49 protein-coding genes, 1 tRNA gene and 1 other RNA gene (2 of these 51 only partly in view) are annotated in these 57,671 nt (G+C 54.3%); 18 read left to right on the top strand and 33 right to left on the bottom strand.

The window, feature by feature from the left end; genetic code table 11:
* Positions 1 to 606, bottom strand: partial view of a dienelactone hydrolase family protein gene (locus tag JFL75_RS06370; RefSeq protein WP_349629693.1) — the 5' portion only. The gene continues 363 nt to the left of window position 1, outside the view; only the first 606 of its 969 coding nucleotides appear in the window; its start codon is at positions 604 to 606; its stop codon lies off the left edge, out of view.
* A 351-nt stretch (positions 607 to 957) separates the two neighbouring features.
* Here JFL75_RS06370 and JFL75_RS06375 point away from each other — a divergent pair, with 351 nt between their 5' ends.
* A complete protein-coding gene (locus JFL75_RS06375) occupies positions 958 to 1,371 on the top strand; it encodes a hypothetical protein (protein WP_215625853.1) in 414 nt (137 codons plus the stop codon).
* A 175-nt stretch (positions 1,372 to 1,546) separates the two neighbouring features.
* Here JFL75_RS06375 and JFL75_RS06380 read toward each other — a convergent pair.
* Positions 1,547 to 1,630, bottom strand: a tRNA-Leu gene (locus JFL75_RS06380).
* A gap of 124 nt (positions 1,631 to 1,754) precedes the next feature.
* On the opposite strand from JFL75_RS06380, the gene JFL75_RS06385 reads away from it, so the two are divergent.
* A complete protein-coding gene (locus tag JFL75_RS06385; RefSeq protein ID WP_215625854.1) occupies positions 1,755 to 4,541 on the top strand; it encodes an ankyrin repeat domain-containing protein in 2,787 nt (928 codons plus the stop codon).
* A gap of 58 nt (positions 4,542 to 4,599) precedes the next feature.
* Here the strand turns inward: JFL75_RS06385 and JFL75_RS06390 are convergent, their stop codons facing one another.
* The 8 genes from JFL75_RS06390 to JFL75_RS06425 form a co-directional block, all read right to left on the bottom strand.
* Entirely contained in the window at positions 4,600 to 5,298 is a 699-nt protein-coding gene (locus JFL75_RS06390) for a CDGSH iron-sulfur domain-containing protein (protein ID WP_215625855.1), read from the bottom strand.
* Between the two features lie 86 nt (positions 5,299 to 5,384).
* Positions 5,385 to 7,523, bottom strand: coding sequence for an ABC transporter ATP-binding protein (locus JFL75_RS06395; protein WP_215625856.1), 2,139 nt, complete (start codon positions 7,521 to 7,523; stop codon positions 5,385 to 5,387).
* Entirely contained in the window at positions 7,523 to 9,292 is a 1,770-nt protein-coding gene (locus tag JFL75_RS06400) for an ABC transporter ATP-binding protein (protein WP_215625857.1), read from the bottom strand. The genes JFL75_RS06395 and JFL75_RS06400 overlap by 1 nt, the downstream gene beginning before the upstream one ends.
* A gap of 6 nt (positions 9,293 to 9,298) precedes the next feature.
* The gene (locus JFL75_RS06405) at positions 9,299 to 10,111 is read right to left on the bottom strand and encodes a hypothetical protein (RefSeq protein ID WP_215625858.1); all 813 of its coding nucleotides are present in this window, start codon (positions 10,109 to 10,111) and stop codon (positions 9,299 to 9,301) included.
* 3 nt (positions 10,112 to 10,114) lie between these two features.
* The gene (gene recN, locus JFL75_RS06410) at positions 10,115 to 11,809 is read right to left on the bottom strand and encodes a DNA repair protein RecN (RefSeq protein WP_215625859.1); all 1,695 of its coding nucleotides are present in this window, start codon (positions 11,807 to 11,809) and stop codon (positions 10,115 to 10,117) included.
* Positions 11,802 to 12,656 carry an NAD(+)/NADH kinase gene (locus JFL75_RS06415; RefSeq protein WP_215625860.1) on the bottom strand — a complete coding sequence of 285 codons (855 nt, stop codon included), beginning with the start codon at positions 12,654 to 12,656 and terminating at the stop codon, positions 11,802 to 11,804. Before JFL75_RS06415 ends, recN begins: the two co-directional genes overlap by 8 nt.
* A 13-nt stretch (positions 12,657 to 12,669) precedes the next feature.
* On the bottom strand, positions 12,670 to 13,707 hold the full coding sequence (locus JFL75_RS06420) for a DegT/DnrJ/EryC1/StrS family aminotransferase (RefSeq protein ID WP_215625861.1): 1,038 nt from the start codon (positions 13,705 to 13,707) through the stop codon (positions 12,670 to 12,672).
* Between the two features lie 32 nt (positions 13,708 to 13,739).
* Positions 13,740 to 14,219: a chemotaxis protein CheW gene (locus JFL75_RS06425; protein ID WP_215625862.1), complete on the bottom strand. Its 480-nt coding sequence runs from the start codon at positions 14,217 to 14,219 to the stop codon at positions 13,740 to 13,742.
* 273 nt (positions 14,220 to 14,492) lie between these two features.
* On the opposite strand from JFL75_RS06425, the gene JFL75_RS06430 reads away from it, so the two are divergent.
* From JFL75_RS06430 to JFL75_RS06450, 5 genes are all read left to right on the top strand, one after another.
* Positions 14,493 to 16,259 carry a phospho-sugar mutase gene (locus JFL75_RS06430; RefSeq protein WP_215625863.1) on the top strand — a complete coding sequence of 589 codons (1,767 nt, stop codon included), beginning with the start codon at positions 14,493 to 14,495 and terminating at the stop codon, positions 16,257 to 16,259.
* On the top strand, positions 16,259 to 16,906 hold the full coding sequence (locus tag JFL75_RS06435) for a 3'-5' exonuclease (protein ID WP_215625864.1): 648 nt from the start codon (positions 16,259 to 16,261) through the stop codon (positions 16,904 to 16,906). Before JFL75_RS06430 ends, JFL75_RS06435 begins: the two co-directional genes overlap by 1 nt.
* 166 nt (positions 16,907 to 17,072) lie before the next feature.
* Positions 17,073 to 18,059: a TRAP transporter TatT component family protein gene (locus JFL75_RS06440; RefSeq protein WP_215625865.1), complete on the top strand. Its 987-nt coding sequence runs from the start codon at positions 17,073 to 17,075 to the stop codon at positions 18,057 to 18,059.
* Positions 18,060 to 18,071: 12 nt separating this feature from the next.
* On the top strand, positions 18,072 to 19,082 hold the full coding sequence (locus JFL75_RS06445) for a TRAP transporter substrate-binding protein (protein ID WP_215625866.1): 1,011 nt from the start codon (positions 18,072 to 18,074) through the stop codon (positions 19,080 to 19,082).
* A 3-nt stretch (positions 19,083 to 19,085) separates the two neighbouring features.
* Complete coding sequence (locus JFL75_RS06450; RefSeq protein WP_215625867.1) at positions 19,086 to 20,948, top strand: TRAP transporter large permease; 1,863 nt, start codon at positions 19,086 to 19,088, stop codon at positions 20,946 to 20,948.
* Between the two features lie 45 nt (positions 20,949 to 20,993).
* On the opposite strand, the gene JFL75_RS06455 is transcribed toward JFL75_RS06450, so the two are convergent.
* The 3 genes from JFL75_RS06455 to gdhA all read right to left on the bottom strand — a co-directional run bounded on the left by JFL75_RS06455 (position 20,994) and on the right by gdhA (position 24,557).
* Entirely contained in the window at positions 20,994 to 22,010 is a 1,017-nt protein-coding gene (locus JFL75_RS06455; protein WP_223292781.1) for a sigma-70 family RNA polymerase sigma factor, read from the bottom strand.
* A gap of 154 nt (positions 22,011 to 22,164) precedes the next feature.
* Positions 22,165 to 23,046 carry a M23 family metallopeptidase gene (locus JFL75_RS06460; protein ID WP_215625869.1) on the bottom strand — a complete coding sequence of 294 codons (882 nt, stop codon included), beginning with the start codon at positions 23,044 to 23,046 and terminating at the stop codon, positions 22,165 to 22,167.
* 167 nt (positions 23,047 to 23,213) lie between these two features.
* Positions 23,214 to 24,557 carry an NADP-specific glutamate dehydrogenase gene (gdhA, locus tag JFL75_RS06465; RefSeq protein WP_490337721.1) on the bottom strand — a complete coding sequence of 448 codons (1,344 nt, stop codon included), beginning with the start codon at positions 24,555 to 24,557 and terminating at the stop codon, positions 23,214 to 23,216.
* A 170-nt stretch (positions 24,558 to 24,727) separates the two neighbouring features.
* Between gdhA and cyaB the strand changes: the two genes are divergently transcribed.
* Positions 24,728 to 25,339, top strand: coding sequence for a class IV adenylate cyclase (cyaB, locus tag JFL75_RS06470; RefSeq protein WP_215625870.1), 612 nt, complete (start codon positions 24,728 to 24,730; stop codon positions 25,337 to 25,339).
* Here cyaB and JFL75_RS06475 read toward each other — a convergent pair.
* The 5 genes from JFL75_RS06475 to JFL75_RS06495 all read right to left on the bottom strand — a co-directional run bounded on the left by JFL75_RS06475 (position 25,336) and on the right by JFL75_RS06495 (position 28,922).
* Complete coding sequence (locus tag JFL75_RS06475) at positions 25,336 to 25,824, bottom strand: bacteriohemerythrin (protein ID WP_215625871.1); 489 nt, start codon at positions 25,822 to 25,824, stop codon at positions 25,336 to 25,338. The genes cyaB and JFL75_RS06475 overlap by 4 nt on opposite strands.
* Before the next feature lie 149 nt (positions 25,825 to 25,973).
* Positions 25,974 to 26,420 (bottom strand): MarR family winged helix-turn-helix transcriptional regulator, encoded by a 447-nt coding sequence (locus tag JFL75_RS06480; RefSeq protein WP_215625872.1) that lies wholly within the window; start codon positions 26,418 to 26,420, stop codon positions 25,974 to 25,976.
* On the bottom strand, positions 26,417 to 27,214 hold the full coding sequence (locus JFL75_RS06485; protein ID WP_215625873.1) for an MATE family efflux transporter: 798 nt from the start codon (positions 27,212 to 27,214) through the stop codon (positions 26,417 to 26,419). The genes JFL75_RS06480 and JFL75_RS06485 overlap by 4 nt, the downstream gene beginning before the upstream one ends.
* Positions 27,187 to 27,777 (bottom strand): MATE family efflux transporter, encoded by a 591-nt coding sequence (locus JFL75_RS06490; RefSeq protein WP_215625874.1) that lies wholly within the window; start codon positions 27,775 to 27,777, stop codon positions 27,187 to 27,189. Before JFL75_RS06490 ends, JFL75_RS06485 begins: the two co-directional genes overlap by 28 nt.
* A gap of 230 nt (positions 27,778 to 28,007) precedes the next feature.
* Positions 28,008 to 28,922: a 1-phosphofructokinase family hexose kinase gene (locus JFL75_RS06495; protein ID WP_215625875.1), complete on the bottom strand. Its 915-nt coding sequence runs from the start codon at positions 28,920 to 28,922 to the stop codon at positions 28,008 to 28,010.
* A gap of 85 nt (positions 28,923 to 29,007) precedes the next feature.
* Here JFL75_RS06495 and JFL75_RS06500 point away from each other — a divergent pair, with 85 nt between their 5' ends.
* Positions 29,008 to 29,499, top strand: a complete 492-nt coding sequence (locus tag JFL75_RS06500) for a deoxycytidylate deaminase (protein ID WP_215625876.1) — start codon at positions 29,008 to 29,010, stop codon at positions 29,497 to 29,499.
* Between the two features lie 7 nt (positions 29,500 to 29,506).
* A complete protein-coding gene (locus JFL75_RS06505) occupies positions 29,507 to 31,240 on the top strand; it encodes a methyl-accepting chemotaxis protein (RefSeq protein ID WP_215625877.1) in 1,734 nt (577 codons plus the stop codon).
* A 6-nt stretch (positions 31,241 to 31,246) separates the two neighbouring features.
* Here the strand turns inward: JFL75_RS06505 and JFL75_RS06510 are convergent, their stop codons facing one another.
* Together JFL75_RS06510 and JFL75_RS06515 are read right to left on the bottom strand one after the other, a co-directional pair.
* Complete coding sequence (locus JFL75_RS06510) at positions 31,247 to 32,197, bottom strand: hypothetical protein (protein WP_223292782.1); 951 nt, start codon at positions 32,195 to 32,197, stop codon at positions 31,247 to 31,249.
* A 176-nt stretch (positions 32,198 to 32,373) separates the two neighbouring features.
* Positions 32,374 to 34,308 carry a flavocytochrome c gene (locus tag JFL75_RS06515; protein WP_215625879.1) on the bottom strand — a complete coding sequence of 645 codons (1,935 nt, stop codon included), beginning with the start codon at positions 34,306 to 34,308 and terminating at the stop codon, positions 32,374 to 32,376.
* A gap of 177 nt (positions 34,309 to 34,485) precedes the next feature.
* Between JFL75_RS06515 and ssrA the strand changes: the two genes are divergently transcribed.
* Together ssrA and JFL75_RS06525 are read left to right on the top strand one after the other, a co-directional pair.
* Positions 34,486 to 34,835: a transfer-messenger RNA gene (ssrA, locus tag JFL75_RS06520) on the top strand.
* A 315-nt stretch (positions 34,836 to 35,150) separates the two neighbouring features.
* On the top strand, positions 35,151 to 35,717 hold the full coding sequence (locus tag JFL75_RS06525; protein ID WP_215625880.1) for a P-loop NTPase family protein: 567 nt from the start codon (positions 35,151 to 35,153) through the stop codon (positions 35,715 to 35,717).
* Here the strand turns inward: JFL75_RS06525 and JFL75_RS06530 are convergent.
* The 9 genes from JFL75_RS06530 to JFL75_RS06570 form a co-directional block, all read right to left on the bottom strand.
* A complete protein-coding gene (locus JFL75_RS06530; protein ID WP_215625881.1) occupies positions 35,689 to 36,747 on the bottom strand; it encodes an HD-GYP domain-containing protein in 1,059 nt (352 codons plus the stop codon). The genes JFL75_RS06525 and JFL75_RS06530 overlap by 29 nt on opposite strands.
* Positions 36,734 to 37,111 carry an Hpt domain-containing protein gene (locus tag JFL75_RS06535; RefSeq protein WP_215625882.1) on the bottom strand — a complete coding sequence of 126 codons (378 nt, stop codon included), beginning with the start codon at positions 37,109 to 37,111 and terminating at the stop codon, positions 36,734 to 36,736. Before JFL75_RS06535 ends, JFL75_RS06530 begins: the two co-directional genes overlap by 14 nt.
* A 189-nt stretch (positions 37,112 to 37,300) precedes the next feature.
* Positions 37,301 to 37,957: an ECF transporter S component gene (locus tag JFL75_RS06540; RefSeq protein WP_215625883.1), complete on the bottom strand. Its 657-nt coding sequence runs from the start codon at positions 37,955 to 37,957 to the stop codon at positions 37,301 to 37,303.
* Positions 37,958 to 38,044: 87 nt separating this feature from the next.
* A complete protein-coding gene (locus JFL75_RS06545; RefSeq protein ID WP_215625884.1) occupies positions 38,045 to 40,669 on the bottom strand; it encodes an energy-coupling factor transporter ATPase in 2,625 nt (874 codons plus the stop codon).
* Positions 40,670 to 40,687: 18 nt separating this feature from the next.
* Positions 40,688 to 42,049 (bottom strand): PFL family protein, encoded by a 1,362-nt coding sequence (locus tag JFL75_RS06550; RefSeq protein WP_215625885.1) that lies wholly within the window; start codon positions 42,047 to 42,049, stop codon positions 40,688 to 40,690.
* A 10-nt stretch (positions 42,050 to 42,059) separates the two neighbouring features.
* On the bottom strand, positions 42,060 to 42,329 hold the full coding sequence (locus tag JFL75_RS06555) for an ACT domain-containing protein (protein ID WP_215625886.1): 270 nt from the start codon (positions 42,327 to 42,329) through the stop codon (positions 42,060 to 42,062).
* Between the two features lie 131 nt (positions 42,330 to 42,460).
* Complete coding sequence (locus JFL75_RS06560; RefSeq protein ID WP_215625887.1) at positions 42,461 to 43,540, bottom strand: AI-2E family transporter; 1,080 nt, start codon at positions 43,538 to 43,540, stop codon at positions 42,461 to 42,463.
* Between the two features lies 1 nt (position 43,541).
* Positions 43,542 to 45,581 (bottom strand): tetratricopeptide repeat protein, encoded by a 2,040-nt coding sequence (locus JFL75_RS06565; RefSeq protein ID WP_215625888.1) that lies wholly within the window; start codon positions 45,579 to 45,581, stop codon positions 43,542 to 43,544.
* Between the two features lie 113 nt (positions 45,582 to 45,694).
* Positions 45,695 to 46,396: a tetratricopeptide repeat protein gene (locus JFL75_RS06570; RefSeq protein WP_215625889.1), complete on the bottom strand. Its 702-nt coding sequence runs from the start codon at positions 46,394 to 46,396 to the stop codon at positions 45,695 to 45,697.
* A gap of 719 nt (positions 46,397 to 47,115) precedes the next feature.
* Here JFL75_RS06570 and JFL75_RS06575 point away from each other — a divergent pair.
* Genes JFL75_RS06575 through pdxY form a run of 4 tightly spaced genes read left to right on the top strand, consistent with a single transcriptional unit; the run spans position 47,116 to position 50,952 of the window.
* Positions 47,116 to 48,504: a tetratricopeptide repeat protein gene (locus tag JFL75_RS06575; protein ID WP_215625890.1), complete on the top strand. Its 1,389-nt coding sequence runs from the start codon at positions 47,116 to 47,118 to the stop codon at positions 48,502 to 48,504.
* Complete coding sequence (locus JFL75_RS06580; RefSeq protein ID WP_215625891.1) at positions 48,504 to 49,178, top strand: metallophosphoesterase; 675 nt, start codon at positions 48,504 to 48,506, stop codon at positions 49,176 to 49,178. The genes JFL75_RS06575 and JFL75_RS06580 overlap by 1 nt, the downstream gene beginning before the upstream one ends.
* Positions 49,175 to 50,095 carry a transcriptional regulator gene (locus JFL75_RS06585; RefSeq protein ID WP_215625892.1) on the top strand — a complete coding sequence of 307 codons (921 nt, stop codon included), beginning with the start codon at positions 49,175 to 49,177 and terminating at the stop codon, positions 50,093 to 50,095. The genes JFL75_RS06580 and JFL75_RS06585 overlap by 4 nt, the downstream gene beginning before the upstream one ends.
* A 2-nt stretch (positions 50,096 to 50,097) precedes the next feature.
* Entirely contained in the window at positions 50,098 to 50,952 is an 855-nt protein-coding gene (gene pdxY, locus JFL75_RS06590) for a pyridoxal kinase PdxY (protein WP_215625893.1), read from the top strand.
* Between the two features lie 131 nt (positions 50,953 to 51,083).
* On the opposite strand, the gene JFL75_RS06595 is transcribed toward pdxY, so the two are convergent.
* Entirely contained in the window at positions 51,084 to 52,007 is a 924-nt protein-coding gene (locus tag JFL75_RS06595; RefSeq protein ID WP_215625894.1) for an Hsp33 family molecular chaperone HslO, read from the bottom strand.
* A 260-nt stretch (positions 52,008 to 52,267) separates the two neighbouring features.
* Between JFL75_RS06595 and JFL75_RS06600 the strand changes: the two genes are divergently transcribed.
* The gene (locus JFL75_RS06600; RefSeq protein WP_223292783.1) at positions 52,268 to 53,257 is read left to right on the top strand and encodes a M28 family peptidase; all 990 of its coding nucleotides are present in this window, start codon (positions 52,268 to 52,270) and stop codon (positions 53,255 to 53,257) included.
* Between the two features lie 7 nt (positions 53,258 to 53,264).
* Here JFL75_RS06600 and JFL75_RS06605 read toward each other — a convergent pair whose 3' ends face one another.
* From JFL75_RS06605 to JFL75_RS06615, 3 genes are all read right to left on the bottom strand, one after another.
* Positions 53,265 to 53,804: a flavin reductase gene (locus tag JFL75_RS06605; protein WP_215625895.1), complete on the bottom strand. Its 540-nt coding sequence runs from the start codon at positions 53,802 to 53,804 to the stop codon at positions 53,265 to 53,267.
* Positions 53,805 to 53,898: 94 nt separating this feature from the next.
* Positions 53,899 to 55,482, bottom strand: coding sequence for a glucose-6-phosphate isomerase (locus JFL75_RS06610; protein WP_215625896.1), 1,584 nt, complete (start codon positions 55,480 to 55,482; stop codon positions 53,899 to 53,901).
* A gap of 56 nt (positions 55,483 to 55,538) precedes the next feature.
* Entirely contained in the window at positions 55,539 to 56,012 is a 474-nt protein-coding gene (locus tag JFL75_RS06615) for an arginine repressor (RefSeq protein ID WP_215625897.1), read from the bottom strand.
* Between the two features lie 830 nt (positions 56,013 to 56,842).
* On the opposite strand from JFL75_RS06615, the gene JFL75_RS06620 reads away from it, so the two are divergent.
* Positions 56,843 to 57,671, top strand: partial view of a flagellar assembly protein A gene (locus JFL75_RS06620; RefSeq protein ID WP_215625898.1) — the 5' portion only. It continues 614 nt past the right edge of the window; the window shows 829 of its 1,443 coding nt (coding positions 1-829); its start codon is at positions 56,843 to 56,845; its stop codon lies off the right edge, out of view.

Raw genomic sequence — 57,671 nt, forward strand, 5'->3', positions numbered from 1 at the left:
ATGGCGTCCGCCGGAACACATACCGATTACTCCAACCCTGCTGTTTGAGTACGGGAGCGAAACGAGATAATCCAAAGCTCCCTGGCAATCGCCCATTACACTGTCATCGGTAACGCCGCCAGCTTCCCGCGCCTTGGCGGAAATCTCCCCGGGCAGTCCATGGCCGAACCTTTCATAGATATTCGGGCAGATTGTGACACATCCATGCTGGGAAAACCGGCGGGTAATCTCCAGGTTAACTTCGTCCCATCCCGGCATATGGGGGATCAGGATAACACCGGGAAAAGGTCCTTTTCCAAGGGGCCGCGAAACGTAGGCGTGAATGGAGTCACCCTTATACCCCGGCATAGTGACGGTTTCAGCCAGAATTCCCCCATATTCATCGGTTCGTATCTGATTCCACATAGAAAAAATATTTTTCTGGGGATAATCCTGCTGAGCGGATATGCTACTTTCAGAACCCGCAGGGGTACCGGATCCGGAGGTAGAGCAGCCGGAAAGTCCCATCAGACTGGCACCCACCGCCGCACCGCCAACTACCGCGCCGGTATTTTTCAAAAAATTTCTCCGTGAGATTTCCTTTTGCTCCATAAGATAGGCCCCCATATTAAATAAAAATTGTATTAGATAATATTATGATAAACTTTAGACATTGAATTAGTCAATTTATTTTTTTCAAGTGAAGAAAAAACTGCGTTGAAGTATTCTTAAAGAAAGTACCGGCCTCGTCCAGCGCGGATAAATACGGTGATACTACGCCGTAAAACTTTTCAAAAAGATGTCACAAGGGGCAGATATTTTACCGGTGATAACCATAAAAACTCATTTGCTTTTCCTTGTTTTGCGGTATATTATGCAGAATGGGCCTCCGCAGAGCAGAGTTCTGCGATATCTTTACGGGACAACTATTCGAAATATGATTGGTATTCTTTTTTTTAAAATATATGCGGAGGTGTCATGAAAAAATATATATTTTTGTTCTTAATTGTACTGCTGGTAGTTACCGGATGCTTGAGTTTCCTGGGTATTGAGAGCTCACCACCTGTTGACCGAAGATTACCTTCTGAAGCTGTTGTAGCAACATATCTGCAAAATGTTTTGGGAAAAAGCATGGCGTCTTTAGGGCCTAATGATTGGTTTATCTTTAATTACAGCAATACAAATTTTCCGGCGGGAACATTCTATGGATTTGGTTCTCCCCATACTTACTTTGGGACTGCTCTGACGCATGGTAAAGGACAAATGTATTGGCGTCCGGGACTTGAGAGCTATGCCAAGCTTACTATTTATAATACGAAGGGAACTGCTGTTTCTGATGAGTTTGAAGCCCTGAACCCATGGCCGTATATTCAAGTAATTGTAAAAAAGTAGTTATCCTGCCTGGACAATCTGAGAATACATTTTTCTATAGCTGATCATTGGAAACAAATAACTTTCGCTGCATACACATTGGTAGTGTCCAGTATCTTTCGCAAATTAGTTTGCCGGACTTGGTTTTTTGACTTAGACAAAAAAATAAGTCCTTACCGTGTAAGGACTTACATCATGCGGCGAACTGGACTTGAACCAGCATGCCCGTTAAGGCACTAGCACCTCAAGCTAGCGTGTCTACCACTTCCACCATCGCCGCAACTGTGGATTCATAATATCGATATTATTTTCAATTGTCAATATATTACGGATTATTGGAAAGAAATAGGACCTTCTGAACCGGATCTGCTACAAAATAGGAAGAAAAATGTCGATAAAATACCATGAAACCGAAGAATTTTTCCATCTTAGCGTTTATTGCAGGTATTCTAATACCCTTTATCCTGCTCACAGGCTGTAAATCCAGCCCCGCAGCGGCTCCGGCCCAGGAAGACCTCTGGACATTGCTGTCCAACGGGGAAACGGATAAAGCCCGGACCCTATTCCTCGGTAAAACCGATGTAAATTCCACCGATGAACTGGGGCGAACACCGCTGCATATGGCGGCGGAACTGTGGGACAGCGGTATGGGTTCGTTTTTTATTTCCCTGGGAGCGGATGTAAATGCCGTGGATAATACCGGGAGAAGCGCCCTCACCATTGCCGCCGCGAACCGCGATGCCGCCATGGGCGGAATACTGACCAACGCCGGCGCGGATATACATTACCGCGGCCCGGAAGGTTTTTCCGCGGCGCAAATAGGAATTCAGGAAGGCGGGACTTTCCTGGAGGCTCTGGCAACGCCATCGTCGGTTGCGAAGACAAACGCCGGCGGCCAGACCCTGCTCCATCTCGCTTCTGAGTACGGGAGCGGAGAAGCAGCCAGAATTATCCTGGACCGTGGCGCTTCGGTTAACAAACGTGACCGCCAGGGGAGAACCGCGCTGGATATAGCTCTGGCCCGGGGAGATTCCCTTTCCCACGCGGAAACCGCCGAAGTGCTTATCCTCAGAGGGGGCTATTCGGAAGAGGCGATTTTCTCGTATCTTGCCCCGGCGGTCCGGAGTTCAAACTATTCCATGCGGACCGCGGATGGCCTTGCGCCCATACATTTTGCGGCCCGGGAAGGCAGCATCGGAATTGTCCGGTTTCTCATAAATAAAAAAGCCGATATCAACGCGAAGAACGCCGCGGGAATGACGGCCCTCCATGAATCGGCCCGTTCCGGTGATCTGGAAACCATGTCACTCCTGCTTTCCAGCGGAATCGCGGTGAACAGCAGGGATGCCAAGGGAAATACCGCCATGCATATTGTTATGCCCCCGGAAACCCGGAAAAATGGCCTGGATCTTCTCTTTGCCTATAATGCCGATCCCAATATAAAGGATGATCACGGGGATACACCCCTGCATATTGCCATAGCCCTTAATATGGATACAGCCACAACGGACCGGCTCCTCAGCGGAGGAGCGAATGTTACAATCCGCAATATTGAAGGAAAAACACCGCTCCATACGGCGCTGGAAGAAGGACGGTACCATACCATTCCGCTGCTTCTCAGCCGGGGAGCCGATATTTTTGCCGCGGATAACCATGGGGTTACACCTTTTGATTTGGCTTTGCTCCAGGGAGACGAGAGTCTTTCGGCCATGGTGACTCCCGGGACAGTAACTCTCAGCGACAGCGCCGGAAATACACAGCTTCATATTGCCGTTAAAAACGGCGCCGAGCTCCGGCTGATAAGCCAAATACTCGATTACAAAGCCGCAGTGAATGCCCGGAACCAGGCAGGTGATACGGCCCTGCACACAGCAATAGTTTTAAATGAAGCGGAGATTGGGGAACTGCTTATTTCCCGTGGGGCGGATATTTTTGCGGTTAATACCGAAGGCCACAGCCCGCTGTACCTCGGCCTGACCGGCGGCGACCCGGTCCGGAGCTGGATGCTTAACCCCACGGTAATTGCCGCCCGGGACGGCCTTGGAAACGGGCCGCTGCATTACGCGGCGCAGTGGAAGATGGATAAAGTCATTCCCGAACTGGCGGCCCGGGGAGCGGATATAGAAAGCCCCAACGCCACCGGGGAAACGCCCCTCTTTATAGCGGTAAAACAGGACTCCCCCTCCACTATTATGTCGGTGCTGGCTTCGGGCGCCCAGATAAACGGACGGGATACTCTGGGCAATACAGCCCTGCATGCCGCGGTACGCTGGAACGCCCAGTCCGGAACGGAAACCCTGATATATGCCGGCGCGGATATAAACGCCCATGCGCTGAACGGCAAAACGCCGCTCCATGATTCGGTCCGGCTGGGAATGGTTTCTATAGAAGAAACCCTGGCCATGCACGGCGCGAAGCTGGAAGAACGGGACAATGAAGGGAATACCCCGTTTATGGAGGCTGTACTGGCTGGACTTCCGGCGGCCGCTGAACGGCTCGCCGAACGGGGCGCCGATCCGACCGCCCGTAATTCCCGGGGGGACACGCCCCTCCATATTGCCGTTGGCATCAATCGGAATGATGTCGCCACATTGCTGCTTACGTGGGGCGCCCCGATTCACGCCAGAAATTCCTCGGGGAAAACACCCTTTCAGATTGCTTTGGCCACATCGCCGGCGATGGTATCCACACTGCTTACCAAAGACAGGATCCTGGCTTCCGACGACAACGGATACTCCCCGCTCCATATCGCGGTCCTCGATGAAGCTCCGGGAGATATGATCCGGGCAATTATTCAGCAGGGAGGAAGAGTTTCCGCCATCGACAGCTCAGGTCAGACGCCCCTTCGGGCGGCTATCAATACGGAAAACTGGGAAGCTGCCCGGATTCTCGCCGACGCGGGATCGGACATATTTTCCGCCGCCGCCGACGGGGAAAGCCCCGCCACCGCGTCCTTAAAGAAGGGAAGTGACGCCGTAAAGGCCCTTTTCAGCGGCCGGGCAATCACGGCCCGGGACAGCGCGGGAAACACCATCCTCCATTACGCCGCGCAGAACGGCTGCCCCGAAATGGTCGCCCTTCTGATCGAAATGGGGGCCAGCAAAAATATTAAAAATGTAGCTGACGAAAGTCCGATTGATATTGCCCGCCGCTGGAATCGGGAAGAGGTGACCGCGCTTCTGAGCGGCTAATAAACTAAAAACAAGAAATGGAAAACACGGCCGCGGATCTGCGGCCGTGTTTTTTTTGCTACTTATCCAGCCCCTGCATATGGGAGCATTGGAGATGGTGGGCGTCACAGTAGGGCATATTTGACGATTCCCCGCACCTGCACAGGGTTACCCGGTTGCGGACCTCATACGATTGGCCGCTGGCACTTTCGATTTCGATGCCGCCTTTTACCCAGATCGGGCCTTTGCAGTTCCGGGCGGTATCTTCAACGATACCGATTTCCTTTTCAAGTTTGGGTTCGAGCCGCGTTCCATCCTTCTTTACCGAAGTTAACCGGCCCGCAGGACAGCATGAAGCTTCGTATACCGCGGCTTCGGCGTTTTCCTCAACCCCGGAAGCCATGGTAAGCCGCCAGACATTGCCGCCGCGGTCACAGAAACGCGCCACGGCGCAGAGGGTTTCATCGTCCATAAGGTCAAGGGCTTCCCCTTCGAGAACACTGGCCCGGTCCTCGTATGTGCTGAATCCGGCGGTCTCATCGCCGGTAAACCCGATATTTTTGTGTTCCCCCGAACAGAAAGGTTTGTTCTTCGAATGGCCGCACCGGCAGAGGTGGAAGGATTCCTCTTTAATTTCATATTTTTTTCCTTCCCCCCATTTCTCCGAATGGCCGTGTTTATCCGCAACGATAATGGCCTGTTTCAGCGGTACGGTGCCGGTTACTTCATAGGGACCGCCGGGAAGAATTTTTATCCTGATTTCCTGATTACTGTTCATGGTTGCCGCCTTTTTACATAAAATAGGAATTTTTACATTCCGCTATTCTATATTAAATAATAAGAAAAATTCCGGCGGATTTCAAATCAGGCTTCTTCGTCCGGCGCTTTCTCATACTGCAGGCGGTAGAGGCTGGCGTACAGGCCGTTCTGGTCTATAAGCTCCTGGTGTTTTCCCTGTTCAATGAGATTGCCGCCGGAAAGAACCAGAATACGGTCCGAATGGCGGATGGTAGAAAGCCGGTGCGCTATAACTATGGAGGTCCGGCCCGCGAGGACCCGCTGCATCCCCAGCTGAATGAGATGTTCCGTTTCCGTATCGATATTGCTGGTAGCCTCATCAAGAATGACAATCGCGGGATTATGGGCGATTACCCGGGCGAAACTGATAAGCTGCCGCTGCCCTGATGATATATTCGTAGCGCCTTCGGATAAAATAGTTTCGTAGCCTTCGGGAAGGCTGGCAATAAATTCATGGGCATGTACGGCCCGGGCAGCCTTCTCTACTTCCGCGTCACTTAAGGACAGCCCCAGGCGTATGTTGTCAGCCACGGTTCCGGAAAAGAGAAACACCTCCTGGAGTACCGGAAGGACCGAACGGCGCAGTTCTTCCAGGGGAATATCCTTTATAGGTACGCCATCCAGGAGGATGCTGCCGGAATCGATATCCCAGAGTCTTGTAAGAACATTGGTAATGGTCGTTTTTCCCGCCCCGGTATAGCCGACAATAGCGACCATTTCCCCGGGGTTAACCGTAAAGCTCAGGCCCTTAAGGACTTCCTCGCCTTCTTTATAGGAAAAATGAACCGAATCAAACCCGATATGGCCCCGGACCATGCCCTCTATGTGATGGGTTCCCGCATCGGGGATGCGTTCATCCGTATCCATCAGGGCAAAAACCCGTTCGCCTCCGGCCATGGCGGACTGGAGGATAGTGTATTTTTCGGCAATATCCTGGATCGGTGAATAGAACATCTGCACCAGGTTTATAAACGCTATGAGGACTCCCAGGGAAAGGGACAGGTTGAGCACAAAACTGCTTCCCACGGCAATAACCACCGCCACGGTCAGGTTCGAGAGAAAGTCAATGATAGGTCTGAAGGTGGCGAAAACGTGCATTTCCCCGAGGTTCGCGTCCAGGAGCTCCCCGTTCCGCTCGCCGAATTCATCCCGGCTTCGCTGCTCGCCGGAAAAAAGCTGCACCACCTGCACCCCGGACAGGTGCTCCGATAAATAGGAATTGACCCGGGAAGAAGCCAGACGCTGCCGGCGGAAGGCGTCCCGCGCCTTTATCCGGCTGATGGCGGTGGCTACCATGACCGGCGGGATGGTCACCAAGGTTACCAGGGCAAGTTTCGGTGAAAGGAGAAACAGGGTGATCAAAACCCCTATCATGATGGAAAAATCCTTGAGAAACGCTACCAGAACGGAGGTGAAAAACTCATTTATGGTTTCCACGTCACCGGTTAACCGCGTCACGATGCGGCCCACGGGATGGCGGGAAAGAAAAGCCGTGGACTGGCCCGCGGTTTTTTTAAACAGCTCCAGGCGCATGTCCTTCATGATCCGCTGACCGATAAGGGTGGTGGTCCAGGTCTGCACAAAGGTAAATACGAAAACCAGCACCAGGGCGGCCAGAATTACCGTGACCGCCGAAACAATCAGGGAGAGGTCCCCGCCCCTGACCAGGCGTATTTCATCAACCGGAAGGGAATACAGGTCATCCCGGCGGACCGCGGCTTCCCCGGCTTCATACAGGAAAATATCCCGCCGGGTTTCGATAAGGCCGGCCAGAGGGCTCCCTTCGGTATAGGAAAACGCGTACCACTGGACTTCCTCTATGATACCGGCAGTCCGGAGTTCTTCCTCCACGGCGCCGGAAATAGAAAGATCCTGGCTTTGGGGGATGAAGAGGCGGTTTTCAACGGAACGGGAATTTTCCATTGCCGACAGGCGTTCCGCGGCCTTGAGGCCTTCTGCGGAAAGAAGGGATTTTTCCTGTTCCAGTATATCGGAGCGGACTACCACGAAACGGGCGACAATGGCGCCGTCAATGAGCCGCTGTATGAGAACCGGTACAAACAGCTCCCCCACGGTAGAAACCGCCAGAGCGACAAAGGTAATAACCGCCAGGATCCGGTATGGTTTGAGATATGAGAGTATCCGCCGGACGATGCGGCCATCGTATCCTTTTACGACTTCTTCGCTTTCAAAATAGTCGGCCATCAGCGGTCGCCCTCCCCGGCCTGTTCAAGCTGCTGAAGTTCAGCCATCTGGGAATAGAAACCGCCCCGGGAGATAAGTTCCTGGGGTGTCCCGTACTCCGAAACCCGGCCCTGATCCAAAACAATCACTTGGTCCGCGTTGTGGAGCGTTGAGACCCGGTGGGATACGATCAGGGTGGTTTTGCCCCGGCGGTTTGCCAGGAGCATGTTGAGGATACGCCGTTCGGTCTCGGCATCCACCGCGGACAGGGAATCATCCAGAACCAGGAATTCAGGATCCCTCACAAGCGCCCGGGAAATCGCTACCCGCTGCTTCTGTCCACCCGAAAGGGTCAGCCCCCGTTCACCGATCAGGGTATCCCAGCCAACACTGAAAGACTCAAGATCCCGGTCTATCGAGGAAAGTTCCGCGGCCTTGTGAATCTGTTCTTCACCCGCACGGGCCGCGCCGTAGGAAATATTGTTTTTTATGCTGTCCGAAAAGAGATAGCTGTCCTGGGGGGTCATCCCGAAACGGCCCCGGAGCTCCTTGAGATCCCAGAGCCGGACATCGACGCCTTCGGCAAACACGGTTCCCTCCGGAGGGTCCACCAGGCGCACCAGAGCCTTCAGCATGGTGGATTTGCCGGAACCGGTTTTCCCCAGGATTCCGACCATGGCCCCCCGGGGAATGGCCAGGCTGATGTCCCGGAGGACCGGGCCGCCGCCGGGATAGGCAAATGTGAGATCCCGCAGTTCAATAGCCGGTGAGACAGTTCCCGCCGCCGGGGCTTTGACCGGATCATCCGGGGAGGTGATGCTGGGTTTTGTGTTGAGGATTTCGTTGACCCGCATCAGGCTGGTGGCTCCCCGCTGGATCATGTTAACCATAAAACCGGCCCCCAGCATGGGCCAGATAAGCATCTGGAGATAACTGAAGAGTGCCACGAGTTCACCGGGGCTCATGAGGCCCTCCACCACCCGCTGGCCGCCGACAAGAAGCAGGATCAGGGTCGTCAGGCCGGACAGGAACGATATCAGGGGGAAAAAGACACCGAATATTTTGACCAGGGCCATGTTGGCGTCCTTATAGTCATCATTGGTATCGGCGAATTTCTTTATAAACCACCATTCCTTGACAAAGGATTTTATGACCCGAATGCCCGCAAATGTTTCCTGCACGGTATCACTCATGGATGAATACGTCTCCTGGGCCCGGCGGAACCGTTTTCCCACGGCGCTGCCGAAAAAGAGGATCAGGATGGTAATAAGCGGCAAGGGAATAATGGCCAGGGCCGCTGTCCGGGCGTCCTGCATGAACATGATCACCAGGATGGCCGACGCCATGACCGTACCGTCAATTAAGGCAACCAGCCCCATTCCGATGGACATACGCACCGCGTTGATGTCGTTGGTTCCCCGGGCCATGAGATCCCCGATCTTGTTCTTCTGGTAAAAATCATAGGACAGAGTCAGCAGATGGCTGAAGAGTTTATCCCGGAGCTCCGTTTCAATACGCCGGGACGAGCCGTGGATAAAAAAACGCCACAGAAACCGGCCCAGGGAAATCACCAGGGCGATACCGAGCAATACGCCGCAGATAACCAGCACCGAATGCCAGTTGAACCGGCCGGATGAGATAAGGTCCACGGCCTGGCGTATGCACTGGGGAATAAAAATCTGGGCCACATCTACAATAATAAGGCACAGGAATCCCAGAACGTACCGCCAACGGTACCGGGAAAGATACGGGATCAGGCTCCTAAATTCTTTGAGGGAAGCTTTCTGCATAGGGTGTTACGCTTTTTTTTCCTGCTCTATTTTCTTCTTTATATCAGCTTCAAGCTTGGCTGACCAGATGTCGTATTTCTTTTTTACCGTTTCCGCATCATCCCGGTCGCCCAGGATAACATGGATACGCCGGAGGGCGCCCAGAAAACTGATTCCCAGTTTAAAATCGTCAATCCGGTTGGTGGATAATTCATATTTTTCCCGGTACCGGTCGGCGGCCTGCATGAGGAGTTTTTTTATCATCCTGAGATGGTACACCGTGGATTCGTAATTCGGGGACCGGGGATCCATATTGACGACGGCGTTTTTGAGGTCAAAAATATTTTTTGAAACCGCGGCGAAACGGCCTTCCAGGTCGACAAAGGACCATTTCCATTTTGTATTGTCCCCGTAGGCGTTTTCCATGAGCTGTATGGCCAGGCCGGTTTTCCGCATAAGGAGGTACCGCCGGGCGGAGTCCACGGATTCGAGTTCCTCAAGTTTATCCTCGTAATCCGCAAAGGGAACATCCACGTAACTTGTGACAATTTCCTCAAGGTAGATAATCGCTTTATAGAGTGCCTTCCGCCCGTCGTTGAGGGCATCCTCATTCTTCACTTTGAGCATGGACTGGGAAACGGTGCTGAGAATAATATAGTGGGAAGCCAGATTAAGCATGTCCTCCGCCAGGGTTAGTTTCTTAAAAACCGCGCCGTTGGGGTCCTTCTGGATAACCCCAAGGATATTCTTTTCCCTGGCGATAATCGAGTCGATGGTTTCCCGGTAGGGTTTTGTTTTTTCCAAATACTGGTGACGTTCCTCATTGGAAATTTTCGCCATAATTTAACCCCGCTTACCGTATTTTGCCAGCAATTCATCCGCATGTGCAAGAGCCGCGCTGCCCGCCGAATCGCCCGCCAGCATCCGGGCAATCTCCTGACGCCGGCCCGCGGGAGATAAAACAGAAACCCCCGTTGAGGTCCGCCCGCCGCTGCTGGTTTTTTCTACTATAAAATGATTATCGGCACGAACGGCTATGCTTGCAAGGTGGGTAACACAGAAGATCTGTTTTATCCTGCCTATTTCCGAGAGGTATTTTCCCACAGCCAGGGCTACCTCACCGCCGATGCCCGTATCGATTTCGTCAAATACCAGGGTGCCGATGGTATCGGATCCCGCCAGGACGGTCTTGATCGCCAGCATCACCCGGGACAATTCACCGCCGGAGGCTATCCTGGACAGTTCCTTAAGGGGTTCTCCGGGGTTCGCGGATATGAGGAATTCCACCTCATCGGCGCCCCAGGGACCGCAGATAAGACCGTTCGGGCCCTGCCCTTTTGAACTGACGCTGACGGAAAACCGCGCGTTGGGCATGCCCAAATTTCCCAGGATGGTGCTTATTTCGCTTCCCAGTTTAACCGCCGCCGCGGTCCGTTTTGAGCTTATCGCCGAAGCCCGGAGAACCATATCCCGTTCCAGGGCGCTTATTTCTGTCTTTAGTTTTTCCCGGTCTTCTTCGGAACGGGAAAGGGAATCGATCTCTGACTCCGCGGAAATACGGTACGCCAGGACCGCGTCCTCATCTTCACCGTATTTTTTCTTAAGCCGGTACAGCGCCGTCAGGCGTTCCTCCACTTCCTCAAGCCGCTGGGGATCGTAGCTGAGATCGTCCCGGTAAGCCCGGAGCTGCTCCGCCGTGTCTTCCGCCTCATAATAGAGATCGTCAATTCTGCGGGAAAGGTTTTGGAGGGAACCGTCAATGGAAGCCGCGGACTCCATGGAATTCCTGAGCCGCCGGAGCAGTCCCAGGATCGAGGTTTCATCATCGAAAAAAGCCGATGCCCCGCTGGTGATATGGGACGCAAGCTTCTCGAAATCCCCGAGCCGGGACGCTTCTGTCTCCAGGTCCCGGCTTTCACCGCTTTTCGGGGCGGCCTGGGCGATCTCGTCCACGGCGTACCGGAGCAGCTCAAGCCGGGCGTCCCGGTCCCGTTCCGAGGCAAGGGAAGATTCCATGAGTTTACGTTTTTCGGTCAGATCCAGGAATATGCGGTTGAATTCCGCGGTTTCATCCTCCAGCCCGGCGAACCGGTCCAGGTATTTTCGGTGGCTTTCCTTGCGCAGCAGCGACTGGTGGCTGTGCTGACCGTGGAGATCAAAGAGGAACGCCGTAAATTCCGACAGATCGTTCCGGGTTACCGGTATATTCTGGATAAAAATGGAGCCCCTGCCGTTGGTTTTTAGGGTTCTCCGGATAATGATCCGGCTGTCCTCCGGCACAATATCCCGGTCTTCGAGCCAGCGGAGCACATCCCCGCTCCCGCTGTCCAGGGAAACCACCGCGGAAACACTGGCTTCTTCGGCCCCGGTCCGGATGACGTCCGCGTCGGCTTTTGCCCCGAAGAGGAAGCTCAGCGCCCCGACTATGATCGATTTCCCCGCGCCGGTTTCGCCGGTCAGGATGTTCAGGCCGTTCTCAAAGGAAACCGAAAGATTGTCGATCAGGGCGTAATTCCGGATTGTAAGTTCCTCAAGCATCGGGACCTCCGGACCAGTTCAGTTTTGAATGGAGAACCCGGTAGAAGACTTCCCGGTCCGACGCGATAAGCTGGGCTTTAAACGGAGCCCGGCTTATGCGGACCGTGTCTCCCGGCTCCAGGGGTTCCACAATCTGGCCGTCCATGGTTAATAGGACTTCGCTGCGCTGTTCCGCTTCAACCTCGACGATGATTGCCTCGTCGGCGGGGACCACCATGGGCCGGTTTGACAGGGAAAAAGGACAGATCGGGCTGATGATGACCGCTTCCATCTCCGGATCCACAATGGGGCCGCCGGCGGCAACGGAGTACGCCGTTGACCCCGTGGGCGTGGCCGCGATAAGGCCGTCGGAGCGGTAATTGCCCAGGCGGATCTTTTCGCCCTTAACATGGAGCCGTATAATTTTGGCGATCCCCGAAGAAGACACCACCACGTCATTGAGACACGACGCGGTGGCCACGGACTTTCCGTCACGCTCCACCCACGCCTCCAGCATAAGCCGCTGGGAAAGCGGTACCGATCCCCTGAGGAGATGCTCAAAAACACTGTTCCATTCTTCGGGGTGCACCGCCGCGATGAATCCCAGGGTTCCCAGGTTTATGGGAAGAATCGGCACCCCCAGCGGAGCCATGGCCCGGGCGGCGTACAGCACCGTACCGTCTCCGCCGAGGCTGAAAGCCAGATCGAAGGGGCCGGGAGGAATGGCGCCGGGTTTTCCGTCAAAGGTAAAGGGGACCGCTTCAATTTCCATTTTTTCCAGAACAGCGCAGATTTCCCGGCACAGCCGCAGGGCGTGTTCCTTATGGAGATTGACAATCAGTAAAATTCTTCGGAGCTTCCCCTGCATAACGGCGCCTTCCTCAGGGAAGGGCCGCGATAAGCTTCGCGACCTTGGCTGTCTGGGATGATGCAAGGCGGGGATACAGGGGGAACAGCGCGGTTCGTAAGGAAAGGGAATACGCCTCGGGGCACTGTTCCGGAGGGATTGCACCGCTCCCCACCAGGGTATCGCCGAAGGCGTTTTCCACGGATACTTCCTTCTTTTTCGCGTAGGCCACCACATCCTTCATGCCGGTTTCCAGGATAAGGGGAAAGGCGTAATTGTTGTAGCCAATGCCGTCGGTTTCGATAAACCGTTTATGCCGGGTTCTGAGGGATGACTGGATATACACCTCCGCGATATCCTTTCTTTTTTCCAGATTCCTGCGGGATTCCTTAAACTGAATAACCGCCAGGGCGGCGTTCATATCCGGGAGGCTGTATTCCGGCGGTATGTCCCCGTAATTCCTGAGGACCGATCCGTCCCGCCGGTTTGCCGCGTACAGCAGGGCTCCGCCGCCGGCGGTGAGCATGTCCCGCTCCTCCAGACCCAGGATGGTAAACACCCCCGCCGACGGCAGCGGGCTGCCCTCCGAGGCCGTGCCGTAACTCCGGGAGCAGTCCTCGATTATGGGAATCCCCAATTCCGCCAGGGACACAGTGTCCGGCACGTAACCCAGGGCGTGGTGAATAACCAGGCACCGTGGTTCCATACCGGCGTCCTTGCGCGCTATGGCGGCCTGAACGGTTTTTGCGCTGATACAGGCCGATCCGGATTCCACGTCGCAGTACAGGGGAACCAGCCGCAGCCCTTCAATAACCCATGTGTAATACCGCGGGGACAGCGCCGAGATCAGCACCCCGGAACCGTCCGCGATTCCCATGGATTTGAGGGCCAGATACAGGGCGATGGCCGGGCTTCTTACCGCCAGGGAGTAGTCATACTGGAGATACTCTTTGGCCGTCTGCACCAGCCGCTGGGACTGGTCGCCGGGGCCGATTTTATCTTCCACCATGGCCGTAAGAACCGCATCCATCTCCTTCCGCCGAATTGTCGGAGAGTAGACTTCAATATTCATGTAGTACCTCAAGTTCCAGCGACCGACTATTCCTATCTTCTGAGTTCGCTGATTTTCTGCAATTCCTTGGGATTAAAGAGGTCCCGGATATCCAGGATAATCAGATAGCCGTGATCCTGCCGGACCACGCCGCGGATATATTCCGCGCCGATTCCGCTGAGCATCTGGGGCGGCGGCTGGATATCCGCGTCTTCTATGGTAACCACCCGGGAGACCTTGTCTATGATAACCCCGAGCTTCATACCGTCAATATCGATGATAATAAAACCTGACAAAAGCTCGTCACTGTCCGAAGCGGCGGGTTTTTTCAGATGGAACCGTTTATGGAGATTGATAATAGGTATAATTTCACTTCTGAGATTGAAAATTCCTTCTACATACGAGGGAGCATTCGGTATCTGCCGGACTTCCTGGACACGGACTATTTCCTTAACATCCATAATATTGATACCGTACAGCTCTTCACCAAGCTGGAAAGTGACTAACTGACTCTGATTATCTGTTTCAGCCATATTTACTCCCTCTGAAAATGTATCATAAAAAGCCGGACACGTTTTTTATGATAACCTTCTATTAATTTACTATTGAAATCACCTTTCTTCAAGGGATATATAGCGGTTCTTTTTATTTTTGAAGGTTATACCATAAAAAAATCCATAGTATCCCCGGAAAAAGCTTTTTTTCCGGTTTTTTGCCGAAAGAAGGTGATTTCCGCCGGAAGCCGCCTTGTCTTGCGGTACGGCCCCTCACTATACTTAAATAATATTAAACCCGGAGGATAAAAAATGCAAAAAGATGCCATTATCGCCCAGGCGAAGGATTATATAGCCAAGGAAAAGGACGCGGGCTTCAGAAAGGAAGTGGAAGATCTCCTTGCCAAAGAGGACTGGAAGGAGCTGGAGGACCGTTTTTACCGGGATCTGGAATTCGGAACCGGCGGACTCCGGGGGATTATCGGGGGCGGCTACAACCGCATGAACACCCTGGTGGTAAAAAGCGCAACCCAGGGACTGGCAACCTATATAAAAAAGACCTTTCCCGGAAAGTCCCTTTCCGCGGCCATCGCCTTTGACAACCGCCATTATTCGGCTCAGTTTGCCGAAGCCGCGGCCCTGATTTTCGCGGCCAATGATATTAAAACCTACTTATTTTCGTCCCTCAGACCCACCCCGGAGCTGTCCTTTGCCATCCGGGAACTGGGATGCGATACAGGGATCGTGGTTACCGCCAGCCACAATCCGCCCCAGTACAACGGATACAAGGCCTACTGGAACGACGGATCCCAGGTGGTCCCGCCCCATGATACGGGAATAATTGATGAGGTCGGCGCGGTCACCGAAATAAAGGAAATGGATAAGAATGAGGCCCTTTCCAAGGGACTCCTCAAGATAATCGACAAGGAAGTGGACGAGCCCTACTGGGCCATGGTAAAGAGCCGGCTTTTCCGGCCCCAGCTTATCAAGGAAAAAGCCGGGGATGTTACAATCGTGTACACTCCCCTCCACGGCACCGGCGCCATGCACGTCGAAAAGGTGCTGGGGGATCTCGGGCTCAAGGTAATCACGGTACCGGAGCAGCGGGAACCCAACGGGGACTTCCCCACCGTGGCCTTCCCAAACCCCGAAGAAGCGGCCGCCCTGGAAATGGCGGTAAATCTCGGCAAAAAAGAAAAAGCCGACGTGGTTATGGCCACCGATCCCGACGCGGACCGGCTGGGGATCGCGGTTCCCGACGGGTCCGCAGGGTCCGGCGGTTTTACCCTGGTCACGGGCAACCAGCTGGGTGTTCTCCTGGCGGATTATATTTTCCTTTCATTAAAAGAACTGGGAAAGATGCCGCAAAAACCCGCCATGGTCAATTCAGTGGTCACCACGGGCATGCAGAAACGGGTGGCGCAGTCCTACGGCGCCGAATGTTTTGAATGTCTCACGGGTTTCAAATGGATCGCCGATGTATGGCGGCGGAGCGAAACCGACGGCAAAGGCTATACAGTGGTGTTCGGGACCGAGGAAAGCTACGGATACCTGGTGGAACCGGAGGTCCGGGACAAGGACGGGGTTTCCGCCGCGGCTATGACCGCGGAAATGACGCTGTACTGGAGAAGCAAGGGCAAAAGCCTCCTGGACCGCCTGGATGAGCTGTACGTAACCAACGGCTACTGGCAGGAACTGGGAATCTCAAAATACTTCCAGGGTTCCGAAGGCCCAGCCATTATGAAGGGAATTATGGATGAATACCGCAGAAACCCGCCCAAAACCCTGGGGGGCATAACGGTGGAAAAAGTCCGGGATATTCTCGAATCGGTATGGAAAATCCCCGGAGACCCGGCGAAACAGGAACCCGTGGACCTTCCCAAAAGCGATGTCCTCCAGTTTTTCCTAGCCGACGGAACCGTGGTCAGCGCCCGGCCCAGCGGTACGGAGCCGAAGATAAAGTTCTACGCCACCTGCTGCGGCGAAGCCAAGGCCGGAAACCTTCAGGAAACGAAAGCCGAGGTTGCCCGGAAGCTGGATGCCATCAAAAAAGACATCCGTTCGGTAATCGGTGACTGATGGGAAGTTTTGACTGGGCATCTTCCGCCTTTTTCGGCGGGGCTTCTTTTGTGGCATTCGATCTGGAGACCACCGGTCTGGACGCGAAAAAAGACCGCATCGTCGAAATAGGGGCGGTAAAATTCGACCGCCGGGGTCCGGCGGCGCGGTTTTCGGTGCTGATTAACCCCGGGATACCCATGCCCGCGGACGCGGAACGGATAAACGGTATCAGCGACGCCATGCTTAAGGATAAACCGTCCCTGGAGGCGGTGCTTCCCGATTTTATCCGTTTTATTGAAGGGTCCGCCCTGGTCGCCCATAACGCGCCCTTTGACTGCGGTTTCGTAAATGAAAATCTCAAACTATTCGCCGACGCGGCGGCCCGCCGGGATACCAGCGGCCAGGGAAGCCTTCTGGACGCGGCTGAGGAAGCGGAATCCCCTGATTCATGCTGGAATCCTCCCTATTCGAGCCTTCCCCACCAGGTGGTTGATACCAGGATCTACGCAAAAGAAGCCTTCCCCGGCAGATGGAAATACAACCTCCAGGATCTGGCGTCCTTCCTGGGCATCACCGCGGTGGAAGCCCACCGGGCGGAGGATGACGCCCGGGTCTGTATGGAACTATTCGTAAAATGCGCCGAAGTCTTCCAGGGAAACGCGTGATCCGCGCGAAAACTTTGCCGGTGCCCGGCCATAAACATCCCGGTACGGGAAAATCGCCGGCCGCCCGTTTCCGTGTTGTATCACTCCGGCGGAGTCTGTTATCATACTGACATAACAGCATGTATGCCGTTCCGTAAATAACCGGGGACGGACATAAGGGGGAGTAATGAAAAAGACTGTTTCCCGGGGCGGATGTTTTATACTTGGGGCGCTCGTTCTGGGTTTAACCCTGTTTACTTCGTGTTCTACCAGCAACATGGCCATGAAAGCCGTTTCCGACATGCTCACCGGAAGCGGCAGCACCGACGCGTTTACCGCCGACAACGACCCCGAACTTGTCGGGGACGCCCTGCCGTTTGCCATAAAACTGTATGAGGTACTCCTCTCTAAAAATCCCGACCATGACGGTCTGCTGCTGACCACGGGTTCTCTTTTTGTCATGTACGCCAACGCCTTTGTGCAGGGGCCGGCATCCATGCTGTCTCCGGGCGAGTACAGCGAACGGGATGCCCAGTATAAACGGGCTAAAAATCTTTATATCCGGGGGGTGGATATCCTCTCCAGGGGACTCGAAAATAAATACCCCGGCTTTGCCGATGCCTACGACAGCGGGTCGCTGGATACCGTTCTTTCAAAAATGGGAGCCGGCGACGTACCGCTGCTGTACTGGACCGTGGCCGGAACCCTTTCAGCCTATTCCCTGGACCCCTTTGATCTTAAATTCGGGCTTAAGGTTCCCCAGCTCGCGGCAATGATCGCCCGGGCGTACGAACTCGACCCGGACTTTAATGACGGGGCTATAGATGATTTCTATATTTTATTCTATGCTTCATTGCCGGCTTCCCTGGGGGGTAACCCCGGTTTGGTGGACCGGCACTTCGAACTGGCGCTGGAAAGATCCCGGGGACTTTCCGCGGGGCCCTATGTATCCTATGCGACCTCGGTTTGCATACCCGCCCAGAATTATCCGCTGTTTAAGGAATACTTAAACAAGGCGCTGGAAATAGATCCCGACGCGAATCCTTCGGGCCGGCTCGTCAATATTATTTCCCAGCGGAAGGCGCGGTACCTTCTGGACAGTGCGCCGGAGTATTTTATAGACCTCGGCGAGGACGAGGCGCTGTATTACGGCGATTTTTACGAGTATGACTAAAGGAGAAACCCTATGAAACCAGGCAAAAAGATACTGATGATATTGCTTCTTGCGGTGCTGCTTACCCCCATGGCCGCTTTTTCCCAGCGGCGGCAGGTGCTCAAAATAGCGTCCATAGCGCCGGAAAACACCCCCTACGGCGAGTTTCTGAACAGAATGGCCCGGGAATGGCGTGACGCGACCAACGGCGAAGTGGAAGTGCGGATCTACCACAACGGCGTGGCCGGCAACGAGGATGACGTGCTGCGGAAGCTGAAGCTCAACCAGCTCCAGGGCGGGGTTTTTACGTCCCTGGGACTCAACGCGATCACCCCGGAGGTTATGGCCCTGAGCTGCCCCTTCTTTATCCGGGACAACGATGAAATGAACCTGGTTATGTCTAACCTTCGGGGGGATTTCGAAGAAAAAATCGGGGACAAGGGGTTTGTCCCGGTGGCGTGGACCAACGCCGGATGGGTTAAACTGTTCTCCAAAACCCCGGTCTTTGTGCCCTCGGACCTGAAATCCCAGAAACTGGGAACCAGCGCCAGCGAGCCGGAACTTACCCAGGCGTTCAAAACCCTGGGCTATAACATGATCCCCATCAATATGAACGAGCTCCTTATGGCCTTAAACAGCGGCATGGTGGACGCGATTTACCAAAGCCCCATGATGGTCGCCGGCCTCCAGATATTCACCATCGCGAAAAACATGGCCTCCATCAATATCGCGCCGGTGGTCGGCAGTGTTGTGCTGAACCGCAACGCCTGGCGTTCAATACCTGATAAATACAAACCCCGGCTGATGGAAATAAACCGGCAGCTGGAACGTGACTTCGGTTCATCCATCGCCAAACTCGAAGATGATGCCGTAGCCACCATGAAATCCTACGGCCTTGTGGTCAATACTATCAATCCCGACCAGCTGAAACTCTGGTACGATGATATCGACCGAACCCTGCCGAGCCTGGTGGGAACAACCTTTGACCGGGAAACCTTCGGGAAAGTGGATGCCATCCTTAAAGCGTACCGGGCCGGGCGGTAATGGATGGAGAAAAAACAGAGTATTCTATGGAAAATCGAGGACATAATCTGCTGGGTATCCATGGGATTCCTGGCGGCGGTCCCCATCGCGGAAGTCATCGCCAGGATATTCTTTAAAACCGGGGTACCCGCTTCTTCCGGGATAATGATCCACCTGCTCCTGGTGGTCGGGCTTGTTTCCGGTATGATCACCACCCGACAGCAGCAGCATCTGTCCATCGAATTTCTTCAGTTTATATCCAATGACAAAGTAAAACACGTACTTTCCATAATAACCAACCTGATTGCGGCATTTATTATTACCATTGTGGCCTGGTGTTCCGCCTCATTTGTGTCGATCGGACTCAGCCCATGGCGGATGATCGGGTTTATTCCGGACCAGGTTTTCGCGCTGGTAATGCCCATCGGATACGCGGTGATGGCCTTCCGCTTCGCCAGGCTTACCCCGGTTCGCGGCGCCGGCAGGATACTGCCGGTCCTCGCGGTCCTTGGGGGAACATTCTTCGCCCTCCCCGCTATTTCAAAACTTATCTGGGGATTCGATGCGCCGGATATGGTTTTCGCCGTCAATGACGGACTTTCCATGCTCGCGTATTATATCCGCATTCCCGTGGTGATCATTCTGATTGTCTCGGCTATGCTGGGATGTCCTCTGTTTGTCGTCATGGGCGGTTTGTCCCTCATCCTGATACAGAGTTCCTGGGGAGAAATTGACGTGGTTGCGAACCAGGTTTACACCGCGCTGACCCAGTCAAGTATTATCGCTATTCCCCTCTTCACCCTGGTAGGGTTCTTCCTTTCCGAAAGCAAAGCCGGAGAACGTCTGGTCCATACCTTCCGGAGCCTTTTCAGCTGGCTGCCCGGGGGTATGATCATCGCGACGGTGGTTATCTGCGCCTTTTTTACATCCTTTACCGGCGCGTCGGGTGTTACAATCCTGGCCCTCGGGGGAATTCTGTATACCATACTCATTGAAAAATCAAAGTACCCCGAAAAATTTACCATCGGGCTGCTGACTTCCGTGGGCGGTATCGGGCTGCTCTTCCCGCCCAGTGTCCCCCTGCTCCTGGTGGGGGCCACCACCATGACCAACACCATGCATCTGTTTGCCGGCGGGTTTATCCCGGGCCTTATTCTCGTCGCGGCGATGATTATTTTCGGAATCGTGGCTTCCCGCAGAAACAAAATCCCCGTGGAAAAGTTCCAGCTTAAAGAGGCTCTCCGTGGTCTGAAAGGCGCTGTATGGGAAATACTGCTTCCCGTCCTTCTCATCATCGGGTACTTCTCGGGGATTCTGTCGCTGGTGGAAATCGGCGCGGCGGCGGTAATATATATTTTTATTATTGAAGTGTTCGTAAACCGGGACTTAAAACTCCGGGATCTGGGCCGGGTTTTTTCCAAAGCCGTTCCGATCATCGGAGGGGTGCTTTCTATTTTAGCGCTTTCCCAGGCCTTGTCGTATTACATCGTGGACACCCAGGCGCCGGAAAACCTCGCCCGGTGGATGTCCTCGGCGATCCAGTCAAAGGTACTGTTCCTGCTGCTGCTTAACCTTGCCCTGCTGGTGGTGGGATGCCTCATGGACATTTTTTCGGCGATCCTGATCGTACTGCCCCTGATCGTTCCCCTGGGCCAGGCCTACGGTATTGATCCGGTTCATCTGGGGATCATCTTTATCATCAACCTGGAAGTCGGTTTTCTGACTCCCCCGGTGGGAATGAATCTTTTCCTGGCAACCTACCGGTTCGAGAAACCCTTTGTGGAAATATGCCGTTATGTTTTTCCGTTCCTGCTTATCCAGCTCGCGGTGGTATTCCTGGTAACCTATGTACCCTGGCTTTCCACATTCCTTCCGCGGTTCTTTTAAAAAAGACCGGACCATAAAAAACCCCGCCTCGGCGGGGTTTTTTATTCAGGGATTTTCGTTCAGCTCATGGAGCCTTTTGATATTCCTCAGCTTGAAGGTGGCTTTTTCCTGAATCTGCCGCACCCGCTCACGGGTGATACCCAGGAGTTTGCCTGTTTCCTCCAGAGTCAGGGGGCCTTCTCCGGCGAGGCCGAACCGCAGCTGGATGATCTTCATTTCCCGTTCCGAAAGGTGGGACAGTATGTCCTCCATGGTTTCCTGAAGGGTCAGAGAAAATACCATTTCAAAGGGTTCTTCCATGGTATCATCCTTAATAAGATCCGCCAGTCGGGTCAGGTTTCCGTCATCCACGATCGTATCCAGGCTGGTTGTTTCCTGGGAAAGTTTGATGATTTCCTTTACTTTGGATAAGGGCATCCCCAGATATTCCGAGAGCTCCTCATCGCTTGGATCGCGTCCGAGGTCCTGGGTCATCTGCTTCGCCACAAAGTAACACTTCTTTATGGTATTGAGCATGTGGATGGGAATCCGGATTACCCTGCCCTTGTCGGCGATACTCTTGATAATTGCCTGGCGTATCCACCAGGTGCCGTAGGTTGAGAACCGGCAGCCCCGGGTATAATCGAACCGTTCCACCGCCTCAATGAGGCCGATATTGCCTTCATCAATAAGGTCCAGCAGGGAAAGGCCCCGGTGCTGATAGTTTTTCGCAATGGATACCACCAGACGGAGATTTGAGTTGATCATCATGTTCTTATGCTGTCTGAGGGTATTATCCAGGAGTTCCCGGTCTTTTTTAAACTCCGGCGTATGCTCCTTATTGGCGAACTTCTTGTCGAGTTTCGCGAGTTTATCCCGGGTCGTTACAATCTTTTCCCCGATGGCCTGTTCTTCCTGAACGGTTAACAGGGGAAATTTGGATATTTGCTTGAAGTACAGAGCTAAGGGATCCGTTTCCTTAATTTGTTTGGGTTTCTTTGAGTTTTTCGGTAAGCTCCCGGCGGAAACCTTCTTTTTTACCTTAGCCCGTTCGGTCTCTGTTTGTGTTTCTGTTTTGTTCATAGGATGCTGCAATGCCCCTCTTTTTGCTGCTGCATGTTGTTTTTTAACCTTCTGATTATTAACTGCTGTTTTTACCATAATACCACCCTTATCAGGTTTTTCATACTATTTTAAAGATACAAATATTTACACCGGAAGTGTATTTTTCTTACTTTTAAGCCCGCGGGGCTTTGGCGGGGTCAATGGGATTGTTGCTCTGGTATACTAAAAAAAATAGCTGGGGTTTTGCCGACAATGCGTCCACCCCCAGTTTACCCAGTTCCGTTCCCGGACCGACCCGGTCTCCCTCCTTCACCGTTAAACTCTCACAGCCTCCGTATACGTATAAATAACCTCCAGTTCTCTGTACGATTGCGACCCTGCCGAATCCGCGATACGGGCCTGCTGATATTACGGTTCCCTGGGTAAGACTCCGAACGGATTCGGATTTTTCCCCGGTGAGAACCACTCCATATAATTTTCCGGTCATATACAATATTTCTTTGGCCTGGACGGGCCAGCGGACGGATGCGTCCACGGGCCGCGGCGCCGTTGTCACGCGGGCATCCGGTACCGAGGGCAGAGCGGGAATGGGTGTATTTGCGCCGGGAGAAGCAGTGTCCGGCTGCGCGGTCACCAGGGACGGAGCCGCCGGCGCGGCGGTCTGTCCGGGTATCCGGAGAATATCCCCTTCCTTGAGAACGAAACTGTCGGAAAGCTTGTTTTCCGCCCTAAGCGACTGGAGAGTGATTTCATATTTCCGGGCTATGCCGTACAGGGTCTCGCCCCGGGCGACCCGGTGTTCGACAGGTGCCGCAGCGGCGGAAGAACCGGAGGCTGGTGTATTCTGGGGGATTCTAATGCGCTGACCGACCTGGAGTTTTGTAGGATCGTCAATGCTGTTGAGCTTCAGAATTTCCTGAAAATCAACTCCATAAGAACGGGCGATAGAGTAAATAGTATCCCCCCTCTGCAATATATGAACCGTTTCTTCGGTAAAAACGGAAATCGACAGCAGCAACAGCAGGATACAGCAAATACGATATCGATAGTTCATATACCACATTATCGGTTTTTTACTTCGATTTATTACCTGTGAATTTTATAGACCATAGACGAAAAAATTACAAGCAAAAATAGAATTTTATAGATAAAAAAATCGTTTTTTTATTAATAAAACAAAAAATACCCGGTTTCCGGGCCCCGAAGGCCCGGAAAACCCTGTCAAATCAACCCCTGGGCCAGCATAGCCTCGGCGACCCGGAGGAATCCGGCAATATTTGCGCCGGCGACCAGATCGCCGTCCATGCCGTACTGGGCCGCGGCGTTCCGGCACTGATCGTAAATCCCGTCCATTATTCCGTGGAGCCTGGCGTCAACCTCCTGGAAGGTCCAGGAGAGACGCATGGAATTCTGGGCCATCTCCAGCGCGCTGGTGGCGACACCGCCCGCGTTTGCCGCCTTGGCGGGGCCGAAGGAGACACCGCTGGATTTAAAGCATTCCACCGCTTCGGGGGTGCTGGGCATATTGGCGCCCTCGGCGACCGCGATACACCCGTTTTTAACGAGGATTTCCGCGGAGGCTCCGTCCAGTTCATTCTGGGTAGCGCAGGGCAGCGCCACATCGCAGGGCACGGTCCAGATACCTTCCCATCCGTCGGAATAAACCGCCTTGGGACGGACGCCGAGGTATTCCTTTATTCTGCCCCGTTCCACTTCCTTGATGCGTTTTACCGCCGCGAGGTCAATGCCTTCTTCGTCAAGGATATACCCGTTGGAATCGGACAGTGCGATGACGGTGCCGCCCAGGGACTGGACCTTCTCGGTGGCGTATATGGCCACGTTGCCCGAACCGGAGATAACAACCTTTTTACCCTTCCAGTCGGTATTCCGGTCCCGGAGCATCCGGGTGGTAAAGTATACCAGACCGTAGCCGGTCGCCTCGGTCCGCGCCAAGGAACCGCCGTACAGGAGCCCCTTGCCGGTGAGTACCCCGGTAAAGGTGTTGGTCAGCTTTTTGTACTGGCCGAAGAGGAATCCGATTTCCCGGGCTCCCACGCCAATATCCCCGGCGGGCACGTCCGTATCGGGGCCGATATGCCGGAACAGTTCGGACATGAAGGACTGGCAGAACCGCATTACCTCCATATCGCTTTTGCCCTTGGGATCGAAATCGCTTCCGCCCTTGCCGCCGCCGATGGGCGTCGTGGTCAGGGCGTTCTTGAAGATCTGCTCAAAACCCAGGAATTTGATGATGCCCAGATTTACCGAGGGGTGAAGCCGGAGCCCGCCTTTATAGGGCCCCAGGGCGCTGTTGAATTCAACCCGGTAGCCCCGGTTTACCTGTACTTCGCCTTTATCGTCCAGCCAGGGCACCCGGAAAATAATCTGCCGTTCCGGTTCCACAATGCGTTCCAGTATTTTAAGCCGTCCTATTTCAGGCCGCTTTTTTATCACCGGATCGAGGGTCTCCACCACTTCCCTGACCGCTTGGATATATTCCGGTTCCGCCGGATTTCTGGATGTAACCGTAGACATCACTGAGTCTGCGTAGGTCGAATTCATCATTTCTCTCCTGAAAAAACTGGTTCCTTTTTTGCACAGACGGCCAGCGGCTTGCAAAAATATGGTTTACCATATAATAAAATATTTATTGTATTTTTGAAAAGATGGAAATGCATAAATTTACTAAATTTATGCAGGTTTATTGTATAAATATGACATTTAAGGAACCGGCCATGGCAATTGAAATCGAATTAAAGGCCCATGTTCAGAACGCCGAAGAGGTCAGGAAGGAAATAGACCGCTTCGCGCAGTACGGATATGCCTACGAAAAAAATGATACCTACTGGTATTCCCGGGCAAACGAAACCCAGGCATCCCGGGCTCTGCCCGGAGGACTGCGGATCAGAACCGAAAAACAAACCGGGAACGGCGATGAGTCCCGGGAGACCGTGCTGGTGACGTATAAAAGCAAGGAACTCAGGGACGGCATCGAAGTAAACGAAGAACACGAATTCAGTATTTCAGGGGAGGGAGCGTTTACGGAACTGCTTTCCCGGCTGGGTTTTGAGCCGGGGATATCGAAAAAGAAAACCGGCTGGAGCTGGAGCTATACCGGGATAACCATGGAATTATCCCTGGTAGACGGTCTCGGGTGGTTCCTGGAACTGGAAATACTGGCGGATAAAAAAGTCCGCGGAGGAGAAACGGTCCTGGAGCAATCCCGGAAACGCCTCCTGGATCTGCTCAAAAAAACAGGTATCCCCGAATCAGCCATTGAACCCCGCTATTATACTGAAATGCTCCGCGAAGTCCGCGGCTCCGGAAAGAATCGTTCCGGGAATTAATCTGCGGCGGTTTTTCCCTGCCCGGTACCGGGAATTGACAGACTTCCGTCGGAATTCCGGGCCGCGATGGTCTTGAGGTGTTCAAAATACTGTTTATCCGAAATAGCGATATGGGTCAGAACCCAGTTTTTAAGGAATTTTGTAAACGCCGGAAGGGCGAATTTCTTTCCTTCGTTGAAATCCTTTACCTGCTGCACAACTTTAAGGACAAAAGCGTCGTGTTCCCGTTTATGGTCGGGTAATCCCGCGAATTTCATTTCCCGCATGATTACTTCTTCCGTGGAAAAATGCAGTTTAACGTAATCCACGAGCTGTTTAACCACTTTCTTAAAATATTCCCGTTCCGCTTCCTCATCGCCGATGCAATGGTTAAAGAGGTCATTGGTGAGATCCAGGAGCCCCTTGTGCTGGTCGTCAATTATTTTTATACCCACGGAAAACGTTGACGACCAGGTAACTAATTCCGATTTTGCCGATTTTGCCATTCGGCGGTTCCTTTACAGATAGTATGAGACCGCACCGTATACCCTTTACAAGGGATTACCCTACGGGCGGATAAGTAGAACACTATAGAAGTGATTTTATTATGTACAGAATATATCAAAAAATCACAATAATGACAATTATGTCAGTTTCAACGGTCTCCCGGGGCAGTAATTTGGCGGAGAACCGATTCCAGCTCATCCAGAACCGGAATTAACCGCTGCCGCTCTTCCTCGGGCACGGTTTTCTGCAATACCCGGGCGAGAAAATCCAGACGGCGCTGCTGTTCCCCGTTGACTGAGGAAACACCCAGGGAAGTAATTCTGTAACAGACCTTCCGCCGGTCCCGAAGTTCCCGTTCCCGCTCGACCAGGCCTTCTTCTTCAAGCTTCTTCAGCATTATACACAGACTCGACGGGGAAATGGCGATTTCATCGCTCAGATCCGACAAGGTGACTCCGGTATGGGCCGAGAGCCGCCGGAGACACTGGAACCGCTCTTCGGTAAGTTCCGATTCGGCCCTGGGGAAAAGCCGCCAGGTACGCTTAAGCAGGGCGGCGCAGACAATAAGCCTTTGGGCAGCTTCCTGTTCTATCAAAGGTCACCCTCCTCCGGGACAGCCGGCGTCCGGATTATCCTCTTTTTCATCCACCGGCCGCTTTTATAGTAGATTACGGAAATGAGCAGTCCCATAAGCCAGCCCGTGGGCATGGCAAACCATACCCCCGTGACACCCCATAACCTGGAGAAAATCACCGCGCAGGGGATCCGGACGACCCACATGGCCATGATGGTGGAAACCATGGGAAGAACCGCCTCACCGGAACCGCGGATTACACCGTTGGTGACAAACATAATCGTAAAGAGGAAGTAGAAGGGAGCGATAACCCGAAGGTACTCCGCCCCTACCCGGACCACCTCGGTGTCGTGGGTAAAAATCCCTATCAGCATTTCCCCGCCGAAAAAAAGCACCGCCATAAGAACCACTGAAATTGAAAGCCCGATCTTGAGGGCCGCGTGGTATCCCCGCTTTACCCGGTCAAATTTCCCGGCGCCGATATTCTGGCCGGTAAAAGAAGACAGGGCGTTTCCGATATTCATGGCGGGCATACCCACAAAGGAATCGATCCGGCTTGCCGCCGCGTAGCCCGCCATAACCGCCGTACCGAAACCGTTGACCACCCCGGACATGAACATGAGCCCCAGGGAAACCAGGGACTGCTGCACCCCCGAGGGAAGACCGATCCTGAGGATCTGACGGAATATTTCCCGGTTGAATTTCAGCTTCAGAAAATTCGTCTTGAATATATCATGGGTTTTATTGAGGTACAGAACGGACACAATAAAGGAAAGCCCCTGGGCTATCACCGTTGCCCACGCGACGCCGTCCACCCCCAGCCAAAGACCCTGACGAAAACCAGATCGAGAATCACGTTGACGAGTGTCGCTATGATGAGCACATACAGGGGAGTAAGTGAATCGCCGAGTCCCCGGAGTATGGCCCCAACCACATTGTATCCGAAGGTCAGAAACAGGCCGATCAGCACAATCCTGAGGTACCGGGCAGCCTGGCCCATAACATCCTCCGGAACCCGGAGAAACCTGAGGATGGTATCAACCAGGAGGAGTCCCAAAACCGTGAGGATGATACTAGCGGCAATCAGGGTGATATAGGTTGTATCGATGGTTGCTTTGACCCGGCCACGGTCTTTGGCGCCGTAAAACTGGGCAATAAGCACATTGGCGCCCATGGAGATCCCCATCGCAAGGGAAACCATGAGAAAAACCACGGGAAAGGAAGCCCCCACCGCGGCAAGGGCTTCGGTACCGACATACCGCCCCACCACCCAGCTGTCAACCATATTATAAAACTGCTGGAACACATTTCCGATGAGCATGGGCAGGGCAAAAAGAATAATCAGCTTCGATTCGCTTCCCTCGGTTAAATCTTTCATAAGTAAAATAATTTTAACATAAAAATATTTTACTTGTCAATTAATTGGGGGAGCACAGAGACTGACAACCTGGAAAGCACCCGTGTTTTACCGGGTCCGCGGGTCCTGCCGGAAAAAAAACGGTGTTGGCTCCTCGTCGGCCTGCGGCCTCGAAAGTCGCTCAGCACCGTTTTTTTCCGGCACCCGGCGTTACCATTACGGCCGGGTGCATTCCGGTTTAGGCGCGGTTGTCACAGAATAGATCCGGGCTTCAGCTGAGCCGCGTTGAGGCGGCCGCACTCAATTCCTTTCTGAATTGCCCCGGAAAGGTCTTCCCCGTCTTCCAGGGCCGCGGCCAGCCCCGCGGTAAAGGCATCCCCGGATCCGGTAGAATTAAGCGGAACCAGGGGTTCAAATTCGAATTCCGAAAAAGAATTTCCCTCCGCGGCCCACACGGCACCCGGTCCCCGGGTAAGAACGACCCGGCATCCGAAATCGGCGCAGAGTTCCAGCATTTTTTCCGCGATTCTGGATTTACCGTCTCCGCCGATGGTCTCCGGAGCTATACCGGGGAAAAAGGTCGCCAAAAACTCAGAAAGGTTCGGCTTAATTATATCGGGGCGGAACCGGAGACTTCCGGTAAGATCCGGCCCCCGGATATCAAGGATGACCCGGAGACCCGCCGCTTTGGCCCGGCGGACCATACCGGGTATGAGTTCTCCGTCAAACCCGGCGGCTTTCGTTCCGGAGATGATAACCGTTTTAACCAGGGGAAGCAGTTTCTCAAACGCCCCGGCGATGAGTTTCCCCGTTTCCGGATGGACCGGCAGGGATTCCTCCACCAGTTCCGTTACCGTCGCATCCGTATCGTCGATCACGGTACAGCAGAACCGGATAGGACTGCGGCTTTCTTCCCAGCGAATATCGAGGCCTTCTTCCCGGCACATGGAAAGAAACAGGGAACAAAGCGGCCCCCCAAGCTGCGTAAGATGGACGGCCCCCCGGCCGAGCTGGGTCAATACCCGGGCAACGTTTACGCCTTTTCCCGAGACGTCAAACCGGTGCCTGTCCGTCCGGTTTACGCTGTTTTTAACGCAGGCGGCAAAACGCAGGGTTTTCTGAAAGGTCGGATTCAAACAAACCGTAAGAAACGACAATGATGCCATAGGAAACATCCTTATTTTTCGGTATTATGGGTTATACTTTACAGTAAGATCAACCGTGGTACAATGTAACATACAGGAGCAGCCAATGGCAGAAACGGTATATCAGAGGCCGAGCTGGGATGAATATTTTATGGAAGTCTGCGACGCTATCGCAAAACGGGCTACCTGCGACCGAGGCCGGTCCGGCTGCGTTATAGCAAAGGACAACCAGCTTTTGGTTACCGGATATGTGGGGGCGCCTTCGGGCCTGCCCCATTGTGATGAAGCGGGCCACCAGCTGAAGCAGATGGTTCACGAAGACGGTACCATAACCACCCATTGCGTCAGAACCGTCCACGCGGAGCAGAACGCCATCTGCCAGGCGGCGAAACGGGGCATTGCCATCGGCGGCGCTACCCTGTACTGCAGGATGACTCCCTGCAGAACCTGCGCCATGCTGATTATTAACTGCGGGATTGTCCGGGTTGTATGCCAGCGTCGGTACCACGACGCCGGGGATTCCGAAGCAATGTTCAAAATGGCCGGGATTTCACTGGAATATATTTCCCAGGAAATTCAGGAATACGACCGTCAATAGGCTGCCTATGAAAATAACGAAAAAAACAGCCCTCGGAATAGGAATAACCGCGGCCGCCGCTGCGGTACTGGTAATAAACATGCTGATCCAGTCCGGCACCGTCGCCGGATATCCGATGGAAGAACCGGTCCTGCGGGCGGTCCAGGGTATCATCATCCGCGGCGGATTGGTAAACCTTGTTCTGGTGCTTGGGGGAATCGTGTATTTCATCCTGGCCGCCGCATCAAACACACGGAAAGCCGACACTGTAAAAAAACTTGCCCGGAGACTTTCGGCGGGCAGCTTCAATGAACCCATAGTAATGGATGAAAAAGAGCATGATCCGGTTATTTCGGATCTCAGCACTGCCCTCAGCCGTTACGCGGAACTGTCCGGTACGGCGGACCGTTTTGCGGCGGAAATGCGGGAACTGCAGACAATTTTAAAGGATGAAAATTCCGAGCGTACCGCCGCGGCAGCGGCGATCAGCCAAAACATTGCCCTAACCACGGAGCGGTTTTCCGAGCTTGATACAATTATTACCCAGACCGAGGAATCCCTGGGGGCCATAAAAAACCATCTTGAACTTTTCCGGGACAAAACCGGCAGACAGTCCTCCGCCATGGAATACGCCGGGAACGCCCTAGAGGAAACCTGCTCCGGAGCGGATACGATCGCGCTCCGGCTTGGCCGGAACGCCCAAAAAGCGGAAGAACTGGAACAGGGTATCCTCGCGGGGGAAGAACAAGTCCAGAATGCCAACGATATATTAAAAAGCATTTCCAAGGATGTTGAAAAAATCACCGAAATAACCGAAATCATCAACCAGATTTCAGAACAGACAAATATTCTGTCCATGAACGCCGCCATCGAAAGCGCCCACGCGGGGGCGGCCGGAGCGGGATTCGCGGTGGTAGCCGATGAAATCCGGAAACTGGCGGATTCAACCCGGGAAAACGCCCAGCGGATCCATGAGGAAGTTACCGCGCTTACAAAAAAAATCAAGGAAGCCATGGCGTCGAGCGACGATTCCTTCCGGTCATTCAGCTCAATTACCGGGGAAGTCCGGCAGTTTACCAAAGAGGTGTATGATCTCAGCGCCCTCGCCCTGGAAAACAAGGAAAAAAACAGGCAGATCGACACCTCAGTCAGTGATTCCCTGGAGATCGCCCGCTCCATACGGGACGGGACAGCGGAAATTCTCATTCATTACCAGACATTTCACAGTTCTATAGAACAGGTCCGGCAGCTTTCCCAAGGAACCAGAAACGGTATCCGGGAAATTCAGTCGGGGACCCTTGAAATTCTTGAAAAAACGGAAGGACTGGAACAAAAAGCCGCGGAAAGCCTGGGCCGCACGGAAAAAATAAAGACAGACTCCCGCAACCGGCCCGGTACAGCGGAAAAAACGGCGGCCCCGCCCTCCGGCGGCAGCCGGATCCCGCCGGCAGCCGCCGGAGTCCCTGCCCGGGAACCGGAATCCGCGCCCCGGAGAAAAACCGAACTCTTTACCCTGCGCGCCCCAACCGAGGAAGAACGGGCAGCCGGCAAGGCGCCGGAAGATGTGGTTATTCCCGCTGCACAGCCTCTCCGGGAAAGCGCAGCCGCCGCTGCATCCAGCCAAAAAACGCCGGCTTCGGCGGAGCCTACACCGGCAGCAGACAGGTCCGCGCAAAGCCGCGAAGAAGTCCCAGAGGATGATGACATCTATTACGATGAACGGGGGGTGGCGGTCAAGCGTCCGCCGATTACGATTCCGTAATCCCTATTATTCCGCGGCTATGCGGTATTTTAAATAGAGACCTTCAAGGGTATTTTTCGGTCCCGGCGATTTCGTATGAGCCCTGAAATACGCGGAATCCCTCCGGTCAACGTAAAAGTCGTATATTCCCCGGGGATCGTTTTTCTTAACCATGGTAAATGAAGGATTTCGGCCGAGGTAAGACCGGACTTCCTCATGGTCCACGGCGTTGACCTTGAACCGTTTAAGCCGGGTCCGCACTTCCTGAATTTCCTCATAGGAAAGCCCAAAGAGAAATTCCTCCAGGGCCCACCGGGTTTCGTCCCGGGAAATTCCATCCAGAATAAAAGACTGCCAGTCCTCATCCAGGTCGATTGAAACCCGGACCAGCTCGCTGGAACCATCCATGGTACCGAAACACGGCGGCGCCCCATGGCGGGCGGCCCACAGCGCCTGAAGGGAGGGAATATGGTGGATGGACCGGGGGTCGGTCCCGCTGTCCCAGAGGGATATGAGATCCTCCGCGAGGACATCTTTTTTTTCATCATTAAAATCAGGGTCGTCCAGGCAGGAAATATACACATCCTCAGCAATAAGAGTGCAGATTATTGAAAAAATCGTCCGTCCCAGGGGTTTCCGGAATTCCGGTTTTTCCGTGGTAAGCATCAGGAGCAGGGAAAAAGCATGGGTCTTGGCCACCAGGAACCCCCGGGTGGCGACAATCCTTGTGGGAGTATGGAGCAGTCTCGCCGAAGGGGAAAAATTCCCCAGGGAAGCAATGATCCCGCCCTTTACCCGTAAGCCCCCCCTGAGTTCCTGGGATTTTCTCACCGAAGGAAAACAGGAAATTGCCGCCCCGAAATTTCTGAGGCAGGAAAGCCGCTCCTCGGCCAGGGACGCTTCATCCGGCGAGTGTTCCCGCAGATAGGCCATTACCCTGCTAATCAAATCTTCCTCAACGGTGTCCAAAATAACCATGGGAGTTGTATTTTCTTTCTGATACAGCAATTGACCGGAACCCATATATCAAAAGTATCTCAGGAACGGTTATATTTCAACTCCCCGGCTCCCGGTTTCGTAAAAAAATAAGGGCCCGGAATGGAATATCCGGGCCCCGAAAGAACAGAATTACGGTTTTTTACATACCGGAAACGTTATTTCCCCTGGGAAACATTGACCCCGGCAATCCTTCCGTAGGTAAGAGCGTCGGGAACCGCGTTGGCGCCGATACGGTTGCCGCCGTGTATGCCGCCGGTTACTTCGCCGGCCGCGTACAGCCCGGGAATGATGGTACCGTCGGCTTTGAGCACATGGGTATCCGTGTCGATCTGGACGCCGCCCATGGTGTGGTGTACCGCGGGCTGCCGGGGAATCGCGTAATAGGGACCGCCGGCGGTGAGAAGGATATTATCGGCGAAGGAATTCCGCCCGAATTCCGGGTCCACGTTGGTCCGGCTTGCCTGGTTGAATTTTTCCACACTGGACGCCAGCGCCTGCGGAGGAACGCCGATTTTGCGGGCCAGTTCCTCGATGGTATCGGCTTTAAAGACCTTGCCCTGGGCAATGAGGTCGTCCACATGCTGACCGAACTTGTTGACCCCCTGGGCGTCAAGGTAATTGTTCTTCTCATTGGTGATGAGGTAGAACATAGAACCGGGCTGCTCCAGGGCGGCCTTAACCAGGTTGTCCCGGCGTTCCAGTTCATTGACGAAACGGACGCCGTTCTTATTAATGAACATCGCCGTCGCCTGTCCGACGTATCCGCTGGCGGCACCGGTCTGGGGATCACAGGTCGGAAGCAGCTGGATAAGGTTCATGTCAATGACGTTGGCGCCGATATTCTGGGCCATCACAATGCCGTCGCCGGTAATGGCGGGACTGTTGCTCGTTTTGATGCTGGCATCCAAGGTCGCCCACTGGGTATTGTATTTTTCCCGCATTTCCACATTGGCGCCGAACCCGCCGCTGGCAAGAATAACGCCCTTGTTTGCCGTAAACTCATAGGGAGTACCGTCCGCTCCGGTGGCTTTGACACCCACAACCCGGTTACCCTTCATGATAAATTCATCGGCCTTTACTTCCCTGAGGATCTCCACGGGGTAGTTGTTGGCGTTGATAACCTTGCTGTAGATCTCGATAAAACCAATGCCGCTCTTGTAATCCCGGGCTTCATGGGACCGGGGCCACAGGGCGCCGACATAGGTCAGGGTGAAGTCCTTCCACACAAGGCCCATGTCCGCGAGCTGGTTCATGGTGACCGGCGATTCCTCGGCCAGTTTATAGATCAGCTCAAGGTTCCCCAGATAATCCCCGGCGTCATAGGTCTGGAGGGCATGAAGTTCTTCGGAATCAAAGAGATATGTTTCGCCCGACGCCAGATAGGCGTCAAAATCGGCTTTGAGAATATCCCGGAGCTGCGTGTGCAGCGGGTTCAAAGTCGGTTTCGCCAGCAGGTCCTGGACGGATTTAATCTGGGCGGCGGTGATTTTCTGAAGGTGCTCGCGGTCAAGATCCACCGCGTTGTACCCGCCGCCGGCGAGGATAGTATTGCCCCCGAGGATGGCGGTTTTTTCAATAACAATTACCGAAGCTCCGTTTTCAGCGGCGGCCACCGCTGCGGACATACCCGCGCCGCCGCCGCCGATGATGATAACATCGGCTTTTTCAGCAACCAGTTTCTTTGCCGCGGCTTTCTTCCCGCCGGGAACCTTAAGGGCGGCGATATCGGCGCCGGCCTGGGTCAGGCAGTCTTCCACCGCCGCCATGATGGCGTTGCTGGTCATGGTCGCGCCGGCGATGCCGTCCACCGCAAGGGTCTGACCGTCTACGATCGCCGCGGGAATCCGTTCAATGGCGGGATCGGAAATCCCGGGGGTTTCACTGTGTTTTACCACGGCAATTGACTGGATAGCATTGCCGCTTACGGTAACTTCCACGGTTACATCACCGTTCATACCCGCCGCTTTCGCGGTGTACGTACCGGGATTGTAGGTCACCGAAGACTTGGTGCTGGTACAGGCAACCATGGCGCCTGCCAGACAGAGACTTAACAGCACGGATGCAAAAAAAAGTAATCCTCTGCGCTTCACTGTTTTTTTTCCTTTCTTCAAAGAATTAATAATTTTTATAGAAAAAATTATGCTGATAAGCTACCAGTGTATACAATGATTGTCAATATGAATAAATTTTTATTTATTAAAACAGCGATACGGCGCAGGTCTATTGACCGGACCGCGGTATATTCCGTATATTAGAATACTGTATCCGGGGGTGCACCGGTTTCGACTGGTACGGTTCGGGATGCAGGCTGCAGGTGGAGTGCCGACCTCCTAACATTCGGCAAAAATTTAACTGCCGACAACGACAGTTACGCTCTCGCTGCATAAACAGCGGAACGCGGGAACCGGCTCCGCCGCCTTGAGGAACCGAATTCCCGTCGCAATCGAGGCTGGTCAAGCTCCGGGTCCGGACGGGGTGCGATGAGATTTTCCCGGAATACGGAAACACCGCGTGCCGTGTAGCCAAGCGTTTCCCGACAATCTGATACACGACTAAACCTGTAGATGCCTGTATTCCGCGTATTAGGACGCGGGTTCGATTCCCGCCACCTCCAAAAAAGTGTTTATTCCCGGATAAGCGGGGATCGAACACTTTTTTGCGGCCCCGGAAAGCCGAGATATCGCAGGCTTGACGGGGTCAGCAGCCATGGATGGATGCTGAGCAAAAAAGACGGCCTGGAGACGGGCCGGCAGGAGGCCGGACCGGCGCAAGGTCGATTCCCGCCACCTCCAAAAAAGTGTTTATTCCCGGATAAGCGGGGATCGAACACTTTTTTGCGGCCCCGAAGATGCGAAAACATCGGAGGGGTAAATCCGCAGGCTGCGGACCGGCGCGCGGTTGATCCCCGCCGCTTTCAGGAAAAACAAGAACCATGAAAATAGCCATTCTCGGTTTCAGCGGCAGCGGAAAATCAACCCTCGCCAAACATCTGGGATTGTCCCTTGGGATTCCTGTCCTGTATCTCGATACCGTTCAATTCGGACCGGGCTGGGCAGAACGGGACAGAACCAAAGCGCTTGGCATAGTCGCCGGTTTTATGCTCGGGGACAGCTGGATTATCGAGGGAAATTACGTTTCGTTTTTTCAAAATGAACGGCTGGAACAGGCGGACTTCATTATTTATTTGGATTTCTCACGGCTGGCCTGTCTGCGGCGGGCCGTCAGACGGTTTTTTCAATATCGGAATAAAACCCGCGAAAGTATGGCGGCCGGATGCAGGGAAAAGTTTGATCCGGAATTCGCCTGGTGGATTCTGTACAAGGGAAGAACCCCAAAGAAAAGGGCGTATTACGCAAAGGTTCTGGAAAAGTATAAAGATAAAGCTATTGTTATCAGAAATCAGAAACAGCTCGATCGTATTATGCGCAGCGGCATAGGGTTTTCGGATCTTGGACAGTTTGTCCCGGGCGCTACTGGTACTGCTTCGATATTTCCTTAAATCTATCCTGAAGCTCAAGAACCGCATCGGTAATAATGGGATCAAACTGAGTGCCCCGTCCTTCGGCGATTATTTTGATAGCCTCTTCGTAGGGGTACGCTTCTTTATAAACCCTGGCGCATACCAGCGCGTCATACACATCAACAATCGACAGGATCCTGGCGGAAAGGGGAATATCCCGGCCCTTGAGCCCCTGGGGATACCCTTTGCCGTCAAAGCGTTCATGGTGGCAGTAGCAGATATCCCGGCAGTGCTGGAGATACACCGTATCGCTGAGGTTGAGGATGGATTCGATAATATCCTTTCCGATGGTGGTATGGGTTTTGATGATCTCAAATTCCTCAGGAAGCAGCCGACCCGGTTTAAGAAGAATCTTATCGGGGATGCCTATTTTGCCTATGTCGTGGAGGGGAACCGATTTGACGATAATTTCCGGTTCCAGGGAACGGAGCTCATCGGCGTATTCGGAATGTTCCAGGAGATAATCCACCAGGACCTGGGAAAAATAAAAAGTCCGTTTAACGTGGCTTCCGGATTCGAGGTTGCGGTATTCAATTATATTCGCCATGGCCTGGAGCATATTATCCAGGGTTGAAGTGATTTCGGCGGCTTTCTGCTCGACCATTGCTTCCAGGCTGTCACTGTAATTTTTGAGTTCGATCTGGTTGGCGACCCTGAGTTTTACTATTTCCGGAAGGAAGGGCTTGGAAATAAAATCCACCGCCCCGGCGGAAAGGGCGTCAATTTCCGCGTCCGACGTGGTAATGAATATTACCGGGATGCGTTTAAAGGTATCATGTTTTTTCATGATATCCAGCATCTCATACCCGTTCATCTCGGGCATAAAGATGTCCAGCAGGATGATCTTAGGCAGAGTTTCAGCCTTGTGCAGTATATCCAGAGCCTCTACGCCGTTCCGGGCCGTAATTATGGAATAATTATCCTTTAAAATCTCCTCAAGGATGAGGAGGTTCGTTTCAACATCATCAACTACCAGTACTGTCGGTTTTTTCAGGTTATACGTTCCCATGCTGTGCGATTACCTTATCAATTGCATCCAGGGTATGAGTAAAGGATTGGCGTACCGCTTCCACCATCGCGGGGTCAACGGAGCCAGTCTTTATTTGGGTTTCCAGTTCCTGCGCTTTAAGGTACAGGTGATTCAGTGAAAGATTTGCGGCGATGCCCTTTAATGTATGGGCTTTTCCCCTGGCGTCTTCCATATCATTGGAATCGATTGCCGCCGCAAGTTCTTCAAAATTGGTTTCGTCCTGAAACTTTTTTAACAGTTTTATGAAAAGGTTTTTATTGCCTAAAACCCGTTTTAGGCCTTCATCCCAATAAATATATTCATCGCCGCTGTCGGTTCCACGGGGACCATGTACATCGGACATTTTTTCCACCCTCCTGGAATACAAAATAGCGTACTCCGCCATAAGTATACCATAAATCCGTAATTTTGTAATACAAACGCGCATATCGGCTTAAATGCAGGATTATCCAACGGAAAAAGCATAGTAAAAAGCCGGCCCCTTGTCCATCCCCGTTATCCGATATCGCGGAAAAATGGAAAAAATCCTGCCTTAGCTGGTTCCGCCGCTTTTTGTCTCCGGCGGCGCTGACGCCTCCCGGGAAAGCTTCGACCGGCCGATCCGCCCGGGGATCCGCTTCCAGGCGAGTACTATGGCGATGGTTATGACCGCCGCCACCGCTGCTTCCGCGGGGCCGTTTGCCAGGGCAGCCGCCAGGACCAGCGGCCACGGAAAGAAACCGAAGAAACCGAGGCCGGACAGAACCAGGGCGGTATTAACCAGGGTTCCCGCCACCGCCGCCACCGCAATGGCAACCGATTCAAGGACAATCCACGGCTGGGCATTTTCCTGTCCGGGCGCAGCTCCGCGTTTTTTGCCGCCGCTTATTGCCCTATAGAGCAGCCACGCCACGGGACCTATAAAAAGCCGGGGAAGCACGGAAATAAGGGGGTTTACAAAGGCGACATCCATGACTCCCAGCGGGGCCGTGGCCGCCTGGATCAGGCTGAAAACACCGAACAGCAGTCCGATAAAGGCACCGACCACGGGGCCCTCCAGGATGGCGCCGATAATAACCGGAATATGCATAATCGTCACAGAGGCGCCGGAAAACCAGGGAATAAAACCGAGTCTGGTGATCCCAAGCACTATTATTACAGCGGAAAGCACACCGGCGGTGGCAATTTTCCTAACCCGAGAACTTGCCATGTTTCCTCCAAAAAAAATCATTTCCGGAATTATACACAATTATCGGCCTTCCGCAAGGATTCTTGGGGAGCACTGCGGCTGCCCAGATTACCGCTTCCCATCCCCGCCGAAAAGGCGCAGTTCCATGGCCTGGGCCAGGACGAGAGACCGTTCCAGGGCCCTGAGAAAGAGAGGCACCACCATGGCCGCGGCGGCCTTAAGCCGGCCTTTCCCGGTATACCCGCCGCCCCGGGACAGCTGGGCGGTGACAATACGTTCCGCTTCTTCGGTCAGGATCGGCACAAAGCGGAAGGTGATCCCTATGGCCAGGGAGACATCCCTCACGGGGAGTCCGATTTTTCCGAAGGGCCGCAAGCCCCGGGATATGCTCCTGAGGAACTCCCGCAGGGGGGTAACCGCGGAATACAGCGCCAGGATTGCCATAAGCGCGATAAGGCGGGTTACCAGCAGGACAGACCGCAGGACTTCATTGGCGGTAACCGAAAACATTCCCAATGAAAAAAGCACCGGACTTTCATCGTTGGCCCAGCTGAAGGCCAGCTGAATGATCACGATGAGCAGGATATAGGGAAGCGCGGGGATAATCCCCCTGAGCAGGTGTTTCGGTCCCACCGAAGCGAGAAAGGTCCCCGCCAGGAGGGTAACACACAGAACACTGATGGGGAAAAGGGGATGCTGTCCTGCCACGGCAAAAACCGACAATGCCAATGCCAGGATGAGTTTTATCCCCGCCCCGAGGTTTCTCAGGAATGACGGCCGGTCCAGAAACTGGCCCAGGGTTGTATTGCGGAAGAACTCAATCCCCGTCCTGGAACGTTTCCGCTTTTTCCCCCGGCCGGGTTTGCCTGTGCAGGGAGACTCACCGCCTGAGCCGCGGCGGTCCTGCCGCCGGGGTGTCCGGACAGTATCCGGGCCGGGATTTTCCCCATCCCGCATGGTGCGGACCGTGTCCAGAAGTTCCGCCGACGTAAGGGGTATACGGTCCGGGTCCGACAAACAGGACTCGCAGAGGGCGCGGAAAACCTGTACCACCCAGGGCAGGCGCATATCCCACTCAGATTTCCAGTAGGTGCCGAAAATCTCCCGGGGCGGTCCGAACGCGGCGAGGCGGCCGTCCAGCATCACCGCCACAAAATCGAATTTCGCGGCCTGCTCCATGGAATGGGTTGAAACGAATACGGTCCGTCCTTCGCCCCGCAGCCCTGAAATAATGCCGGAAACCCGTTCCTTGCCGTTGCCGTCCAGGGCGGCGTAAGGTTCATCCAGGATAACCAGATCACTGTCCAAGGCCAGCACCCCCGCCAGAGCGGCCCGCCGCTTTTCCCCGCCCGAAAGCCCCCGGGTTTCCCGGTCACCGTATTCAGCGTAACTGAGTCCGGTTTTTTCCATGGACTGCGTGACCCGTTCCAGGAGTTCCGCGCCCCGGAGACCGGCGTTCCGGGGACCGTAGGCAACATCATCGGCCACATAGGTTTCGTACAGAGCGCTTTCGGGATTCTGGATTCCCAGAACCGCCCGGAAGCGGAGTTTTCGGAGGTCCGTGGCTGTATCCGCCGTGTCACAGCCGAATACCGAAACAATCCCCGCCGACGGGAGCAGGAGCGCGTTGATATGCTTCATCAGGGTCGACTTGCCCGACCCCGAAGGGCCGATACACGCCACGGAACTGTTTTCCGGAACGGCAAAGGTTACGTCGGAAATACCCGGCGACTCATAGGCGGTTCCCGCCAGATACCGGTGGGAAACACCGCTGAAATCAACAGCGGCGCCGTCTCCGGCGGCGGAAATATCCGGAGAAATCCCGGAACCAGGAGAATTTTTGCGGAAAAAAGCGGAGACAGACTCCGGTGGAAGAGCCCGCAGGACGGCGGCGGCGGTTTCGGCGGGATCCGGGGATCCCACGGAAAATCCCGGCAGCAGTTCCGCGAGGCCCCGGATGGTTTGGAACGACTCGGGGAGACGGAATCCCCAGGATTCAAGGGAGTCCAGCCGCAGCAGTTCCTCGGGGCCTCCGTCAAATACGAGACGGCCCTGGTGAAGAACGATACAGCGGGGACAGCGGAAGGCTTCTTCCAGGGAATGGGTTACCTGGAGTATGGTCTTCCCTTCGGCGGAAAGAATATCCAGAAAGGAAAGGAAGGTTTCCCTGCCGGCGGGATCAATCATGGAGGTGGCTTCATCCAGGGCAATGACATCCGTTTCCAGGGCAAGTATTCCGGCAACGGCCAGGCGCTGTTTTTCGCCCCCCGACAGGAACTGCGGAGGCCTGGACCTGAGGTGTTCGAGCTGGACGGTTTTCAGCGCACGGCTGACCCGCTCCCAGACTTCACCTTCGGGGATTCCGAGATTCTCCGGGCCAAAGGCGACATCCTCCTCAACCACGGAACTTACTATCTGGTCGTCGGGATTCTGAAGAACCGTACCGAGAATTTTCCGGACAGCCCCCAGGTCCGAGGGAATCCCCGGGTCAAGGACAGTCCCGCCGGGACCGGTAACGGACACTATCCCCGGAGGGATCTCGCACCGGCCGTTGAGGCAGCTGAGCAGGGTGCTTTTTCCGGAACCGTTGGAACCCAGGACCGCGATCCGCTCTCCCGCAAAAACCGAAAGGCTGATATCAGAAAGCGCCGGCTGTGTCACTTGCTCGTAGGTATAGGAGAGGTTTGTAATGGTTATAAGCGGTCCCGCTCCGCTGTGCCCTGGCCCATCCATACCGGTCGCCGTCCCCTCCTAGTTCCGGAAACTATGGATGGGAGCGGGGATTCTCCCGCCCCGGGCAATGAAGGCGTCACTCTTCGCGCTGTTCAGGGCCATCACCGGGGCGCCGCCGAGGAGACCGCCGAATTCAGCCCAGTCCCCCGCTTTCTTGCCCGGAACCGGAATAATCCGTACGGCGGTGGTCTTGTTATTGACCATACCAATAGCCATTTCATCGGCAATAACCGCGGAAAGGGTGGCCGCGGAGGTATCGCCCGGAACGGCGATCATATCGAGGCCCACGGAACAGACGCTGGTCATGGCTTCCAGTTTATCAATGGTAATGGTCCCGGATTCCACGGCCTGAACCATGCCTTCATCCTCGGATACGGGAATAAAGGCCCCGGAAAAACCGCCCACATGGGTCGAAGCCATGACACCGCCTTTCTTAACCATATCGGTGAGCATGGCCAGGGCGGCGGTGGTACCATGGGTGCCGGCGGCTTCCAGCCCCATTTCCTCAAGGATTCTCGCCACCGAATCCCCTACTTCCGGGGTCGGCGCCAGGGAAAGATCCAGGATACCGAAGGGAACCCCGAGCCTTTTGGCGGCTTCCATTCCCACCAGCTGTCCCATGCGGGTAATTTTAAAAGCGGTCTTTTTTATGACATCCGCGATTTCATCGAAACTGGCGCCCCGGCTGGATTCCAGGGCAGCCTTAACCACCCCCGGCCCGGAAACCCCCACGTTGAGGCAGGATTCACCCTCCCCGGGGCCGTGAAACGCCCCGGCCATAAAGGGATTGTCCTCGGGGGCGTTGCAGAATACCACCAGTTTGGCGCAGCCGATCCCGTCCCGGGACGCGGTCAGCTCCGCGGCGGCCTTTATGGTATGCCCCATCTCACGGACCGCGTCCATGTTGATCCCGCTTTTGGTGCTCGCCACGTTTACCGAAGCGCAGACCCGCTCGGTGGATGCCAGGGCGGCGGGAATAGAATTAATAAGAATGGAATCCCCCGACGAACATCCCTTCTGGACCAGGGCTGAAAAACCGCCGATAAAATCAACCTCCAGTTCCTTGGCCACGCCGTCGAGGGTTTCCGCGTAGGCAGTATACTCGCGGTCATCAGACGCCCCCGCGATCAGGGCAATCGGCGTAACGGAGATACGTTTGTTGATAATGGGAATGCCGTATTCAATTTCAATTTCCCGGCCGGTCTTTACCAGGCGGCCCGCGACGGAAAGCAGTTTTTCCCGGATACGGCGGCGGGTTTCCGTACCCGACGCGGCGATGCAGTCCAGGAGGGAAACCCCCAGGGTGATCGCCCGGATATCGAGTTTGTACCGGAGGAACATATCCACGGTTTCCCGTATTTCAAAGGGGGTGAAAAGCATGGCCGGTTCCTTATATACGGTGCATGGCGCTGAACACCCGTTCATGCATGACACTGATGGAGACATTCATGGACTCGCCCATGGCGGAAAGCTCATTTTTGACCGTTTCCAGGGGTTTCAGGCTATGGGAAAGATCCACCATCATCATCATGACGAAATTGCCGGATAATACGGTCTGGCTGATATCTTCGATATTGATATTGCGCTCCGCCAGGAACGCGCTGACCTTGGCGATTATTCCGACCTTGTCATTCCCTACCACGGTTACAATGGCATTCATGTTTTCCTCCGGAAAAGCAGACTGGGGTTCCAATGGTTAGTATTATACAGAAAAGGCCGTCCCCCGTCATCAGAAGCCGGTGCGGGAAGAGCCTTTTTTGGGATATTTGCAGGAAATTGCGGACCGCCGGCTTATTTCTCCCGGATTTTATGCTCGCTCAGGAACAGATCAAGAACGGTCAGGAACAGGATGACCACCATGGGCCCCAGGATAAGGCCGTTGAATCCGAAAGCGCTGACGCCCCCGAGGATGGCGAAAAAGATGATCAGGGGATGGAGTTTTACCCGGTCCTTTAAAAAGAGGGGTCTCAGGATATTATCCAGGGATGAAACAGTCACCGTGCAGATGGCCATAAAGAGAATTCCCCGGCCAATATGGCCCTGGGCAATAAAGAAAATACCGATAGGCAGCCAGATAACCACCGGACCAAGCATGGGTATAAAGGAAAAGAAAATAATCAGTATGGCAAATACAAAAGCGCCCTGTACACGGAAGATAAGAAAAATTATGTACGCCACCACAGCCTGAATTAACCCGACCATAATATACCCCATGAACAGGTTTCGGGTGATATCCTTGAATTTCCCCACCAGCTGGTCGGTATATTCCTTGCGGATGGGGATGGCGTGGAACAGCAGTTTGGAAAGATACGCGCCGTCGAGATAAAAGAAAAAGAGGCAGAAAATCATAAAGACCAGGTTCACGAAGAACGATCCCACATTGCGGACCACATCGGTTCCCCACTGCATAACCTGCTGGATTGCTCCCGTAAGGAAGGACATGATGTTGGCCTGAACTTCATCGGCGCTTATATCGATATAACCGGAAGACACATTGCGGATAAATTCAGAAATTGTATGAAGGGTATTTTTGAAGATCTCAGAGCCGTCGGCGAACACGGTTTTTGCGCTGTTCATGAGTTCCCAAATCTGTTTTGAAAACTGGAACACCACAAAGGAAAGGGGAATAAGGATCAGCACCACGGTACCGATGGAAAAAGCTCCCGCCCAAAGGCTGCGCAGGAGCTTTCCTTTTTTTGTATCGGGATCGATGTTTCTTACAACCCGGTGATGGAGGGGACTGAACAGAACGTACAATAAACAGGACCAGAGCAGCACCGAGAAGAAGGGGAAAAAAAGCCGGCAAACCAAAAGAAAAAGCAGAACCAGGATTCCGCCGAAAACCCAGTTCTGTATGGTCTTTGGCTGCATCCTACAGGCCTCCGAGGATCCGTTCGGCTTCCGCCTTTCTGGAGTAATCGGGGTTGCGGGTGAGAAGGTCCGAAAGGTATTTCTTGGCCGACGTGTGATCACCCAGGCTTGCGTAGGTTTTGCCCAGTTCCAGTATGGCGTCCCAGTTATTCGGGGCGACTTTGATCACCGCCAGGTACGCGTCCCTGGCGGCGTTGAGGTTGCCCGCCCCAACGTATGCCCGGGCGAGGTTAACCCGGACAGTGGCGTTTCCGCTGTCCACGGAAAGGGCTTTTTCGTAATGCTGTACGCTTTTCGCCCATTCTTCCTTGCTGGCGTAGGCGGCGCCGAGGTTATTGTTGACCTCAAAGGAATTCGGCTCCGCGCTGTAGGCTTCGGTAAGCAGGGCAAGGGCCTGGTCCGGGAATCCGTTTTCCAGGTACAAGCGGCCGAGATTAATCCGGGGGCGGACATAGGCCTTATCCAGGGAAACCGCCCTGGTATAGCTGGAAATAGCCCCGTCGATATCGCCGTTTTCCTCGCATGCGAGCCCCAGGGTGTACTGGAACGACGCATTGGAAGGCGCCGAGTCGGCGGCTTTTTTCGCGTAGGTCAGGGCATCAGCGGGTTTTTCCAGGGCCAGTTTGACCACCGCCATGTTGTAGTTTGTCTGGCCGTCGTCAGGGGCGGCCTGCAGGGCCCGGCCGAAATAGGATTCAGCTCCGGCGTAATCCCCGGAGGCGCTCAGGGCGGCTCCCATTTCCCGGAGAGAAGCCACATCGCTGGGAGCGTACTGCAGGGCTTTTCCGAATGAATCGATGGCACCTTTGGTATCTCCCTTGGCGTAAAGGATACGGCCGATCTCCCGGTGGGCTACGGCGTAATCCGGGGTTATACCCACGGCCCTCCGGTAGGCGGCTAACGCTTCGTCCTGGCGGCCGAGCACCCGGAGGGTTCCGCCGAGATTGTACCACGCCGGAGCGAAATCGCTTTTAAGATGGGTGGTGGTTTCAAAGGCCTGCCGGGCGTCGGCGTATTTGCGGGAATTAAAATACACCCGGCCGAGGTCAAAGGAATACAGGTAATTCCCCGGATCGAGCCGGACTGCTTCTTTAAGTTCGGTGATGGCGTTGTCCCACTGCCGGAGGTCCCGGTTTATTTTGCCCAGGGTATAGTGGGGAAGCGCCTGGGAAGGATCCTTCTGAATCGCCGTCCTGGCGTGGGAAATGGCCTCCTTAACCGCGGCCTGACCGGCTTCGCTGTCCGGAGCCGTGCTGTAGGTATCGTAATACGCGTCGGCGATCTCCGCGTACTTCTGTGCCTCAAACCGCGCCTCCCCCGGAGGCAGCCGGGAAAGGGCCTCCCCGAAGGACGAAGACGCCCCGGACAGGTCGTTCCGCTCGAGGGCCGTTTTTCCCTGGGAGATAAGGTCGTTGACGACCCGCATCTGGTTCTGAATTTCCCGGGATTTCCTGGCCAGTTCTTCCTCCTGGGCTTTGACCCTGGCGGCCTCCGCCTCGGCGGCGGCCCGGCGTTCAGCCTCCGCGGCGGCCCGGGCGGCGGCGGCTTCTTCCTGCCGGATCCGGTTTTCTTCCTGTACTCTCTGGCGTTCTTCCTCCGCCCGACGCTGGGCGGCGATTTCTTCGGCGCTGGGTGTCCGGACCTGGGGCGGCTGCTGGACCGCGGCGTTACTGCCCCCTGACGCCGCCGCGCCGGCGCTTACCGCGGAGGTCAGGGCCTCCCGGTTGAGGGCTTCCTGTTCCCGGGCCCTCTGCTCCGCCGCATCCCGGGCGCCCCTTGAGGCAAGTATGGCCTCATCCCGGAGTGACCGTGCGTCGATATCCGAGGAATTGTCTATCAGGAGCCGGTCCAGCAGATCCAGAGCCCGCTGGTATTCACCCTGTTGAATATATTCCCTGGCCAGGGAAAGGGTGTTCGTGCGGGAATCGGAGACGGCATCGCCGCCGCCCCCTCGTCTGAAAAACAGAAACGCGCCGATTATAAGCAGTACAACTACGACGACACCGGCGCCGACACCGATAAAAACCTTCTTCTTATCCATAAAATATCACCTAAATCAATTATTCGCCAAAACGGCTGTTTATTTCAAACAACCACTGTAAGAACCCAGGGTTACATCCGGGTGTTCAGCAAAAAAGCCTTCTTTTCCAAGGGTTATTCCAATTCGAATTCACCTTCGTACCCCAGAACATCCTCGGTCCCGGCGGACAGGCCCTTGGTTTCCTCCGCCGCCGCCTGGAGGGAGGCGGAAACTTCCTCCAGAAGCTGACGCCTCCGTTCGGCTTCCGCCTTGGCCTGAGCCTCGGCGATGATCTGCCGCTGTTCCTCCGCCGCGAATTCCGCCCGGATAAAGCCCACAAGCTGCTCAATTTCCGGCCGTTTCGGGGATGTGGGCTCCAGGCTCAGAAAATGTTCGTAATCCGGAATGGCATCATTGAGAGCGCCCGTACGGACTCTGGTATTGGCCCTGTTGAGATACGCCGAGGCAAAGGCCGGATCAGCCTCAATAGCCTGGGTATAATACTGTTCCGCGAAGGACGCGCTGCCCTTACTAAAATACGCATTTCCCAGGTTGTAGGCAATCAGCGCCGTTTTTGTCCCGGCCCTGGGAAGAATTTTCCGGAAGACCGCGATAGCCTCGTCGACACGGTCAAGCTGCTGGTAGGCGATACCCAGGTACAGGGCGGCGGTAACATTGGCGGGATCCTCCGCGGCGGCGGCTTCCAGGAATACCAGGGCTTCCTGGGGTTTATTCTGCAGAAAAAGCTCTTCCCCCCGGGCAAACGAGGTTTGTCCGAAAAGAGGCAGACCGAATATACAGCCGAGAACCAGAAACGCCAGTGTTTTTTTCACCATAAATCTATACTCCAAATTACTGCCATCAGGGTAACCGCATTATTTTTATTGCTCAAACCGGAAGCATGATATAAACAAGCTCGGGGTCCTGCCGCAGTATATGAGGTCCGGCTCCGTGTCCTCTGGACACGACGTGTCGGCCTGCGGCCTCGAAAGTCGCTCGGACCCCATATACTGCGGCACCCCACGGTACCTTTTCTCCCCCATGCTTCCGGTCCGGTTATCTACCAATCATGCGGTTACCCTGCTTTTGAGGGGTACTCCGTATGATCGAACAGGTCCGGAAGGGTGTAAGGCCGGCAGCGGCGATGGTACTATCCCGCAGCAAAATATTATTACTATCGGCATGATTCCGATAGTTCTTTATTCTACAGGAACCATAGCATACATACGGGATTACCCGATGGACAGCACCGCCACCAGCTAGGCAGCCACATCCTACGAAAACAGCCCCCCATACCCAGCCCCTATGGAAGGACACCCGCAGTATATACGATCAGTAGCATGGTCTACCCAAGGCAACGCGGGGTGTCAGATGAAAAGAAAAACCGCTGTGCGGGATTTTTTTCATCCGACGGGCCCCGCAGATTTGGTATTTCCATGATGCTGTGCTGAGCACTAATGATACTGTGGACATCCTGCATACCCATGGTTTGACAGGACTTCATAAAATCTTTACTCTTCTATAATAAAGATACCATATCGAAACAGGAAAAGTCATGAATATAGTGATCGCAATCATCATCGTTCTCGGTGTGGCCGTCGGGTTTTTGATTTTTTTCCTGATAAAATCCCTGGCCGCGCCAAAACGGGTTGAAGTATTGGCGAATCTCCTCAAAAACGGAAAAGTCCAGACAGCTATAAAAACCGCAAAAGCCATTATCGCAAAGGACCAGCGAAACGCCGAAGCCCATTATTACCTCGGCAAAGCCTACCTCGCCGAAAACAAGGCGGAACTCGCCTTGATGGAGTTCAAGGCGGTCAACCAGATCGGCCTCATCGGGCAAAATATCCCTGAATCTGATTTTCGGCAGAATATGGCGCAGCTGTACGTAAAATTCGGCCAGATTGAAGAGGCTTTGAAGGAATATGTCCTGCTGATTAAGCTGGACCCCCGCAAGGCGGACAACTATTACTGGGCGGGGAAGCTCTTTATGGAGCGCAACCGCAGCGACATGGCCCTGAATTACCTCAGAAAGGCGGCGGAACTCAGTCCCCGGGACGGCAAAGTTCATTATGAACTGGGAGCCATGCTGTACAAGGATAAAAAATCCTCCGAAGCCCGGGCGGAACTGGAGACAGCCCTTAAATTCCAGCCCGACAATGCCCAGGCCCATTTTTACCTGGGCAAACTCCAGAAAGATTCCAAGGATTACAACGCCGCCCTGGCGTCTTTTGAAAAAGCCCAGCGGGATGCCCAGTTCAAAATAAAAGCCCTGGTGGAACGGGGCGGTATCTACATGTCCATGAATGCCGTGGACAAGGCGATTCCGGAACTGGAACGGGCGGTAAAAGCTATCACCGACGACGGGAACCAGGATGCCCTTTACGCGCGGTATTTTCTCGCCATGTGTTTCGAGAAGAACCGGGAGCTGGATAAAGCCATCGCCCAGTGGGACAAAATATACGCTAAAAAGAAGAATTTCCGGGATGTGGGGGAAAAGCTGTCCCAGTATCAGGAATTCAGGGCCGACGATAAGATGAAGGATTACCTCACCGCGGGCCAGGCGGAGTACCTGGAATTGTGCAAAGCCATCGTAACCCAGTCCATGGCTTTGCAGGTGCAGGACATGAAATCCCTGCCCAACGGCTGCGACATCATCGCCATGGAAAACGATTCCGCCAAGTGGCGCAATGTCCGGAAAATGCCCCGGCTGATACGGTTTTTCAGGATGCCGGAAATGGTGGATGAAACGAAAATCAGGGATATTCTGGAGGAGATAAAGAAGCTCAATATAACCCGCGCGGTGATAATCACCAGTTCCGGATTCTCCCGGCCGGCAGCGGAATTCGCCGATTCCCGGCCGGTGGAACTTTTCGGCAAGGATCAGCTGCAGAACCTGATGCAGAATGTTGAGCTGAAAGGCACCAGCCCAAAACGGCGCTGATGAAAATCCTCTGCGTTTCCGATCAGATTGATCCTCTGGTGTACACGAATTCGATCAAGGAACGCTTTGCCGACATTGATCTCGTTCTCAGCGCGGGCGACCTGCCCATGGATTACCTCGAATTCATTGTCTCAAGCCTCAATAAACCCGTGCTCTTCGTGTTCGGCAACCACAACCTGAAGGAACTTCGCTATTACCGGAAAACCTTTGACGACCATATCAGCAGCGCCTGGGACACCCAGGATCTTAATCCCAAAGGTTCCGGCGCCGTGCATATCGGATCCCGGATCATCCGCGAAGGGGATCTCATTATCGCGGGACTCGGCGGGTCCCTGGTGTACAACCACGGGGAGAACCAGTTTACGAATTTTCAGATGAACCTGGAAATACTCAAGCTTATTCCCAAAATGCTCTATTACCGTATTACCAAAGGCCGTTTCCTGGATATACTCCTGACCCACGCGTCACCGGAGGGCATCCATGACCGGCCCGATCCATGCCACCGGGGATTCAAAGCCTTTCTCTGGTTTATGCGGGTATTTAAGCCCAAATATCTGCTCCACGGTCATATTCACCTCTATGACCTCAGCGACCTGCGTACATCCCAGTACCATGAAACAACGATAATCAACGTCTACAGTCATTATCTTATTGATACCGAGGATAAGAAATGAGCGATACCTACAAAATGCAGGCGGCGGATGATTTTTCCAAGGCCAGGGGCAAGGCGCTGCTGTCGAAAATTCAGAATTTTATGAACACCGACAAGGACAAACTCCTGTCCTTCAACGATGTCAAGGAAATCCTCCAGCCGAAGAATGAGACTTATAAGGGCATGCAGGTGGTTCCTATCAATCTTATTGTAGGAAGCGAAGGCCGCTACCGGGATTTCAACAAATATTTTCTGCCCAAGTCCGAGCATCTCCGGTCCCGCTGGGAGCGGGTCGACGTAGCCCATCTCAAAGATATTATCCTGCCCCCTATCCAGCTCTACGAAATCGGCGGGGTCTATTTTGTCCGGGACGGGAACCACCGGGTGTCGGTTGCCCGGGCACAGGGCATCGGAGCCATTGACGCGGAGGTGGTGAGCCTTTCCAGTGAAGTAAAGATTAAGCCCGGAATGACCACCGATGAACTGCGCGGGGCCGTAATCGAATACGAAAAAAAACTTTTTTACGAGAAAACAAATTTCGGGAAGCTGACCGACTGCTACGATCTGGATTTTTCGGTTCCCGGACGGTACGATGTGATTTACAACCATATTCTGGTTCATAAGTATTATCTCAACGAAAATTCCAATATCGAGATAGAGTTTTCCGATGCCCTGGTATCCTGGTACAACAATGTGTATGACCCTATTATAGAAATCATCAGGGATGAACGGCTGTATTATAACTTTCCCGACAGGACACCCAGTGATCTGTACGTCTGGATCGCCAAGCATTGGGATTTTCTGAAGAAAAAATACGGGGTCAACTATTCCATTGCCGACGCGGCCATGGATTTTTCGCGCAAGTACGGAAGGAAACCGTCGAATGTTTTCGATTATATAATCCTGTTTTTCAGCAAACTTTTCAGGAGAAAGAAATAACCATGGCCATACTTTCCATCCAATCGCATGTTACCTACGGCTATGTGGGGAATACCGCAGCAACCTTTCCGCTCCAGCGGCTGGGATATGATGTGTGGGCAGTCAACACAGTAGAATTTTCAAACCACACGGGGTACCGTTCCTGGCGGGGTATTGTACTCAACCCCGATCTTGTGGGGGAGCTGATCCTGGGGCTGGAAGAACGGGAGGTGCTCCATAACTGCGAAGCGGTGCTTTCGGGTTATATGGGGGATCCCGAGGTCGGCCACGCGATTATTGAAACGGTAAAAAAAATACGGAATATTGTTCCGGGTCTTCTGTACTGCTGCGATCCCGTTATGGGGGATGTGGGACGGGGCTTTTACGTTCGGCCGGGGATTCCCGAAATTTTCAAGAATGAAGTAATTCCCCTGGCGGATATTGTGACGCCCAACCAGTTTGAGCTGGAGGCCCTTACGGGGATAAGCGCCGATACCATAGACAAAACGAGAAAAGCCATCGACGCGGTGCATGCCATGGGTCCCCGGATCGTGCTGGTCACCAGCTACCGGGGAAGCGATACCCCCGAAGGCCACTTATCCATGCTCGTCTCCGACGGCAGCGGGCTGTACCGCATTACCACCAGGGAACTCATCCTGGATGAAAATACCGCCGGATCCGGAGACCTTACAACGGCGCTGTTCCTTGCACGGTATCTTGAAACCCGCCACGCCGGCCATGCCCTGGAAAAAGCGGCGGCATCGATATTCGGCATCATGGAAGCCACGTCCCGGGCGAAAAGCAAGGAGCTGTATATCGTCAAAGCCCAGGACGAGATTGTTTCCCCCGGAAGGTCCTTCACGGCCGAGAAACTGTAACACCTGGATCGGCCCCGTACGATACCGGAAACACCATCCCATACCCGGCGCTTCCGCGGACCGCGAATACCCGCCCCGCGGAATTGTATCCTCACACTTCTGTGTTCAGTATAGAATGCAGCTGCCCCGGATCAATCCCCGATGAGGGATTCCAGCTCATCCCGGGAAAAAACGTACCGGGTATTGCAGTAATGGCAGCGGGTCTCCAGGGGAAGCGGTCCTTTTTCGGCCATATCCCGGAGTTCTTTTGGTCCCAGGGCTTTCAGGTACGATAAGAAACGCTCCTTTGAACAGGAACATTCAAAACATACCGGAGTCCGGGCCAGGATCTGCACGTCAAAAGCAGCGAACCACTCCGCCAGAAATTCCTCCCGGCTTTTTCCCTGGGCGAACCAGTTTCCCAGGGAAACCATCTCCTGCATCCTGACTTCCGTATCCTCCATATCCGTATCGTCCGCTCCGGGCAAGGCCTGGAAGAAAAGCCCCCCTGCCCCGCTGATGCGGCCTTTCTGGTCAAAATGCACACTCAGCGCCAGAGCTGTCCTGGTCTGTTCGGAACGGAGAAAATATTCGGTTATGTCCTCGGCAATACGGCCGTGGACAAGCTCAATATGGCCGGTGTAGGGTTCGTTGTCCGGGGATTTCCGGATGACACTGAGGGTCCCCCGGCCGATATACGGCTTGAGATCGAAACTTCCGGGAGGCCTGTCAAGGACAATCCCGTCGGTAAAGAGGTACCCCCGGACTTTTCCGTCCCAGCTTGCCTCACAGGAAAATCCCCGCAGAGGGCCGGTGCAGTCCATCCGTATACCGATCTGGTCACCGTCCTTGATGGTGGCGGACGCCAGGCCGGTACCGATGAGCCCCTGGGAAAGGGCCAGACTTTCGAGTATTCCCAGTTCGTGGTTCGCCCGGGCCTGGACAGCCATCCGGGTTCCCGCCAGCAGCGCCCCCTTAATGGTGCCTCCGAGCATGGAGAACCGGGTTATTCCGTCTTCCGGAAGCAGGGCAAGCCCCTTTTCCAGTTCGGGATCATTAATCTGTGCGTATATCATTACTATATGAGTACCCATTCGGAGGAACAGAGTCAAGCTGGCCGGGCAAAACAGAGTCTTACAAGCCGGAAAGCACCTGGTTTTTACCTATATTGCGGGGCCTGTCTGATAAAAAGGGGATTGGCTCCTCAGCGGCCTGCGGCCTCGAAAGTCGCTCAATCCCCTTTTTATCAGACACCCGGCGTTACCGATACGGCCGGGTACTTTCCGGCTTAACCGGCTCTGTGCTGCCCTGCGGTGGGGACTGGGTATGTGTGGGCATGTCACGATTGGGTGATACCAGAAAAGTCTCTGCTCCCCAGACTCTCCTCAAAGGCAGGGTACCCGACTGCTACCCCATACGGGGCGTTTTCTGGTATAGTGAACCCATGCCTATTCTGGAGCTCCCGAAGTTCAGGGAGTTTATCGCCCCCGGCGCCGACCGGTTCAGTATTCTTAAAAATCTGCTGGAGGAACTCGGCCTCAGCCATTCGGTTATTGAGATTGAAGGAGCCCGCCATTTCCTCGTAGCGCCTCCCGGCGGCAGTTCCTTCCAGACCCCGGGGCTCACCGTCCTGGTATCCCATTACGACCGGGTCCAGGGCAGTCCCGGGGCCAATGACAACAGCGCGGGGATCTTTCAGCTTTTGGAGGCGGCGGTAAAATTAAAGGAAGACAGCGGCGGAAACTGGATGATGGTTTTTACCGATAAGGAAGAACTGAACCATGGCCAGGGGGTCAGGGACCAGGGTTCATATACCCTTGCAGCGGGACTTAAAAATATCGGTATCCGAGGGACGGAGTTCTTTATCTTCGACGCCTGCGGAACCGGCGATACGATCATCATCTCAACCACAGTGGACTATCTGCTCAAGGGAAAAGACGGGGATGGTATCACCAGAACCCGGAAGGAGATCCAGAGACTGAAAAGCCGCGCGTTGGAATGCGCCCGGAATATATCCCTCAAAAACATCCTGCTGATGCCCACACCCTTTTCCGATGACGCGGGATTCCTGTCCGCGGGATTGCCCGCCCAGACAATAACGGTACTGCCCCAGGACGAAGCTTCACGGCTTGCCTCGGCGCTGCGGACGAAACCGCACCTTGCCGAAGCCCTGGTCAACAGCGGCACCGCCGGCAGAGAACTGGTCCCGTACCTGCCCGAAACCTGGAAACGTATCAACGGGCCGTCGGACCGGGAACTTTTTCTGACTCCCGAGCATTACCCCAATACCATCCGTTTTGCCTGCGGTCTGTGCAAAGGCTCCTGACGGAACCTCAGACGCGGGTCCGGTACGCGGTTATTTCCCCGATGTACATCCGGTGGAAATCCCCGGCGGGATAGCTGGCGCCGAGGATACCCGGATCGAGAAACGCGCCGGGATCGAAGTCGTGGGCATAGAGTTTGCGGCAGCTGATTACCTGCACCGCCTCATCAAATCCGATGCTGCCGTCGGGGAACGAAACCGGAGTCAGTCCGGTTTCCGCGGCCTTGTCCGAATCCCGGCCGGAGTTTGCCCCGCAGAAAGCCAAAGCCTTCCGCTGGCCGTCACCGAAAAAGGACAGGCTGAATCGATCGTTCGATTCGGTGAACTCAAAGGTATATCTTGAGGGCCGCACGAACATAAAAGCGACGTTTTTCCCCCAGAGAACCCCCAGGCCTCCCCATGAAGCCGTCATGGTATTCCAGTCCTGACCGGCGCCGGCGGAAATAAGCATCCACTCTTCCCCGATCATGGAAAATACGGGACCGGAAAAATCACCGATATTTTTTTCTTTCCAACCGCTTCCCGCGGGGACAAGCATGGTCTGTTTCATATACTCCCTTAATTTAAGTTTCTGATACAAGGACTTAATTCCGTATATCAGAAACACCTACAATCGGAAATAGTTAAATAATCTAAATTATTAACTATAGGATACCCAGAAGCTTACTGTAGGCATCCAGGGCGGAGTCTCCGGACTGACCGGACAGGACCTGTTTGGTCAGCACCTTCCCGAGCTGGACCCCTTCCTGGTCGAAACTGTTGAGGTTCCAGACAAATCCCTGGAACATAACCTTATTCTCAAAATGGGCCAGCAGCGCGCCCAGCGCCCGGGGATCGAGTTTTTTTCCGCAGATAAGGCTCGAGGGACGGCCGCCGGGGAACGACTTGTTTCCGTTGGGATCCGCTTTGCCCTTGGCAAAGGCAACGATCTGGGCCGCCAGGTTTGCCTTTAGTTTTGTCTGACTCACCGAGCCGTCCACTTCAACATCGTCTCCCAGCTGGCTCTCCAGAAACCCGATAAACTGCAGAGGAACAATATCCGTCCCCTGGTGCAGGAGCTGGTAAAAGGAATGCTGGCCGTTGGTTCCGGGCTCCCCGAAAACCACGGGCCCCGTGGCGTAATCCAGGGCTTCTCCGCGGCGGTTTACCCGTTTGCCGTTGGACTCCATATCAAGCTGCTGGAGGTGCGCCGGGAAACGGGACAGCGCCTGGCTGTAGGGAAGCACCGCGGTCGAGGGAAATCCGAGAAAATTCCGCTCCCAGACGCCGATCAGGGCATCGAGCAGGGCGGGATTTTTCATGATATCATTCTCTAAGGCGGATTTATCCGTTTCATGGGCGCCTTCCAGAAGCTCCGCAAAGGTTTCCCTGCCCAGGGCCAGGGAAAGGATTACCCCGCCCACGGCGGAGGTGGAAGAATACCGTCCGCCGATAAAATCGTCGATATAAAATGAATCCAGATAATCGGGATTGTGCGCCAGGGGACTCGTCTCGCTGGTGACCGCCACCATGTGTTTGCTGGGATCGAGACCGGCTTTTTTCAGTTTACCCTTGATAAAAAGCTCATTGGCCAGGGTCTCCTGGGTGGTCCCGCTTTTCGAAACCAGGATAAACAGGGTCCGCTCCAGATCCACCGAAGCGGCCACCTGGGCGCCGTCATCGGGATCAACGTTGGAAATAAACCGGGCGGACAGTTTTTTCCGTCCCGCCGCGACGGCCCAGTTTTCCAGGGCCAGGTACAACGCCCGGGGACCGAGGTCGGAGCCGCCGATGCCGATCTGCACGGCGTACTCAAAGGACTTGCCGGTACTGCCCAGAATTTTTCCGTTCCGGACGAGATCGGCAAACACGGAGAACCGTTCCAGCTCCCGGGCGTAAAATTCGCCGAGATCCTTTCCTTCGTATATAACGGGCTTCCCAAGCTGGCCCCTGAGCAGATGGTGAAGAACCTTGCGGCCCTCCCCGGGATTCATAATTTCGCCGTCCAGGAGCAGTCTGTATTTTCCGATAAGATCCTGCTCATCCGAAAGGGCCTGGAGCAGTTCCAGCTCCGGGGTATTCACTGCCTTCGCGGCCCAGGAATAAGAAAGTCCCCCGGCCATGGGCAGCAGGCAGGAGGCAACCCGCCGCTCATCCAGCAGCGGCGCGATATCATAGGGTTTACCCGCCGGCACCCGGCTCAGCAGTTTGGCATACGCCCCGGTTTCATCCAGATTCTTGTAATCCATGGGTTTTTCCTTGTACTATTATTAAACTTGTATCCCTTCGCAGCGGTCAAAACGGATTAATCTTCCAGTTCGGGGATACATTCCTTCATGTGGCGCATAAAATCATCCCCGGTGACACCTTCCCGGAGACAAACAAATACCGTGTTATCCCTTCCGGAAATAGTCCCCAGGACATCCTCCAGGGCGAGGTTATCCACCGCCAGGGCAACGGAATCGGAATGTCCCGAATACGTCCTGATAACCACCATATTCCCGGCCCAGTCGATGGACACGTACCCCCGGAGAAAATCGTGAATATAGGTCCGTTCGGTTTCCTGGCGTTCATCGTCACCGGGAAGGGTATATACGTACCCGTTATGGCCGTCGGAAACTTTCCCGACCTTCAGGAGTTTGAGGTCCCTGGAAAGGGTCGCCTGGGTAACCATAAACCCTTCTTTCTGGAGGTGCCCCAGGAGGGCTTCCTGGGATTCGATACGGTAAGTTTTTATCAATTTACGGACCGCTTTAAGGCGCGCTAAACGTTCTTTCACTCAATTCTCCGCACTGCTGAATTATTGGGGATCCCCGCACGCAACGGCACATGCCGATTATTAAATAATTATTCCTATAACTTGCATAAAGATACAATGGTATGTGGTTTTTTTCAAGTGATAAGGGGGGAGCACAGAGTCTTTCATGCCGGAAAGCACCCGGGGAGAACGGTACTGCGGGTCCTGTCGTATAAAAAGGGGATTGGCTCCTCAGCGGCCTATGGCCTCGAAAGTCGCTCAATCCCCTTTTTATACGACACCCGGCGTTACCATCATGGCCCGGGTGCTTTCCGGCTTAACCGGCTCGATACTGCCCTGCGCGGGAGGGCTGCTCCCCCTCGTTCCAGCCTTGCCGCACCAGTTATGGAGTTTTGCTCAGCAAAACTCCTAAAAGACTTGCCTCCCCTGGAGGCAAGTCTTACCCCACTCCGGGTTCCCCGGGACGGAAGACAGCAGCACCACAGAGTGCCGGCTACTCCGCCATCCCGGAACAGCCTCCTCACCCAGCCCCCTCCTAGCCAGGGCAACCGCGGTATTACAGGAGGGCGGCACAGAAGCATGGTATGACAAGGTAGCGCCGGGTGTCGGAGGAAAGGGTGAAGGAGCGACTTTCGAGGCCGCAGGCCGACGAGGAGCCCTTCACCCTTTCCTCCGACGGGCCCCGCAGAAATGTATCTCCATACTTCTGTGCCGAGTATGCGTATACTGCGGTTACCCTGGAACACCATTTTTGAAACATCCCGCAAACAATAGTATAGTTAGAGTAAGGATCAATTGCCTTACGATTCTGCGGAAAACAGCCGATATTGAAGTGGGATGGAGTAAATTTAATGGAAGAGCAGAAAGAAAAGGCCCCCGGAGCCCGGGAGCAGGTATCCGAAAAACCTCAGAAAACAGCCCTTTTCGATCTCCATAAAAATGACGGTACCCTGGTTATCACCTTTTCCGAGAAGAATCTCGAGGCATGGGGGGATTTTATACCCCCTGTGGGCAAAGGCCATCCCCTAACAGCGGACTACGTTTCCGCGGCCCTGAGCCGCTTCAATGTTACCTACGGTGTGCGCTGGGAAAATATCCAGGACGCCCTGGAGGCGGTGCAGAACAGCGGAAAACCGGTTAAGCACATACTTATTGCCCAGGGTGAACCTCCGGAGGACGAAGTCCCCGAGTATTTCCGTCTGGATCCGGAGCTCCGGAGAACCACATTGCCCGGAGAAGATGTGATCCGGGTGGATTATAAAACAATTTCCCCCTATGTAATGGTAAAAAAGGACCAGCTTCTCGCTTCAAAATACCCCAAAGTAGAAGGCCACGACGGAAGAGATGTTCACGGTACGGTGATTCCCAAGGGAATCATCCGTATGAATACCGCCTCCTCGGGGAAAAACACCCGGTGCGAGGATGAGGGAATCTACGCGTCCATTGACGGGAGGCTCATTGATAAAGACGGTGAGCTGATGGTCGATGAGGTTCTGGTCATAAAAGGCCAGGTCGGCTATGCCACGGGGCATATCAGTTTCCCCGGGGATGTTATCATCGAAGGCCCCGTGGCGGACGGGTTTAAAATATTGTCCGGAGGGTCGGTCCTGGTAAAACAGACCTTTGACGTGACGGATCTGGTGGCTAAAAAAGACCTCATCGTTACCGGAGGTATAATCG

The organism is Breznakiella homolactica (assembly GCF_016616095.2).
In the GTDB taxonomy this organism is placed as follows: Bacteria; Spirochaetota; Spirochaetia; order Treponematales; family Breznakiellaceae; genus Breznakiella; species Breznakiella homolactica.

Excerpts from the sequence above, each read along its gene's own strand:
- JFL75_RS06375 (WP_215625853.1), top strand. The coding sequence starts at position 958 with ATGAAAAAATATATATTTTTGTTCTTAATTGTACTGCTGGTAGTTACC.
- JFL75_RS06385 (WP_215625854.1), top strand. The coding sequence starts at position 1,755 with ATGAAACCGAAGAATTTTTCCATCTTAGCGTTTATTGCAGGTATTCTA.
- JFL75_RS06390 (WP_215625855.1), bottom strand. The coding sequence starts at position 5,298 with ATGAACAGTAATCAGGAAATCAGGATAAAAATTCTTCCCGGCGGTCCC.
- JFL75_RS06395 (WP_215625856.1), bottom strand. The coding sequence starts at position 7,523 with ATGGCCGACTATTTTGAAAGCGAAGAAGTCGTAAAAGGATACGATGGC.
- JFL75_RS06400 (WP_215625857.1), bottom strand. The coding sequence starts at position 9,292 with ATGCAGAAAGCTTCCCTCAAAGAATTTAGGAGCCTGATCCCGTATCTT.
- JFL75_RS06405 (WP_215625858.1), bottom strand. The coding sequence starts at position 10,111 with ATGGCGAAAATTTCCAATGAGGAACGTCACCAGTATTTGGAAAAAACA.
- recN (WP_215625859.1), bottom strand. The coding sequence starts at position 11,809 with ATGCTTGAGGAACTTACAATCCGGAATTACGCCCTGATCGACAATCTT.
- JFL75_RS06415 (WP_215625860.1), bottom strand. The coding sequence starts at position 12,656 with ATGCAGGGGAAGCTCCGAAGAATTTTACTGATTGTCAATCTCCATAAG.
- JFL75_RS06420 (WP_215625861.1), bottom strand. The coding sequence starts at position 13,707 with ATGAATATTGAAGTCTACTCTCCGACAATTCGGCGGAAGGAGATGGAT.
- JFL75_RS06425 (WP_215625862.1), bottom strand. The coding sequence starts at position 14,219 with ATGGCTGAAACAGATAATCAGAGTCAGTTAGTCACTTTCCAGCTTGGT.
- JFL75_RS06430 (WP_215625863.1), top strand. The coding sequence starts at position 14,493 with ATGCAAAAAGATGCCATTATCGCCCAGGCGAAGGATTATATAGCCAAG.
- JFL75_RS06435 (WP_215625864.1), top strand. The coding sequence starts at position 16,259 with ATGGGAAGTTTTGACTGGGCATCTTCCGCCTTTTTCGGCGGGGCTTCT.
- JFL75_RS06440 (WP_215625865.1), top strand. The coding sequence starts at position 17,073 with ATGAAAAAGACTGTTTCCCGGGGCGGATGTTTTATACTTGGGGCGCTC.
- JFL75_RS06445 (WP_215625866.1), top strand. The coding sequence starts at position 18,072 with ATGAAACCAGGCAAAAAGATACTGATGATATTGCTTCTTGCGGTGCTG.
- JFL75_RS06450 (WP_215625867.1), top strand. The coding sequence starts at position 19,086 with ATGGAGAAAAAACAGAGTATTCTATGGAAAATCGAGGACATAATCTGC.
- JFL75_RS06455 (WP_223292781.1), bottom strand. The coding sequence starts at position 22,010 with ATGAACAAAACAGAAACACAAACAGAGACCGAACGGGCTAAGGTAAAA.
- JFL75_RS06460 (WP_215625869.1), bottom strand. The coding sequence starts at position 23,046 with ATGAACTATCGATATCGTATTTGCTGTATCCTGCTGTTGCTGCTGTCG.
- gdhA (WP_490337721.1), bottom strand. The coding sequence starts at position 24,557 with ATGATGAATTCGACCTACGCAGACTCAGTGATGTCTACGGTTACATCC.
- cyaB (WP_215625870.1), top strand. The coding sequence starts at position 24,728 with ATGGCAATTGAAATCGAATTAAAGGCCCATGTTCAGAACGCCGAAGAG.
- JFL75_RS06475 (WP_215625871.1), bottom strand. The coding sequence starts at position 25,824 with ATGGCAAAATCGGCAAAATCGGAATTAGTTACCTGGTCGTCAACGTTT.
- JFL75_RS06490 (WP_215625874.1), bottom strand. The coding sequence starts at position 27,777 with ATGAAAGATTTAACCGAGGGAAGCGAATCGAAGCTGATTATTCTTTTT.
- JFL75_RS06495 (WP_215625875.1), bottom strand. The coding sequence starts at position 28,922 with ATGGCATCATTGTCGTTTCTTACGGTTTGTTTGAATCCGACCTTTCAG.
- JFL75_RS06500 (WP_215625876.1), top strand. The coding sequence starts at position 29,008 with ATGGCAGAAACGGTATATCAGAGGCCGAGCTGGGATGAATATTTTATG.
- JFL75_RS06505 (WP_215625877.1), top strand. The coding sequence starts at position 29,507 with ATGAAAATAACGAAAAAAACAGCCCTCGGAATAGGAATAACCGCGGCC.
- JFL75_RS06510 (WP_223292782.1), bottom strand. The coding sequence starts at position 32,197 with ATGGTTATTTTGGACACCGTTGAGGAAGATTTGATTAGCAGGGTAATG.
- JFL75_RS06525 (WP_215625880.1), top strand. The coding sequence starts at position 35,151 with ATGAAAATAGCCATTCTCGGTTTCAGCGGCAGCGGAAAATCAACCCTC.
- JFL75_RS06530 (WP_215625881.1), bottom strand. The coding sequence starts at position 36,747 with ATGGGAACGTATAACCTGAAAAAACCGACAGTACTGGTAGTTGATGAT.
- JFL75_RS06535 (WP_215625882.1), bottom strand. The coding sequence starts at position 37,111 with ATGTCCGATGTACATGGTCCCCGTGGAACCGACAGCGGCGATGAATAT.
- JFL75_RS06540 (WP_215625883.1), bottom strand. The coding sequence starts at position 37,957 with ATGGCAAGTTCTCGGGTTAGGAAAATTGCCACCGCCGGTGTGCTTTCC.
- JFL75_RS06545 (WP_215625884.1), bottom strand. The coding sequence starts at position 40,669 with ATGGATGGGCCAGGGCACAGCGGAGCGGGACCGCTTATAACCATTACA.
- JFL75_RS06550 (WP_215625885.1), bottom strand. The coding sequence starts at position 42,049 with ATGCTTTTCACCCCCTTTGAAATACGGGAAACCGTGGATATGTTCCTC.
- JFL75_RS06555 (WP_215625886.1), bottom strand. The coding sequence starts at position 42,329 with ATGAATGCCATTGTAACCGTGGTAGGGAATGACAAGGTCGGAATAATC.
- JFL75_RS06560 (WP_215625887.1), bottom strand. The coding sequence starts at position 43,540 with ATGCAGCCAAAGACCATACAGAACTGGGTTTTCGGCGGAATCCTGGTT.
- JFL75_RS06565 (WP_215625888.1), bottom strand. The coding sequence starts at position 45,581 with ATGGATAAGAAGAAGGTTTTTATCGGTGTCGGCGCCGGTGTCGTCGTA.
- JFL75_RS06570 (WP_215625889.1), bottom strand. The coding sequence starts at position 46,396 with ATGGTGAAAAAAACACTGGCGTTTCTGGTTCTCGGCTGTATATTCGGT.
- JFL75_RS06575 (WP_215625890.1), top strand. The coding sequence starts at position 47,116 with ATGAATATAGTGATCGCAATCATCATCGTTCTCGGTGTGGCCGTCGGG.
- JFL75_RS06580 (WP_215625891.1), top strand. The coding sequence starts at position 48,504 with ATGAAAATCCTCTGCGTTTCCGATCAGATTGATCCTCTGGTGTACACG.
- JFL75_RS06585 (WP_215625892.1), top strand. The coding sequence starts at position 49,175 with ATGAGCGATACCTACAAAATGCAGGCGGCGGATGATTTTTCCAAGGCC.
- pdxY (WP_215625893.1), top strand. The coding sequence starts at position 50,098 with ATGGCCATACTTTCCATCCAATCGCATGTTACCTACGGCTATGTGGGG.
- JFL75_RS06595 (WP_215625894.1), bottom strand. The coding sequence starts at position 52,007 with ATGATATACGCACAGATTAATGATCCCGAACTGGAAAAGGGGCTTGCC.
- JFL75_RS06600 (WP_223292783.1), top strand. The coding sequence starts at position 52,268 with ATGTCACGATTGGGTGATACCAGAAAAGTCTCTGCTCCCCAGACTCTC.
- JFL75_RS06605 (WP_215625895.1), bottom strand. The coding sequence starts at position 53,804 with ATGAAACAGACCATGCTTGTCCCCGCGGGAAGCGGTTGGAAAGAAAAA.
- JFL75_RS06610 (WP_215625896.1), bottom strand. The coding sequence starts at position 55,482 with ATGGATTACAAGAATCTGGATGAAACCGGGGCGTATGCCAAACTGCTG.